49 protein-coding genes and 3 tRNA genes are annotated in these 53,150 nt (G+C 67.0%); 35 read left to right on the top strand and 17 right to left on the bottom strand.

Features of this window, described 5'->3' with window-relative positions; all coding sequences use genetic code 11:
• Positions 1 to 6 precede the first annotated feature (6 nt).
• Complete coding sequence (locus HV701_RS22590; RefSeq protein ID WP_175135241.1) at positions 7 to 1,362, top strand: phospholipase D-like domain-containing protein; 1,356 nt, start codon at positions 7 to 9, stop codon at positions 1,360 to 1,362.
• A 21-nt stretch (positions 1,363 to 1,383) separates the two neighbouring features.
• Here the strand turns inward: HV701_RS22590 and HV701_RS22585 are convergent, their stop codons facing one another.
• The 4 genes from HV701_RS22585 to HV701_RS22570 all read right to left on the bottom strand — a co-directional run bounded on the left by HV701_RS22585 (position 1,384) and on the right by HV701_RS22570 (position 6,520).
• Entirely contained in the window at positions 1,384 to 3,054 is a 1,671-nt protein-coding gene (locus HV701_RS22585; RefSeq protein ID WP_175135238.1) for an FMN-binding glutamate synthase family protein, read from the bottom strand.
• 187 nt (positions 3,055 to 3,241) lie between these two features.
• Complete coding sequence (locus HV701_RS22580) at positions 3,242 to 4,465, bottom strand: YeeE/YedE family protein (protein ID WP_175135237.1); 1,224 nt, start codon at positions 4,463 to 4,465, stop codon at positions 3,242 to 3,244.
• Positions 4,466 to 4,635: 170 nt separating this feature from the next.
• Positions 4,636 to 5,580 carry an AEC family transporter gene (locus HV701_RS22575; RefSeq protein ID WP_175135236.1) on the bottom strand — a complete coding sequence of 315 codons (945 nt, stop codon included), beginning with the start codon at positions 5,578 to 5,580 and terminating at the stop codon, positions 4,636 to 4,638.
• A 31-nt stretch (positions 5,581 to 5,611) separates the two neighbouring features.
• Positions 5,612 to 6,520 (bottom strand): DMT family transporter, encoded by a 909-nt coding sequence (locus HV701_RS22570; protein WP_175135235.1) that lies wholly within the window; start codon positions 6,518 to 6,520, stop codon positions 5,612 to 5,614.
• 119 nt (positions 6,521 to 6,639) lie between these two features.
• Between HV701_RS22570 and HV701_RS22565 the strand changes: the two genes are divergently transcribed.
• Positions 6,640 to 7,080 (top strand): GNAT family N-acetyltransferase, encoded by a 441-nt coding sequence (locus HV701_RS22565; RefSeq protein WP_175135234.1) that lies wholly within the window; start codon positions 6,640 to 6,642, stop codon positions 7,078 to 7,080.
• Between the two features lie 98 nt (positions 7,081 to 7,178).
• Here HV701_RS22565 and HV701_RS22560 read toward each other — a convergent pair.
• Positions 7,179 to 7,263, bottom strand: a tRNA-Leu gene (locus HV701_RS22560).
• Positions 7,264 to 7,468: 205 nt separating this feature from the next.
• Here HV701_RS22560 and HV701_RS22555 point away from each other — a divergent pair.
• On the top strand, positions 7,469 to 8,080 hold the full coding sequence (locus tag HV701_RS22555; RefSeq protein ID WP_175135233.1) for a tRNA-uridine aminocarboxypropyltransferase: 612 nt from the start codon (positions 7,469 to 7,471) through the stop codon (positions 8,078 to 8,080).
• A gap of 169 nt (positions 8,081 to 8,249) precedes the next feature.
• On the opposite strand, the gene HV701_RS22550 is transcribed toward HV701_RS22555, so the two are convergent.
• Positions 8,250 to 8,334, bottom strand: a tRNA-Leu gene (locus HV701_RS22550).
• 178 nt (positions 8,335 to 8,512) lie between these two features.
• Here HV701_RS22550 and rnr point away from each other — a divergent pair.
• The 12 genes from rnr to HV701_RS22490 all read left to right on the top strand — a co-directional run bounded on the left by rnr (position 8,513) and on the right by HV701_RS22490 (position 21,213).
• Positions 8,513 to 10,978, top strand: a complete 2,466-nt coding sequence (gene rnr, locus HV701_RS22545; protein WP_175135232.1) for a ribonuclease R — start codon at positions 8,513 to 8,515, stop codon at positions 10,976 to 10,978.
• Positions 10,979 to 11,210: 232 nt separating this feature from the next.
• A complete protein-coding gene (gene rlmB / locus HV701_RS22540; RefSeq protein ID WP_175135231.1) occupies positions 11,211 to 11,948 on the top strand; it encodes a 23S rRNA (guanosine(2251)-2'-O)-methyltransferase RlmB in 738 nt (245 codons plus the stop codon).
• Between the two features lie 42 nt (positions 11,949 to 11,990).
• Positions 11,991 to 13,235, top strand: coding sequence for a cystathionine gamma-synthase family protein (locus tag HV701_RS22535; RefSeq protein ID WP_175135230.1), 1,245 nt, complete (start codon positions 11,991 to 11,993; stop codon positions 13,233 to 13,235).
• Positions 13,236 to 13,288: 53 nt separating this feature from the next.
• Positions 13,289 to 13,969 carry a Fe2+-dependent dioxygenase gene (locus HV701_RS22530; protein ID WP_175135229.1) on the top strand — a complete coding sequence of 227 codons (681 nt, stop codon included), beginning with the start codon at positions 13,289 to 13,291 and terminating at the stop codon, positions 13,967 to 13,969.
• Positions 13,970 to 14,327: 358 nt separating this feature from the next.
• Entirely contained in the window at positions 14,328 to 14,600 is a 273-nt protein-coding gene (locus HV701_RS22525; protein ID WP_003812968.1) for an HU family DNA-binding protein, read from the top strand.
• A gap of 146 nt (positions 14,601 to 14,746) precedes the next feature.
• Positions 14,747 to 14,822: transfer RNA gene (locus tag HV701_RS22520), tRNA-Val, on the top strand.
• Positions 14,823 to 15,077: 255 nt separating this feature from the next.
• A complete protein-coding gene (locus tag HV701_RS22515; protein WP_175135228.1) occupies positions 15,078 to 15,875 on the top strand; it encodes an energy transducer TonB in 798 nt (265 codons plus the stop codon).
• Between the two features lies 1 nt (position 15,876).
• Positions 15,877 to 16,866: a MotA/TolQ/ExbB proton channel family protein gene (locus HV701_RS22510; protein ID WP_175135227.1), complete on the top strand. Its 990-nt coding sequence runs from the start codon at positions 15,877 to 15,879 to the stop codon at positions 16,864 to 16,866.
• Complete coding sequence (locus HV701_RS22505; RefSeq protein ID WP_175135226.1) at positions 16,866 to 17,345, top strand: ExbD/TolR family protein; 480 nt, start codon at positions 16,866 to 16,868, stop codon at positions 17,343 to 17,345. Before HV701_RS22510 ends, HV701_RS22505 begins: the two co-directional genes overlap by 1 nt.
• A gap of 65 nt (positions 17,346 to 17,410) precedes the next feature.
• Positions 17,411 to 18,082 carry a response regulator transcription factor gene (locus HV701_RS22500; RefSeq protein ID WP_175135225.1) on the top strand — a complete coding sequence of 224 codons (672 nt, stop codon included), beginning with the start codon at positions 17,411 to 17,413 and terminating at the stop codon, positions 18,080 to 18,082.
• 180 nt (positions 18,083 to 18,262) lie between these two features.
• Complete coding sequence (locus tag HV701_RS22495) at positions 18,263 to 19,288, top strand: sensor histidine kinase (protein ID WP_175135224.1); 1,026 nt, start codon at positions 18,263 to 18,265, stop codon at positions 19,286 to 19,288.
• Complete coding sequence (locus tag HV701_RS22490) at positions 19,285 to 21,213, top strand: potassium transporter Kup (RefSeq protein WP_175135223.1); 1,929 nt, start codon at positions 19,285 to 19,287, stop codon at positions 21,211 to 21,213. The genes HV701_RS22495 and HV701_RS22490 overlap by 4 nt, the downstream gene beginning before the upstream one ends.
• Before the next feature lie 138 nt (positions 21,214 to 21,351).
• On the opposite strand, the gene argG is transcribed toward HV701_RS22490, so the two are convergent.
• Together argG and HV701_RS22480 are read right to left on the bottom strand one after the other, a co-directional pair.
• Entirely contained in the window at positions 21,352 to 22,692 is a 1,341-nt protein-coding gene (gene argG / locus HV701_RS22485) for an argininosuccinate synthase (RefSeq protein WP_175135222.1), read from the bottom strand.
• Between the two features lie 69 nt (positions 22,693 to 22,761).
• Complete coding sequence (locus HV701_RS22480; RefSeq protein WP_175135221.1) at positions 22,762 to 23,679, bottom strand: LysR substrate-binding domain-containing protein; 918 nt, start codon at positions 23,677 to 23,679, stop codon at positions 22,762 to 22,764.
• Positions 23,680 to 23,781: 102 nt separating this feature from the next.
• Between HV701_RS22480 and HV701_RS22475 the strand changes: the two genes are divergently transcribed.
• From HV701_RS22475 to HV701_RS22455, 5 genes are all read left to right on the top strand, one after another.
• On the top strand, positions 23,782 to 24,648 hold the full coding sequence (locus HV701_RS22475) for an amidohydrolase family protein (protein WP_175135240.1): 867 nt from the start codon (positions 23,782 to 23,784) through the stop codon (positions 24,646 to 24,648).
• 58 nt (positions 24,649 to 24,706) lie between these two features.
• Complete coding sequence (locus HV701_RS22470) at positions 24,707 to 25,663, top strand: Bug family tripartite tricarboxylate transporter substrate binding protein (protein WP_175135220.1); 957 nt, start codon at positions 24,707 to 24,709, stop codon at positions 25,661 to 25,663.
• Between the two features lie 2 nt (positions 25,664 to 25,665).
• Entirely contained in the window at positions 25,666 to 26,196 is a 531-nt protein-coding gene (locus tag HV701_RS22465) for a carboxymuconolactone decarboxylase family protein (RefSeq protein ID WP_175135219.1), read from the top strand.
• Positions 26,197 to 26,208: 12 nt separating this feature from the next.
• The gene (locus tag HV701_RS22460; RefSeq protein ID WP_175135218.1) at positions 26,209 to 26,772 is read left to right on the top strand and encodes a DUF4286 family protein; all 564 of its coding nucleotides are present in this window, start codon (positions 26,209 to 26,211) and stop codon (positions 26,770 to 26,772) included.
• Between the two features lie 73 nt (positions 26,773 to 26,845).
• Entirely contained in the window at positions 26,846 to 26,998 is a 153-nt protein-coding gene (locus HV701_RS22455) for a hypothetical protein (RefSeq protein ID WP_175135196.1), read from the top strand.
• 66 nt (positions 26,999 to 27,064) lie between these two features.
• Here HV701_RS22455 and argF read toward each other — a convergent pair whose 3' ends face one another.
• Positions 27,065 to 28,006, bottom strand: a complete 942-nt coding sequence (argF, locus tag HV701_RS22450; protein WP_175135217.1) for an ornithine carbamoyltransferase — start codon at positions 28,004 to 28,006, stop codon at positions 27,065 to 27,067.
• Between the two features lie 56 nt (positions 28,007 to 28,062).
• Positions 28,063 to 29,244: an aspartate aminotransferase family protein gene (locus HV701_RS22445; RefSeq protein WP_175135216.1), complete on the bottom strand. Its 1,182-nt coding sequence runs from the start codon at positions 29,242 to 29,244 to the stop codon at positions 28,063 to 28,065.
• A gap of 148 nt (positions 29,245 to 29,392) precedes the next feature.
• Here HV701_RS22445 and HV701_RS22440 point away from each other — a divergent pair, with 148 nt between their 5' ends.
• The gene (locus tag HV701_RS22440; protein ID WP_006388526.1) at positions 29,393 to 29,683 is read left to right on the top strand and encodes a DUF3579 domain-containing protein; all 291 of its coding nucleotides are present in this window, start codon (positions 29,393 to 29,395) and stop codon (positions 29,681 to 29,683) included.
• Positions 29,684 to 29,803: 120 nt separating this feature from the next.
• Here HV701_RS22440 and HV701_RS22435 read toward each other — a convergent pair whose 3' ends face one another.
• From HV701_RS22435 to HV701_RS22425, 3 genes are all read right to left on the bottom strand, one after another.
• Positions 29,804 to 31,081, bottom strand: coding sequence for a TRAP transporter large permease (locus HV701_RS22435; RefSeq protein WP_175135215.1), 1,278 nt, complete (start codon positions 31,079 to 31,081; stop codon positions 29,804 to 29,806).
• 31 nt (positions 31,082 to 31,112) lie between these two features.
• On the bottom strand, positions 31,113 to 31,613 hold the full coding sequence (locus tag HV701_RS22430; RefSeq protein ID WP_175135214.1) for a TRAP transporter small permease: 501 nt from the start codon (positions 31,611 to 31,613) through the stop codon (positions 31,113 to 31,115).
• 181 nt (positions 31,614 to 31,794) lie between these two features.
• On the bottom strand, positions 31,795 to 32,769 hold the full coding sequence (locus HV701_RS22425; RefSeq protein WP_175135213.1) for a TRAP transporter substrate-binding protein: 975 nt from the start codon (positions 32,767 to 32,769) through the stop codon (positions 31,795 to 31,797).
• Positions 32,770 to 32,882: 113 nt separating this feature from the next.
• On the opposite strand from HV701_RS22425, the gene HV701_RS22420 reads away from it, so the two are divergent.
• The 9 genes from HV701_RS22420 to HV701_RS22380 all read left to right on the top strand — a co-directional run bounded on the left by HV701_RS22420 (position 32,883) and on the right by HV701_RS22380 (position 41,749).
• Complete coding sequence (locus HV701_RS22420; RefSeq protein WP_175135212.1) at positions 32,883 to 35,414, top strand: ABC transporter permease; 2,532 nt, start codon at positions 32,883 to 32,885, stop codon at positions 35,412 to 35,414.
• Positions 35,414 to 35,836 (top strand): group II truncated hemoglobin, encoded by a 423-nt coding sequence (locus tag HV701_RS22415; protein ID WP_175135211.1) that lies wholly within the window; start codon positions 35,414 to 35,416, stop codon positions 35,834 to 35,836. Before HV701_RS22420 ends, HV701_RS22415 begins: the two co-directional genes overlap by 1 nt.
• A 55-nt stretch (positions 35,837 to 35,891) precedes the next feature.
• Positions 35,892 to 36,557 carry a 3-deoxy-D-manno-octulosonic acid kinase gene (locus HV701_RS22410; protein WP_272909571.1) on the top strand — a complete coding sequence of 222 codons (666 nt, stop codon included), beginning with the start codon at positions 35,892 to 35,894 and terminating at the stop codon, positions 36,555 to 36,557.
• A 149-nt stretch (positions 36,558 to 36,706) separates the two neighbouring features.
• Positions 36,707 to 37,810 (top strand): polyamine ABC transporter substrate-binding protein, encoded by a 1,104-nt coding sequence (locus HV701_RS22405; RefSeq protein WP_175135209.1) that lies wholly within the window; start codon positions 36,707 to 36,709, stop codon positions 37,808 to 37,810.
• Positions 37,811 to 37,815: 5 nt separating this feature from the next.
• Positions 37,816 to 38,943 carry an ABC transporter ATP-binding protein gene (locus HV701_RS22400; protein WP_175135208.1) on the top strand — a complete coding sequence of 376 codons (1,128 nt, stop codon included), beginning with the start codon at positions 37,816 to 37,818 and terminating at the stop codon, positions 38,941 to 38,943.
• Positions 38,940 to 39,860, top strand: coding sequence for an ABC transporter permease subunit (locus HV701_RS22395; protein ID WP_175135207.1), 921 nt, complete (start codon positions 38,940 to 38,942; stop codon positions 39,858 to 39,860). The genes HV701_RS22400 and HV701_RS22395 overlap by 4 nt, the downstream gene beginning before the upstream one ends.
• Positions 39,857 to 40,666, top strand: coding sequence for an ABC transporter permease subunit (locus tag HV701_RS22390; protein WP_175135206.1), 810 nt, complete (start codon positions 39,857 to 39,859; stop codon positions 40,664 to 40,666). Before HV701_RS22395 ends, HV701_RS22390 begins: the two co-directional genes overlap by 4 nt.
• On the top strand, positions 40,663 to 41,019 hold the full coding sequence (locus HV701_RS22385) for an arsenate reductase (protein ID WP_175135205.1): 357 nt from the start codon (positions 40,663 to 40,665) through the stop codon (positions 41,017 to 41,019). The genes HV701_RS22390 and HV701_RS22385 overlap by 4 nt, the downstream gene beginning before the upstream one ends.
• Positions 41,020 to 41,023: 4 nt before the next feature.
• Complete coding sequence (locus HV701_RS22380) at positions 41,024 to 41,749, top strand: DNA-3-methyladenine glycosylase (RefSeq protein WP_175135204.1); 726 nt, start codon at positions 41,024 to 41,026, stop codon at positions 41,747 to 41,749.
• A gap of 4 nt (positions 41,750 to 41,753) precedes the next feature.
• On the opposite strand, the gene HV701_RS22375 is transcribed toward HV701_RS22380, so the two are convergent.
• Positions 41,754 to 42,488, bottom strand: a complete 735-nt coding sequence (locus HV701_RS22375) for a YrbL family protein (protein WP_175135203.1) — start codon at positions 42,486 to 42,488, stop codon at positions 41,754 to 41,756.
• A gap of 163 nt (positions 42,489 to 42,651) precedes the next feature.
• Between HV701_RS22375 and HV701_RS22370 the strand changes: the two genes are divergently transcribed.
• The 5 genes from HV701_RS22370 (at position 42,652) to phoU (ending at position 48,999) form a co-directional block, all read left to right on the top strand.
• Positions 42,652 to 44,043 carry a DNA recombination protein RmuC gene (locus HV701_RS22370; RefSeq protein WP_244957916.1) on the top strand — a complete coding sequence of 464 codons (1,392 nt, stop codon included), beginning with the start codon at positions 42,652 to 42,654 and terminating at the stop codon, positions 44,041 to 44,043.
• A 99-nt stretch (positions 44,044 to 44,142) separates the two neighbouring features.
• Positions 44,143 to 45,672: an amidase gene (locus tag HV701_RS22365; protein WP_175135202.1), complete on the top strand. Its 1,530-nt coding sequence runs from the start codon at positions 44,143 to 44,145 to the stop codon at positions 45,670 to 45,672.
• 52 nt (positions 45,673 to 45,724) lie between these two features.
• The gene (locus HV701_RS22360; protein ID WP_175135201.1) at positions 45,725 to 47,389 is read left to right on the top strand and encodes an isovaleryl-CoA dehydrogenase; all 1,665 of its coding nucleotides are present in this window, start codon (positions 45,725 to 45,727) and stop codon (positions 47,387 to 47,389) included.
• Between the two features lie 39 nt (positions 47,390 to 47,428).
• Positions 47,429 to 48,109: a ribose-5-phosphate isomerase RpiA gene (gene rpiA / locus HV701_RS22355; protein WP_175135200.1), complete on the top strand. Its 681-nt coding sequence runs from the start codon at positions 47,429 to 47,431 to the stop codon at positions 48,107 to 48,109.
• 161 nt (positions 48,110 to 48,270) lie between these two features.
• Entirely contained in the window at positions 48,271 to 48,999 is a 729-nt protein-coding gene (phoU, locus tag HV701_RS22350; RefSeq protein ID WP_175135199.1) for a phosphate signaling complex protein PhoU, read from the top strand.
• Positions 49,000 to 49,113: 114 nt separating this feature from the next.
• On the opposite strand, the gene HV701_RS22345 is transcribed toward phoU, so the two are convergent.
• The 3 genes from HV701_RS22345 to argA form a co-directional block, all read right to left on the bottom strand.
• Positions 49,114 to 51,069 carry a phosphocholine-specific phospholipase C gene (locus HV701_RS22345; protein ID WP_175135198.1) on the bottom strand — a complete coding sequence of 652 codons (1,956 nt, stop codon included), beginning with the start codon at positions 51,067 to 51,069 and terminating at the stop codon, positions 49,114 to 49,116.
• A 129-nt stretch (positions 51,070 to 51,198) separates the two neighbouring features.
• Complete coding sequence (locus tag HV701_RS22340) at positions 51,199 to 51,471, bottom strand: oxidative damage protection protein (protein ID WP_006393887.1); 273 nt, start codon at positions 51,469 to 51,471, stop codon at positions 51,199 to 51,201.
• A gap of 118 nt (positions 51,472 to 51,589) precedes the next feature.
• The gene (gene argA, locus HV701_RS22335; RefSeq protein ID WP_175135197.1) at positions 51,590 to 52,948 is read right to left on the bottom strand and encodes an amino-acid N-acetyltransferase; all 1,359 of its coding nucleotides are present in this window, start codon (positions 52,946 to 52,948) and stop codon (positions 51,590 to 51,592) included.
• Positions 52,949 to 53,150 lie beyond the last annotated feature (202 nt).

Below are 53,150 nucleotides of genomic sequence, written 5' to 3'. Positions count from 1 at the left end.
GGCGGCATCGCAGTGCTGGCCGCGTGCGCCAGCGTGCCCGATGCGCGCGAGCGCGCCGCGCGCCAGGCCCAGGCCGGGCTGTCGGCCGATGCGGCCCGGGATAGCTACCGGCGCGGCCACGCTATCGCGGCGGATCCGCGCAATGCGCGGGACGATTTTCTGGCGCGCCACCTGGCGGTGGAAGAGGCGGTCAGCGGCGCGCCGCTGGTGGCCGGCAATCGCGTGCGCCTGCTGACCGATGGGCCAGGCACCTACCAGGATATGCTGCGTTCGATCGCCCAGGCGCGGCGCTATGTCCATATGGAAACCTACATCTTCGACGATGATGAGGAAGGCGCGCGCTTTGCCGAGGCCTTGATCGCGGCAAAGCGCCGGGGCGCCGATGTGGCGTTGATGGTGGACGCGGTAGGCACCCTCAATACGCCGGATGCGCTGTTCCAGCGGCTGCGCGATGCGGGCGTGCAAGTGGCCGTTTTCAATCCGGTCAACCCGGCCAGCGGCAGCCGCGCCGGCTGGTCGCCGAATCAGCGGAACCATCGCAAGATCCTGGTCGTGGACGGCAAGGTCGGCTACCTGGGGGGTATCAACGTCAGCGCCGTGTATGCGTCATCGCCGGCGGCCGAGAGCGTCGCGCCGGGCGGCGCGGATGGCGAGCGCACCGGCGCCGCCGGCGCGCCATGGCGCGATACGCATCTGCGCATCGACGGGCCGGCCGTGGCGCAACTGGAAGCGGTGATCGAGCGTGGATGGCAGTCCCAGGCCAAGGAGCCCTTGCGAGGCGGCGGCGTGGCCATCGCACCGGCGGCGGGACCGACGCGGGTGCGGATCCTGGCCAACCAGCCTGACCGCGGCGATGGCTACACGGTCTATCTGACGTTGATGTCCGCGTTCGAAAGTGCCCAACGTTCGATCCACATCACCATGGCCTACTTCGTGCCGGATCCGGCCTTCGTCGATGCGCTGGCGGCCGCGGCGCGCCGGGGGGTGGATGTGGTGCTGGTGTTGCCCGGTTTCAGCGATTCCTCGCTGGTCTTCCATGCCGGCCGTTCCCACTACACCCGGCTGCTGCAGGCTGGCGTGAAACTTTACGAACGGCGCGATGCGCTGTTGCATGCCAAGACGGCGGTGGTGGACGGCGTCTGGTCCACGGTTGGATCGAGCAACATGGACTGGCGCAGCTTTGCGTTGAACTACGAGGTCAACGCGGTCGTGCTGGGGGCGGACTTCGGCGCCGGGATGGAGGCCCTGTTCCAGCGCGATGTGGCCGCATCGGTACGGATCAGCCCCGGGGCCTGGCAGGCCCGGGGCGTGGATGACCGCTTCATGGAGTTCTTTTCGCGGATGTTCGAGCGCTGGCTGTAGCACGCCGGCGCGTCCGCGCGCTCAGGCCGTGGCGGGCCGCGGCGGATGCGCCATGGCGTGTTCCTGGGCCAACGCGGTGCTGATGTCGTGGGTCGGCTGGAACGAGTCGGCGCGCGCCATGGACCAGCCGGTGCGGAACACCTGGTGGCGGAATTCGCCCCGGAGCAGTTCTCCCGGCGCCAGTTCGGGGAACAGCGCCGACAGCAGCCGGATCTCGCTGGGCGAAATGCGGCGGGCGATGTGATGGGGGCGCAATTGGCCCGGATGGGTCAGGCCGGCGGCGGCCAGCAATTCGGCCAGCGCGTGCAGCGTGTTCTTGTGGAAATTGGCCACGCGCTCAGCCTTGTCCGGCACCACCAGGGCGCGTTGGCGCAGCGGATCCTGGGTGGTGACGCCGGTCGGGCATTTGCCGGTGTGGCAGGCCTGGGCCTGGATGCAGCCGATGGCGAACATGAAGCCGCGCGCGGCGTTGCACCAATCGGCGCCCATGGCCATGACGCGGGCCATGTCGAAAGCGGTGATGATCTTGCCCGAAGCGCCCAGCTTGATGCGGTCGCGCAGGTTCACGCCGATCAGCGTGTTGTGCACCAGGCGCAGCGCCTCGCGCAGCGGCGTGCCGACATGGTCGACGAACTCGACCGGCGCGGCGCCGGTGCCGCCCTCGGCGCCATCCACCACGATGAAGTCGGGCGTGATGCCGGTTTCCAGCATGGCCTTGACGATGGCGAACCATTCCCAGGGGTGGCCGACGCAGAATTTGAAACCCACCGGCTTGCCGCCGGACAGCTCGCGCAGGCGAGCCACGAACTTCATCAGGCCGATGGGCGAGTCGAAGGCCGAGTGGCTGGCGGGCGAGTTGCAATCCTGCCAGGGCGCGACACCGCGCGCTTCGGCGATCTCTGGGGTGACCTTACCCGCCGGCAGGATGCCGCCGTGGCCCGGCTTGGCGCCCTGCGACAACTTGATCTCGATCATTTTGACCTGCGGGGTACAGGCGTTTTGCGCAAATGCCTCCTCGGAAAAGGCGCCATGTTCGTCACGGCAGCCGAAGTAGCCCGAGCCGATGTTCCACACCAGGCTGCCGCCCGGTTGGCGGTGGTAGCGGCTGATGCCGCCTTCGCCGGTGTCATGCGCGAAGTCGCCCTGGCGAGCGCCTTCGTTGAGCGCCAGGATGGCGTTGGCCGACAGTGCGCCAAAACTCATGGCGGAGACGTTGAATGCCGACATCGAATACGGCTGGGTGCAGTCCGGGCCGCCGACGGTCACACGGAAATCGGTATCGCCGATATGGGTCGGCGACATGGAATGGTTGATCCATTCATAGCGGTCGCCGTAGACGTCTTCCTGGGTGCCGAAGGGACGCTTGTCGATTTCGCGCTTGGCGCGCTGGTACACGATCGAACGCTGCGCCCGCGAGAACGGCGAAGCTTGCGTGTCGTCCTCCAGGAAGTACTGACGGATTTCGGGCCGGATGAACTCGAACAGAAAGCGCAGGTTGCCCAGCACCGGATAGTTGCGGCGGATGGCGTGGCGCGTCTGGATCAGGTCGTAGACGCCCAGCAGGCCCAGCAGCAGCAACGGCACGGCGGCCCACAGCCACCAGTACGAGTGCGTGAAGACCAGCACGGTGGTCGCGACGGCGGCCACCAGGGTCAAGATAAAGGCCGTATAGCGGCCGGCGATCCATTGCATGTCCATCTCCGTATTGCGGGATGCAGCAACCATACACCAGGGCGACGGTAAAACCGGTAAACGAACGGCGCGGCGCGGCGGCCATCCCGGATCAGTCTGTCGTCCCGAAGGCGGCGCCAGCGTTGGCGTTGCGCGGGACAGGCGCAAAAAAAGCCCCCGAACAGGGGGCTTGCTGGAACAGTGTTTTTCAGCAGCTGGACGCTGCGGGGGTTCTTTCGACCGCCAGACCGAACAGCGGGCGCAGGTGTACGCCCAGGGCGCTGCCGGCAAAGGCCGCCGGCAACCACAACCAGGCGTGCAGGCTGCCCGAAAGGATGCCGCTGAAATAGGCGCCGATGTTGCAGCCGAAGGCCAGACGCGCGCCATAGCCCAGCAACAGGCCGCCGATAACCGCGCCGGCCAGCGAGCGCGCGGGCACCTTCCAGACCGGCGCGAACTTGCCGGCGGCGCTGGCCGCGGCCAGCGCGCCCAGCATCAGGCCGAGGTCCATCACCGTGGTCACATCCTGGCGCAGCGGCGCGCTCAGGCCCGCCTGCCCGCTCCAGTAGGTCCACGTGGCCACGTCACTGCCCATCGCGTCCAGCGTCTTGGCGCCCCAGAGTGCGAAAGCCGAGGTAATGCCCCAAGGCCGGCCGGCCAGCGCCAGCGTGGCGAAATTCAGCGCCACCAACGCCACGCCGCCCCAGATCAGCGGCCACGGACCTTGCAGCAGCGAAGCCGGGCGCGTGGTGCGCGCGGCCAGTGAGATTACATGGCCATGGCGACGCTTTTCCAGCACGGTGGCGATCCAGGCGATCAGCGCGAACACCGCCAGGTTGGCAATGATGGCGGGCGCCAGGCCCCAGGTTTTGATCAGCGAAGTCGGCGCCAGCGCGGGCAGCGCGGACCACCAATCGAAATGGGCGGTGGCGACGACCGAGCCGACGATGAAGAACAGCAGCGTGACCAGCATGCGGGTATTGCCGCCACCCACCGCGAACAGCGTGCCCGAGGCGCAGCCGCCGCCCAGTTGCATGCCGATGCCGAACAGAAAGGCGCCCAGTACCACCGATACGCCCGGGGGAGCCACCAGGCCCCTGACCGGCAGGCCGAACAACGAGCCCTGCGCCAGGAACGGGAAGAACAGCAGCACGCCGAGCGCCAGCATGAACATCTGCGCGCGCAGGCCGGCGCCGCGGCGATCCGAGACGAACACGCGCCAGGCCTGGGTGAAACCGAAGGAGGCGTGGTAGAGCGCCACGCCCAGCAACGCGCCGACGATCCACAGCGCGCCCTGGCGCCAACTGACGGTCTGGTGGAGGTACAGCGCGCCGGCCAGCACCAGCAATAGCGCGATCCAGAGCGGCTTGCGGTTGGCGCGGACCGGCGGCAAGGCCGCGGGCAGGGGCAGGGCGGAAACGTGGGTACTCATGGTCGGGTCCAGAGGGAGCGGCAAGAACGATGCCGGCGAGGGAAAAGCAAACGGGCGCGTTGCCGCACCCGTTATGGTCCGCTGCAGTCTAAGGCCGGCGGAACATTTCTCAAAGAACCAATCGCGGATTTTTTTATGACTTCAAGTTATATAACGACCAGGACCGGTGTTCAGGCGATCGGGTGGGCGCTGATCCAGGCCACCAGCAGGCTGACCGTCAGCACCGACAGCACGGTGGAGACCAGGATGGCGCGCGAGGTGACGCGCGCGTCGCGGCCATACATCTGCGCCAGCATGAAAGGGCCGGTGCCGATCGGCAGGGCGCTCATCAGCACTGCCGTCCAGGCCCACAGCGGCGGCATGGAAAACACCTGGAATGCCAGCAGCGCGGTCACGGCGGGCTGCAGCAGCAGTTTGCCGGCCACCAACCGCAGCACGCCCGGGCCGGGGCTGGCGGTTTCGGTCTGGGCCAGGAACAGGCCGATGGTCACCAGCGCACACGGGCTGGCCGACGCGCCCAGCAGCGAGACATAACGATCCAGCCCCTCGGGCAGCGCCAGGCCGGTGCCGGCCCATGCCAGGCCCAGAACCGGTGCGGCCAGCAAGGGATTGCGCATCAGCGCGCGGCCGACCTTGGTCAGCGTGGCGGCCAGACTTGGCGCCTGCTGGCGGTCGAACTCGATCAAGGCGATGGTGCAGCCAAACAGGACGCTGGCCGTCAGCAGCGTGCTGAAGGCCGCGGGCGCCAGACTCTCGGCGCCGAACAGCGCCAGGCAAAGCGGGATACCCATATAGCCGGCGTTGGCATAGGCCGCGGCCAGGCCTTCGATGCCACGATCGGTCAGCCCGCGCGGGCCACGCTTGCGCGGCAGGAATGCCAACAGGAAGGTGACGGCGATGCCGCCGGCAAAGGCGCCGACGAACCCCCAATGCGCCATGTGCGCCAGATCGACCTGGGTCATCGCGCGGAACAGCAGTGCCGGCAGCGACAGGTAGACCACGTAGCGGTTCAGCGCGTCGGTGGCGCCCGCGCCCAGCAGGCGCCAGCGTGCCGCCAGCCATCCGGTCAGGATCAGCGCGAAGACCGGCAGGGCGGCGGTGATGACGGCATTCATGGCGGTGAAAGAGGCGAGCGCGGAAAGGCGCTCATTCTACTTGCCGCGGCATGGCGTGGCCGTGTGCCGAGCGCGTCACTAGCAGGATGCCCAGCGCCGCCAGCGCCATGCCGGGCCACGCCAGCGGCGGGATGGGCTCGCCCAGCACCAGCAGGGCAATGACGGCGGTGGAAGGCGGCACCAGGAAAAACAGGGCCGACACGCGCGATGCCTCGCCATGGCGCAACATGGCCAGCAGCAGTGTGATCGCGACCAGTGAATTGCCCACCACCAGGTAGGCCAGCGAGCCCAGCAGCGGCGCGCTCCATTCGATGCGCATCGGCTCCAGCCAGAATGCCAGCGGCGCCGTGACCGCCAGCCCCACGGCGTATTGCACCGTGTTGGCGGTCACGGGATGGGTCGGCACGCCAAAGCGCTTTTCATACAGTGTGCCGCTGGTGATGCAGAGCAGGGCGGCGCCCGCGAACACCAGGCCGAGCGTCGAGGCCGGGTCGACCGAGGCCTTGGCGACAATGACCAGCGCCGCGCCGGACACGCCCAGTGCCAGCCCCGCCCAGCGCCGCGCGTTGACTCGTTCGTGCGCGATCATCGGCGCCAGCAGTCCGATCAGGATGGGTTGCAGCGAGGTGATCAGCGCCAATCCACCGGCCGACATGCCCTGCTTGAGCGACAGGTAGGTGCAGCAGAAGTAGCCGGCCTGCAGCAGCAGGCCAACCATGGCCAGATGCATCCAGGCATGGGCGCCCTGGGGCAACGGTGGCCGCAACGCCAGCAGGAACGGCGCCAGCAGCGCCATCACGCAGGCATAACGCAATGCCAGGAAGGTCAGTGGATCGGCGTAAGCCAGCCCCACCTTGAGCACGACGAAGCCGCTGGCCCATAGCAGCAGGAAAAGCGCGGGCGCGAATTTCAACCAGGCGGGCGTTGCGGCTTGCGGCATCTGGAGGGTCCGCTGCGGGAATGGGCCAGCCGCGATGGTACGCCTGTTTCGCGGATGCGCCATCCCTGCGAAAATGGCGCGATCATCTTTTCGGCAAGCCGCAGCGCGAGGACATACAAATGGCTACTGACAAACCGGCGGTACGGATCACTCTCGGAACCTGGGACCGCCTGCGCGCCGACGCCGCGGCGATCCGCTACGATGTTTTCGTGGTCGAGCAGAATGTGCCGCCCGAAGTCGAAATGGACGATGATGACGCGGTGTCGGTGCATGCGGTGGCCTACGCCGCGGATGGGACGCCACTCGGTACCGGCCGCCTGTTGCCGGATGGCCACATCGGCCGCATGGCGGTGCACAAGCGGGCACGCGGGCTGGGCGTCGGCGGCCAACTGCTCGATGCCTTGGTCAGCCAGGGGCATGGCGATGGCCATCGCATGCTGGTGTTGCATGCCCAGGCCCATGCCAAGGGCTTCTACGAAGCCCACGGTTTCCAGGTCGAAGGCGAGGAGTTCATGGAGGCCGGCATCGCGCACGTCGTCATGACGCGGGTGCTGGCGTAATCCGGCGCTGGGGCTGCGGGGCAAAACAAAAACCCCGCACGCTTTCGCGAACGGGGTTTTCTTGGCGCATCACGACAGGTATCTCGTGATGTAATAATTGGTGCCCAGGAGAGGACTCGAACCTCCACACCTTGCGGCACATGGACCTGAACCATGCGCGTCTACCAATTCCGCCACCTGGGCGCTGATGTTTCACCTTCCACGTCGCTTTCCGATTTGCCTTCCACCTTTCGGCTTCTTGTCTTTCGACTTTTTGCTACCGGCTGCGTTTCGTTTCGTGTTCAACAGCAGAGGAACGAGATTATGCATACTTTTTTGAAAGTGTGCAAGTCGTGCGGCATTTTTTTCACTTTTTTTGAGGCGGCCGGCTTCGCTATAGTGTCGCCCCATGTCACGCCTTCTTTGCCTGCGCTGCAAGCGCCCTGAATCCCATTGCCTATGTGCGCTGATCCCGGCGTTGGTGCCGCGAACCCGCGTGGTGGTCTTGCAGCATCCGAGCGAGGCGCGCCATGCGCTGAACACGGCGCGGCTGGCGGTGCTGGGACTGGAGGGCGCGCGGCGCCTGGTGGGGGAGCGCTTCCAGTATGCGCAGTGGGCCGAGCCAGGCTTTGAGCCTTGCGTGCTGTTTCCGGGCGAGGGCGCCGAGATATTGACGCCGGGGTGTGCCGCCGCGACGGGTGCGCCGGTGCAATTGATCGTGCCGGACGGCACCTGGACCCATGCGCGCAAGTTGCTGCACATCAATCCGCAACTGGCCGCGTTGCCACGCGTGATGCTGCCGCCTGGTCTGGTCACGCGCTACCGGGTGCGGCACGCGGATATCCCGGGTGCGTTGTCCACCATCGAGGCGGTGACGCATGCGCTCAACGCGCTGGAGGCGCCGCGCAACTTCGACGGCCTGCTGCGGCCGTTCGAGGCCTTGATCGATGGTCAGATCGCGGGGATGGGCGCGGACCTGTATGCGCGCCACCACTTGAACCGCAAGGTGCCGTGGCGCTGACCCTGACGGGAGTCATGGGCGGGGCGCCCAACCCAACTGGGTCGCGCAAAGCAAAAACCCCGGAAATCTCGCGATTTCCGGGGTTTTTAACTTTTTGCCAACGCTGTTCGCTTGTTTCCGCGACGACTTGCATGCATCGCGAATCCAGGCAGCCTTGGCTGAAATTCCGTGGTGCCCAGGAGAGGACTCGAACCTCCACACCTTGCGGCACATGGACCTGAACCATGCGCGTCTACCAATTCCGCCACCTGGGCACTGAGACATTGCAGTCAGAACTTTGTGATACGCTGCCACTTCGATTGCATGAGGTTTTTCTCATGTATTCAAAGCGCAATTGCAAAACCACTCTACAATCCGTCTGACCATTTCTGCTTCAGTGTTCAGCCTTGGGCGAACCACAGAAGCTGCGCATTATATACGGAAAAATTAGCTTTGGCAAAACGATCGAATAACGAATCGAACAACAACAGATCCACTCCGTTGCCGGAAGCGCCGCCAGACTTCGATCCCGATGTCCCGTCCCGTGAAGCCATCCTGAAGGCGCTGCGATCCGCGGGGGCGCCGTTGTCCCCGGTGGAACTGGCCGAGCGCATGGGCGTGGAGCGTCCCGCGACGATGGTGGGATTCGAACGCCGCCTGGGCGCCATGGAGCGCGACGGCCAATTGATGCCCAATCGCAAGGGTGTGCTGCTGCTGGCCACCAAGCTGGATTTCGTGGCCGGCAAGGTGCTGGGCCACCGCGATGGCTTCGGTTTCCTGCTGCGCGATGATGGCGGGCCGGACCTGTTCCTGTCGCCGCGCGAAATGCTCAAGGTGCTGCATGGCGACCGCGTGCTGGTCAAGCCGTCGGGCGAATACCGCGGCAAGCCGGAAGGCACCATCGTCGAAGTCATCGAGCGCCGCACCAATAAACTGGTGGGCCGTTTCCTGCACGAACATGGCCTGTCCATCGTGGTGCCGGAAGACCAGCGCATCAAGCACGACATCCTGATTCCGCCCAGCGATACCAACGGAGCCCAGCACGGGCAGGTGGTGTCGGTGGAGATCATCGAACAGCCCACCCGCCACACGCAGCCGCTGGGCCGCGTGGCCGAGGTGCTGGGCGAGATCGACGATCCCGGCATGGAAATCGAGATCGCGGTGCGCAAGTTCGACGTGCCGGTTGAATTCTCCGAGGCGGCGCGCAAGCAGGCCGCACGGTTGCCGGATGTGGTGCGCAGGACCGACCTGAAAGACCGCGTCGATCTGCGCGACGTGCCGTTGATCACCATTGACGGCGAGGACGCGCGCGATTTCGACGACGCCGTCTATTGCGAGGCGGTGGAACTGGGAACGGGCCAGCGCAAGCGCCCGGGCTGGCGCCTGCTGGTGGCCATCGCCGACGTCAGTCATTACGTGCGGCCCGGCGATGCGCTGGACGACGATGCGCTCGAGCGCGGCACCAGCGTGTATTTCCCGCGCCGCGTCATCCCGATGTTGCCCGAATCGTTGTCCAACGGCTTGTGCTCGCTGAACCCGGATGTCGATCGCCTGGTGCTGGTGTGCGACATGGTGATCCCGGCATCGGGGGCCAAGGCCGGGACCGTGACGGCCTATCAGTTCTACAACGCGGTCATGCATTCGCACGCCCGCACCACCTACACCAATATCTGGGCGGCGCTGCAGCAGCCTGGCGGCCCCGCGGCCCATGCCATGCGCGCCGTCATGCCGCAGGTGCAGAGCCTGTACGAGCTTTTCCAGCTGCTTTCGCAAAGCCGCAAGAAGCGCGGCGCCATCGATTTCGACACGGTCGAGACCAAGATCGTCTGCAACGAGTTGGGCCGCATCGAACAGATCGTGCCTGCGGTGCGCAACGACGCCCACAAGCTGATCGAGGAGTGCATGCTGGCCGCCAATACTTGCGCGGCCGACTTCATGGCGCGCAGCAAGCATCCCGGCTTGTATCGCATCCACGAAGGTCCGACGCCCGAGCGCCTGCAATCGTTGCGTGAATTCCTGCGCACCATGGGCTTGTCGCTGGGTGGGGGCGAGACGCCCAGCGCCAAGGACTACGGTGATTTCCTCGACTCGGTGCGGGGGCGTCCTGACTACCAGCTGCTGCAGACCATGTGCCTGCGTTCGATGCAGCAGGCCATCTACAGCCCGGACAATCTGGGCCACTTCGGCCTGTCATATCCCGGCTACAGCCATTTCACCTCGCCAATCCGCCGATACCCCGACCTGCTCACGCACCGCGTCATCAAGGCGTTGCTGGCCGGCCAGCGCTACGTGCCCAGCCTGGACGAGCAGCCGGTCGTGATCGGCCGCACCCAGCGCGAGCACGAACACGCCATCTGGGAAAAGCTGGGCCTGGTGCTGTCGGCCAGCGAGCGCCGCGCCGACGAAGCCTCGCGCGATGTCGAGGCCTGGCTCAAGTGCTGGTTCGTCAAGGAGCGTGTGGGCGAGGATTTCAGCGGCACCGTCACCGGCGTGGCCAGCTTCGGCATCTTCGTCACGCTCGACACGCTGCACGTGGAAGGGCTGGTGCATGTTTCCGAGCTGGGCGGCGAGTACTTCCAGTTCAACGACGCGCTGCACGAGCTGCGCGGCGAACGCACTGGCATGCGCTACCGCTTGACCGACAAGGTCCAGGTGCAGGTGTCGCGGGTCGATCTGGAGGCGCGCCGGATCGAATTCCGTCTGGTGCAGGGCACCAGCTTCGATGCCTTGCGCAAGGCCGCGGCCCGCGGCCCCGACGAGGGACCGCGCCGCGTGAAGAAGGCAGCCGCGCCCAAGCCGGCCGCGCTCAAGGGCCAGACCGCCAAAGAGCGGCGCGCTGCCGCCAAGAAGGCGAGCAAGCCGCCCAAGGCTGCCCAGCACGCCGCGCCGGCCAAGCAGGCCACGCGCAAGCGCCACTGACGGCGGGCCGCGGCGTTTCTCCCGGGAAGGGCGGGGCGCCGTGGCATCCCGCTGGCAAGGCGGGCGTCCTGGCCGCGCGCCCCTGGGGGGGGGGGGGGCGCGGCGCCGGCGACAAGGGATGAGGCCATAAGGAATAAGGCCATAAGGGGTAACATTGCGCCTGTGGCCGGTGCGTCCGGCGGCCCGTTCCGCTCCGGCGCGGGTATTCGTTTCTCTAAAGGTATTTGCATTTATGGCGTCGACCCAAGTCCTTGCCGGGTTTCACGCGGTTGTCGCGCGGCTGCGCCACGCGCCCGAGTCGATCAAGGAAATCTACGTAGAAGCGTCGCGCCGCGACAAGCGCATGCAGACGCTCATCGAGCAGGTCGAGCGGGCCGGCTGCCGCCTGCATCCGGTTCCGATGGAGCGCCTGGATGGACTGGCGCGCGGGACTCGCCACCAGGGTGTGGTGGCGCTGGCCGATGAGCGCCAGTTGGCGGTGGATGTGGATGAGGTGCTCGATGTGATCGAGGGGCCGCCGCTGCTGTTGATCCTGGATGGTGTGACGGACCCCCACAATCTGGGCGCCTGCCTGCGCACGGCCGATGCCGCCGGCGTGCACGCCGTGATCGCGCCGCGTGACCGCGCGGTGGGGTTGAACAGCACGGTGCAGCGCGTCGCGTGCGGCGCGGCCGATACCGTGCCGTACCTGATGGTCACCAACCTGGCGCGCACCATGCGCGGCCTGAAGGATCGCGGAGTGTGGCTGGTGGGGACCGACGACCAAGCCACCGAGAGCATGCACCAGGTCGACGCGCGCCAGCCCATGGCCTGGGTCATGGGCGCCGAAGGCGAGGGCATGCGCCGGCTGACGCGCGAGACCTGCGACCAACTGGTCAATATTCCCATGCTGGGTTCGGTCGAGAGCCTGAACGTCAGCGTGGCCAGCGCCGTCTGTCTCTATGAATCCGTGCGCCAGCGCCAGGCCTGAATCCGTATCTCCGTAGATCTTTCCCTTCCCGCGTAACCCATCATGCACCAGAACGGCTTTACCACCACGATCCTCCATTCCGACCGCCAGCAATCCGTCGAGCACGGAGCGGTGCACAAGCCGATGCATCCCTCGTCGGAATTCGCCTACGCCGATGCGCGTGAACTGGCGGCGGTATTCCAGGGCAAGCCGGGTTTCACGTACGCGCGCCAGGGCACGCCGACCACCACGGCGCTGGAAGCCAAGGTCAACCATATGGAAGGCGGCAAGGGCACGGTGAGCTTCGCCACCGGCATGGCCGCGCTGGCGGCCATTTTCACCACGCTGCTGCGCCGTGGCGACCACCTGGTGTCGAGCCAGTACGTGTTCGGCAATACCAACAGCCTGCTCGGCACGCTGCTGGAGCTGGGGGTGGAAATCACTTTCGTGGACGCGACCGACTCGGCGCAGGTGCGCGCCGCGATCCGGCCCAATACCCGCATGGTGTTCACCGAAACCATCGCCAATCCCGGCACCCAGGTGGCCGACCTGGCGGTCATCGGCGAGATCTGCCGCGAGAAGGGGCTGGTCTATGTGGTCGACAACACGTTGACGTCGCCCTGGATGTTCCGGCCATCGACGGTGGGCGCTTCGCTGGTGATGAATTCGCTGTCCAAGTACATTGGCGGCCACGGCAATGCGCTCGGCGGCGCCGTCACCGATACCGGCCTGTACGACTGGGCCAATTATTCGAACATCCATGACGCCTATCGCAAGGGCCCGTCCACCGGCTGGGGGCTGACCCAGATCAAGAAGAAGGGCCTGCGCGATATGGGCGGCACGCTGGCGGCCGAGCCCGCGCACCGCATCGCGGTGGGGGCCGAGACGCTGGCCCTGCGTATGGCCAAGCATTGTTCCAATGCGCTGGCGCTGGCGCGCTTCCTGCAAGAGCATCGCGGCGTGGCGAAGGTGCATTACCCCGGGCTGGACAGTCATCCGCAACACGCGCGCGCCGCGGCGCTGTTCGGTTCGCGCTTTGGTGGCTTGCTGGGCGTGGAGCTGGCCGAAGGCGTGGACTGCTTCGATTTCCTGAACCGCCTGCGCGTTGTGCTGATGGCGACCCACCTGGGCGACACGCGCAGCCTGGCGCTGCCGGCCGCGCACACCATCTATTACGAGATGGGCGCCGAGCGGCGCAAGCAGATGGGGATCGCCGACAGCCTGATCCGGGTGTCGGTGGGCATCGAGGATGAGACTGATCTGCTATTTGACTTCGATCAGGCGCTCAACGGCAGCCTGCAGGGATAATCCCACGGGTCTCCGGCGTGGCGATGCGCCGGCCGCAACCCGGGCAGGAAGCCATGCTGATACAGATCGCCGAAGTATTCTCCGCTGACGAGGCGGCCACCCTCCGCCAGCGCCTCGAAGCCGCCGACTGGGTGGATGGCAAGGTCACCGCCGGCCATCAATCCGCCGCGGTCAAGCACAACCGCCAGTTGTCCGAGCGACATCCGCTGGCACAGGAACTGGGCGATCTGATCCTGCAGCGCCTGTCGGGCAACAACCTGTTCATGTCGGCGGCGTTGCCGCGCAAGATATTCCCGCCGCTGTTCAATCGCTACGAAGGCGGCGAGGCTTTCGGCTATCACGTCGACAACGCCGTGCGTGGCATTGCCGGCACCGCCGAGCGCGTGCGCACCGACCTGTCCGCCACGCTGTTCTTCTCCGAGCCGGACGCCTACGACGGCGGTGAGCTGGTCATCGACGATACCTACGGCCCGCGCACCGTGAAGCTCCCGGCGGGCCACATGGTGCTGTATCCCGGCACCAGCCTGCACAAGGTCAATCCGGTCACGCGTGGCGCCCGGATCAGTTCGTTCTTCTGGATGCAGAGCCTGGTGCGCGAGGACAGCCAGCGCGCCCTGTTGCTCGACATGGACGTGGCGATCCAGCGCTTGAATCAGGATGCGCAGGGCCACCCATCGATCGTGCAGCTCACTGGCATTTATCACAATTTGCTGCGCCGCTGGGCCGATGTTTGAGGCGCGCGCCAAGGGGGGCAAGGCGCTGTCGTGCAAACCCCGAAATGCGCGTTTATGTTTATTGCGGAAAGGCCTAAAAGCTAGTATTGGTGCGGCTTATCGTGAGGTTTTCGCTTGACAGCCGCTCTACGCCAAGGCCTAATACACGTCTGCGTCGCTGACGGTTCGAGGGCTTCAAAGCCCTCGAAACCTAAGCGGCGCAGCAGTTTAAAAGTTGTGCTTTGCAGCGCAAGAAAAAGTTTATCCACTAGTCTGTTCGTCGTTTGTCGGGTATGCGCGCCGAGTCGTGATGTCCTGCATGACACCATGATGAACTGCACTCCCGGCAGACTCCATACCTTGTGAGGGGTACACCTGAATGAACAAAACCGAACTCATCGATCACATTGCCAGCAAGGCCGATATCTCCAAGGCTGCCGCCGGTCGTTCGCTTGACGCCCTGATCGGTGCCGTCAAGACCACCCTGAAGAAGGGCGGTACGGTCACCCTGGTGGGCTTCGGCACGTTTGCCGTGTCGGCTCGCGCCGCTCGCACCGGCCGCAACCCGCGCACGGGTGAAACCATCAAGATCAAGAAGGCCAAGGTGCCGAAGTTCCGTCCGGGCAAGGCCCTGAAGGACGCCGTCAACTAAATCGACGGCAAGGCGGATCGGGCGTGCGCGGCACTCCTTGATTTGCCGACAGGTACGCGGTCCGGTATACTCCGGCCCGCGTATTGCTTTTGAGTACCCCGGCAGTGTTTTTCCGCATCGCATTCGCGGCGAAACCAAAATCAGACGGGTGCTTAGCTCAGTTGGTAGAGCGGCGCCCTTACAAGGCGTAGGTCACAGGTTCGACCCCTGTAGCACCCACCATCAGCAAGCCGAATCAGAAACCCGCACACGGTACCGTGGCGGGTTTTTTGTTTGCGCGGCGTTCGCGGTGCGCGCGGGGGCAGGGGCAGGCAGGCCATGGCGCCCGGCCGAATGTTATGCTGTTGCAGACGAAATATGACGTGCGAATCATTCGCATTTAAGATATCATGTCTGGCTTGTGCTGGTCAGCCGGCGCGCGTTCTTGGCGCGCATTTTCGGGGTTGGCCAGATAAGTCAATGCATCCTGGCTGATTCATGCCTAGCTTTCAACGTGGTTTGAACCCCTCACCACCATCTTCCCTTGGTATACGCATAGGCGCGGGCCTGGCGGTCGTCGCGCTGCACGCCGCGGTGGTTTATGCCATCTACCTGACTCCCGATAACCCTCCCGAACTGGAGGAGCCCGAGGCCATCATGGTGAGTGTGGTCGAAGCGCCCATTCCCCAGGTCGCCAAAGCCGATCCGGCGCCCGAAGTGCCGCAGCCCGTGGTCGAGCCGCCGCCGGAACCGCAGCCCGAGGTCGAACCCGAGCCGGAAACCAAGGTGGAACCGGAGCCCGACCCCGAACCCGAGCCCGAGGTGGTCGAAAAGCCGCCGATGCCGGCGCCCAAGCCCAAGCCAAAACCCAAGCCGAAACCCAAGCCCCAGCCCAAGCAGGAGGTCAAGCCCGAGCCCAAGCCGGAGCCCCCCGTTGAGACGCCGCCCACCGGCGCGCCGGATGGCGCGCAGGCCACGCAAGCGCCGCGTCAGGGGCCGCCGCCCGACCAGATCCTGCAGGAAACCCAGATCGAGTACCTGGGCGCGCGGCCGATGCCCAACTATCCGATGGCGTCGCGGCGCATGCGCGAAGAGGGCCGGGTGGTTGTCCTGGTGGAAATCAACACGCAGGGGCTGGTCGAGCGTGCCACGATCGATTCGTCGTCGGGCTTTCCCCGGCTGGACGAGTCGGCACTGGCCGCCGCGCGCAAGGCCCGCATGAAACCCTATAGCCGCAATGGCGTGGCTTATCCCGCCAAAGCAAAGATTCCGTTCGATTTCGTAATGAGGAACTGAGATGTCCAACGCAATGCACAGCGCCACCCTGGTGGCGCAGGCGGCCACCAGCCCGGCAGCGGCTCCGGCGGCTGCGGCACCCGCCGCTGCCGTCGCGGCTCCCGCCGCCCAGCAAGCCGCAGCCGCGGCGGGCGGCGTCGTTCAGCAGGCCACTGGCGCGATCCAGCAGTCCGCGGACGCGCTGCACAGCGCCGCCGCCGCGCTGCCCGCGGTCGCGCCGGCGCCAGCCGCCGCGCCCGTCCCCGACATGGGTTTCCTGCACTTCGTTGCCCAGAGCGACGTCGTCGGCAAGAGCCTGTTCATCATCCTGATCCTGATGTCGCTGGTGACCTGGTACCTGATCCTGGTCAAGGTCGGCAGCAACATCAGCATGCGCCGCCGCTCGGCCGACTTCCTGAACAAGTTCTGGAACGCCAGCTCGCTGGAGCAGGTGGAAAACGAAATCGTGACGCACGGCGCGCGCGATCCGTTCTCGCATCTGGCCAGCCACGCCATGTACGCGCAGGCGCACCATAACAAGTTCGGCGCCACCAAGCTGGAGGAGGCGGGCTCGAGCAGCGATTTCGTCACCCGCACCATGCGCAAGGTGATCGACGAAGAAACCGCCAAGCTCGAGAACGGCCTGACGGTGCTGGCCTCGGTGGGCTCGACGGCGCCTTTCGTCGGCCTGTTCGGCACGGTGTGGGGCGTGTACCATGCGCTGGTCGGTATCGGCCTGTCCGATGGCGTCACCATCAACCGCATCGCCGGTCCGGTGGGCGAAGCCCTGATCATGACCGGCCTGGGCCTGGCGGTCGCCATCCCGGCTGTGCTGGCCTACAACACTTTCGTGCGCAACAACCGGGTCTACCTGTCGCGCCTGGATGCGTTCGCGCATGACTTGTTCGCCTTCCTGACGACCGGCCAGCAAGTGGCATTGTCGGACAGCAAGGTGCGTGCCCTGCGCCGTCAGCACGGTAACGACGCTGCGGCCCAACGCGGGAGCGCATAATGGCTTTTGGCAGCTTCGAGGGCAAGGGGTCCGGGACCCATACGGTTTCCGAGATCAACATGGTGCCGCTGATCGACGTCATGCTGGTGCTGCTGGTGATCTTCATCATCACGGCGCCGCTGCTGGCGCACTCGATCAAGATCAACATGCCCCAGGTGGCCGCCGAGCAGATCGAGGAAGAACCCAAGACCGTGGATCTGGCGATCGATGCCGGGGGCGCGCTGTTCTGGGACGAAAAGCCGGTCAATATCGACGACCTGCCCAACCGTTTCAAGTCGATCGCCGGCGACAAGCCGCAGCCTGAAATCCGTATCCGCGCCGACCAGAACACCCGCTACGAGACCTTGGCCAAGGTCATGGCTTCGGCCCGTCGCTCTGGCATGACGCGCATCGGTTTCGTCACCACGCCGCCTTCGGGCGGCGCGGCGGCGGACGAGCCGGCAGCGACTGGGGCCCCTGCGGCGCCGTCCAAGCCTTGAACGATTCCCAACAACGGGGCGCATTTCGCGCCCCGTTTTTTCCGGGATCGCGCTAGAATCGCGGCATGCGAGTTCTGGTAATCGAAGACGACACCACCCTGGGCCATGCGCTCCAGGAATTTCTGGCCGACCAGGGTTATGCGGTCGACTGGCTGACCGATGGCGACCGCGTCCTGGGCGCGCTTGCCGGCCAGCCCTATGACCTGATGCTGCTCGACCTCAATCTGCCCGGCATGAGCGGCCTGGACGTGCTGCGTCAGCTGCGCCAGGACGGCAGCCAGGTTCCGGTCCTGATTCTGACGGCCCGCGACGGCATCGAAGACCGTGTTGCCGGGCTGGACGCCGGCGCCGACGACTATGTCACCAAGCCTTTCGAACTGCCCGAGTTGGCCGCCCGCGTGCGCGCTTTCGGCCGCCGTCGGGCAGGGCAGGCGCAGCCGCTGATTGAAGTCGGCCCTCTGGTGTTCGACACCGTTGGCCGTGAAGTCCGGGCCAACGGCCAGCGCCTGTCACTGTCGGTGCGCGAGTTGTCCGTGCTGGAAATGCTGATGGCACGTGTCGGTCGCGTGGTCACCAAGCGCCAGATCGTCAATTCGCTGTCGGCCTGGGATGCCGATTTCAGCGAGAACGCCGTGGAAGTCTACGTATACCGCCTGCGCAAGCGCCTGGAAGGCACGGGCGCCAGCATCCAGACGGTGCGTGGCTTCGGCTACATGCTGGATGTGGAAACGGCCTGACGGCCGCCCGCCCGGCCGCTGGATGCCGGCTAGCCTGGCCGGCCCGCGGCGGTCTCCCCTGCACGTCCTCCTGAGCGAGGACTCCGCGTCATGACGCCAGATCGCACGCCTTCCGCTTCCGCCGCCCCCCGCCCAGTGCTTCCGTCCCGCTCGCTCGCGCGGCATTTGGTCATCCGCCTGATGCCGCCGATCCTGTTGTTGGTGCTGCTGGACCTGGCGGCCACCTGGGTCATCACCCATAAGATCGACATGTCGCTCTGGATGCTGGAAGACTTCTTCTGGCTGATGGTGGTGGGGCAGGTAATGCTGATCGGCCTGTTCACCTGGGTCGTGATGCAGGGCGTGCGCTCCGGCCTGCGCTCGGTCAATCACCTGTCCGAGGAGATCCGCCAGCGTTCCATCGACGACATGCAGCCGCTGGAGGTGGCTGGCGTGCCCGTCGAGATCGAGCCGTTGGTTACCCACACCAACGATCTGCTGCTGCGGCTCGATGCCTCGCTGGCGGCGCAGCGCCGTTTCATCGGGCATGCCGCCCACCAGCTGCGCACCCCGCTGTCGGGCCTGCGGCTGGAATCCGAATTGATGCTGGCGCGCCCCTTGCCCGACGATGTGCGGGCGCGTGCCGAGCGTATCAAGGCGGTCAGTGACCGCATGATCCGGCTGGGCCAGCAATTGCTGGTGCTGGCGCGCGCCGATCCCAATGCCCGGCCGCAGGACAGCTTCGTGCGTATCGATCTGTGCGAATGGGTGCGGGCGCATGGCGCCGAATGGTTTCCGCGGGTGCGCGAGGCGCGCTATGAGCTGGATCTGGTCGCGCCCGATGCGCCGATCTGGATCGACGCCGATCCCTTGCTGCTGGCCGAATTGCTGGGCAACCTGATCGACAACGCGCTGCGCTACGGCAACGCCACCGGCAAGATCACCTTGATCGTCGGCGCCAATCCACCGTCGCTGACGGTCGAGGATGACGGCCCCGGCATTCCACCCGAAGAGCGCGATCGCGTCTTCGAGGCGTTCTATCGTTCGCCATCGGCCAGCGCCGGTGGCTCGGGCCTGGGCCTTGCCATCGTGCGCGAGATCGCGCATGCGCACGGCGCCTGGTGGAAGCTCACCAGCCGGCCCGATTTTTCCGGAACACGACTGTCGGTCGTGTTTCCCGGTCCTCGCAAGGGGGCTCAACTCACACGGCAAGAACCTACATCATGAGCCAGGGCCCGGTCAGTGCTCCTTCCTCGTCCAACGGCCAGGCGCACGCCGGTCATGCACCGTCGTCGCGCGCGGCACTCATCCTGGGGGCGCTCGGGGTGGTGTACGGTGATATCGGCACCAGTCCCCTTTACACGCTGCGGGCCTGCCTGACGGGGCTGAGCGTGCACACCGACCTGGAGCCGGCCCACTTGCTGGGCGTGCTGTCCATCCTGTTCTGGATGCTGATGCTGGTGGTGTCGTTCAAGTATGTGACGCTGGTCCTGCGCGCCGACAACCGTGGCGAAGGCGGCACGCTGGCGCTGCTGGAGCTGGCGGTGCGCAGCCGCGAGGGCAAGTTGCGCTGGATCCTGATCGTGCTGGGCATATTCGGCGCGGCGCTGTTCTACGGCGACAGCATGATCACGCCGGCGATTTCAGTGTTGTCGGCGCTGGAAGGCATCGGCATTGTTTCGCATACTCTGGATCCCTGGGTGGTGCCGCTGGCGCTGGTGGTGTTGGTGGCGCTGTTCGCGATCCAGTCGCACGGCACGGGGGCCATGGGCAAGCTGTTCGGGCCGGTGATGCTGTTGTGGTTCGGCACGCTGGCGGCGCTGGGCGCCTGGCAAGTGTGGCAGACGCCCGAGGTGCTGGCCGCGCTCAATCCGATGTGGGGGCTGCGTTTCATCGTCGAGTTTCCCTGGATCAGTTTCGTGCTGCTGGGCGCGGTGGTGTTGGCGTTGACCGGCGCCGAGGCGTTGTATGCCGACATGGGCCATTTCGGCCGCCCGGCGATCCGCAGCGCCTGGTTCAGCATGGTGCTGCCGGCGCTGACGCTGTGTTACTTCGGCCAGGGCGCGCTGTTGCTGCGCGATCCGGCCGCTATCCGCAATCCGTTCTTCATGATGGCGCCGGACTGGGCCCTGGCGCCGCTGGTGGCGCTGGCGACCGTGGCTACTATCGTGGCTTCGCAGGCTGTGATCTCGGGCGCCTACTCGGTGACGCGCCAAGCGGTGCAACTGGGCTTCTGGCCGCGCATGCAGATCCTGCACACGTCGGCGGTGGAGAAGGGCCAGATCTACCTGCCCCAGGTCAACGCGTTGCTGTTGTGCGCGGTGCTGGTGCTGGTGCTGTTGTTCCGCAATTCGGACAATCTCGCCGCGGCCTATGGGTTCGCGGTGACCGGCACCATGCTGACGACTTCGGTGCTGGCCTTCGCGGTGCTGCCGCGCGGCAGCACCGGTGTCAAGCGCCTGCTCTGGTTTGCGGTGCTGGGCCTGCTGTTGATGTTCGATGTGCTGCTGTTTTCGGCCAATGTATTCAAGATCCACGAGGGCGGCTGGCTGCCGCTGGTGGTGGCGATCGTGGTGTTCACGCTGATGATGACCTGGCGGCGCGGCCGTCGGCTGCTGTCTGACATGCAGCAGCGCGACCGGCAGCCGCTCAAGGAGTTCATGGAGCAACTCGAGGCCTATCCGCCGTCGAGGGTGCCGGGCACGGCGATTTTCATGACGATGAATTCGGGCAATGTGCCACCGGCGCTGCTGCACAACCTGAAGCACAACAAGGTGCTGCATGACCATGTGCTGTTCCTGACGATCCGGGTGGCGGACGTGCCGTACGTGTCGGAGGACGAGCGATTTTCGGTGCAGAAGATGAGCGCGTCGAGCTGGGCGGCGACGATCAACTACGGCTTCAAGGAAGATCCGGACGTGCCGGAGGCATTGCGGCAGGTGGCCGAAGCCTATCCGGAGCTGGATCTGGAGCCGATGCGCACGTCCTACTTCCTGTCGCGGCAGACGGTGGTGGCGGCGAAGAAGCCGGCATTGTTGCGCTGGCGGCGGGCGGTGTTTTCGTTCATGGCGCGCAATTCGACGCGCAGCACCAAGTTCTTCAAGATTCCGGCCAATCGCGTGGTGGAGATGGGGATGCAGGTGGAGTTGTAGGCCTGTTTTTTTGGGTCTGGGACGAGCCGGGTTCCTGAGACGCCCGGCGTGCCTGACTGACGGGCGCGGCATTGTCGGTGTTTGCGCAATAAAAAGCCCCTCGGTGTTGCCGAGGGGCTTTTCGTTGGGCGGGAAGAATTACTTCTTCTTGGCCTCGTCTTTCAGCTGCGGCAGCGAGGTGCCGGAGGCCGAGAGCAGGCCGGTCTGCGTGTAGGTGAACAGCTTGGCGCGGGTGTCGACGATGTCGAGGTTGCGCATGGTCAGCTGGCCGATGCGGTCGGCGGGCGTGAAGGGGGCGTTCTCGACCTTTTCCATCGACAGGCGCTCGGGGGCGTAGGTCAGGTTGGGCGATTCGGTGTTGAGCAGCGAGTAGTCGTTGCCGCGGCGCAGTTCGATGGTGACTTCGCCGGTGATGGCGCGAGCGACCCAGCGTTGGGCGGTTTCGCGCAGCATGATCGCTTGCGGGTCGAACCAGCGGCCCTGGTACAGCAGGCGGCCGAGCTTGCGGCCGCTTTCGCGGTATTGCTCGATGGTGTCTTCGTTGTGGATGCCGGTGACCAGGCGCTCGTAGGCGATGAACAGCAGGGCCAGGCCCGGGGCTTCGTAGATGCCGCGGCTCTTGGCTTCGATGATGCGGTTTTCGATCTGGTCGCTCATGCCCAGGCCGTGGCGGCCGCCAATGCGGTTGGCTTCGAGCATCAGTTCGACCGGGTCGCTGTATTCCACGCCGTTCAGGGCGACCGGTTGGCCTTCCGCGAAGCGGACGGTGACTTCCTCGGCCTTGACGGCGACGTCGTCGCGCCAGAACGCCACGCCCATGATGGGCTTGACGATGCGGATGCCGGAATTCAGGTGTTCCAGGTCCTTGGCTTCGTGGGTGGCGCCGAGCAGGTTGGAATCGGTGGAGTAGGCCTTTTCCGCCGACATCTTGTAGTCGAAGCCGGCCTGGCGCATGTACTCGGACATTTCCGAGCGGCCGCCGAGCTGGTCGATGAACTGCTGGTCGAGCCAGGGCTTGTAGATCTTCAGGTCGGGGTTGGTCAGCAGGCCGTAGCGGTAGAAGCGCTCGATGTCGTTGCCCTTGAAGGTGCTGCCGTCGCCCCAGATGTTGACGTCGTCTTCCTTCATGGCCGCCACCAGCATGGTGCCGGTGACGGCGCGGCCGATGGGCGTGGTGTTGAAGTAGGTGATGCCGGCGGTGGAGATGTGGAAGGCGCCGGCCTGCAGGGCGGCGATGCCTTCGGCCACCAGCTGCGCGCGGCAGTCGATCAGGCGGGCGTTCTCGGCGCCGTAGGCCATGGCCTTGCGCGGGATCTCGTCGTAGTCGGATTCGTCGGGCTGGCCCAGGTTCGCGGTGTAGGCGTAGGGGATGGCGCCGTTGTTGCGCATCCAGAGCAGCGCCGCGCTGGTGTCGAGGCCGCCGGAGAAGGCGATGCCGACCTTCTGGCCGGTGGGAAGGTTCGGGAGGATAGTGGTCATTGTTTGAGGTGAGACGCCAACGGGACTTTGACAGCAACGAGCCGCCAAACAAGAAATCTGGCCGCTATTTTAACTCTTTTGCCGGATAGGCTCGAACAACGCCGCCAGGTTCAACTGACGGATCAGTTCGCCTGTGGCCGTGGCCAGCCGGGTGGCGGGGCGGTGGCGGGCGCTGGCCAGCACCAGATTGTTGGTGATGCTGGGCGATACGATTTCGCTGAGCGACAGCACATGTTCTGCCGCCGGGCCGCGCGCGGCCGAGCGCGGCAGGATGGCGTAGGCATCGCCCTGCGCCGCCAGTTCGACAATGGTCTGCACCGCGTCGACCTCGGCCGCGACCTGCAGGCGCACGCCCTGGGCGCGGCAGACGCTCTCGACCAGGGTGCGGATGGCATTCGGCAGGCTGGGCAGCACCAGCGGATAGGCGCCCAGGCCGGCCACGGCGATGCGCGCGGGTAGGGGCGGCTGGTGATCGGGGGCGGCCACCAACACCAGGTTTTCCCGGAACAGCGATTCGTAGCCCAACTGCGGCGATGGCGCCGGGTCGTACAACAGGGCCAGATCGACCCGGCCGGCCAGCAACCATTCGCGCATTTGTGCGCTCAGGCCTTCGGCCACGGCGATCGAGGCGTCGGGAAAGCGGCGGCGGAATGCCTGCACCAGTGGCGGGGTGAGAGCCCGTGCGATGCGTGGCGGCAGGCCGACCACGACCTTGCCGGTGGGCGTTTCGCGCAGGCTCTGCAAATCCTGCTTGGCGCGGTCGGCCAGGGCCAGCAGGGCGCGGGCATGTTCCAGGAAGCGCAGGCCGGCCTCGGTCGGCTCGGCGCCACGGCCATTGCGGTAGAGCAGATGTTGGCCCAGTTCCAGTTCCAGCAGGCGCACCTGGCGGCTCAGGGTCGGCTGGGCCACGTCCAGCATTTCGGCGGCGCGAGAGAAGCTGCGTCGCTCGGCCACACGCACGAAATACTCGATCTGCTTCAGATCCATGGAAATTAGGTATTTATATTTTCTATATCTGAAATCAAAGATATAGCATTGTTAAGCAGACTGCAATCCGCGAGCATGGCGTTTTTCCTGCTGGATCCCGCCGTGTCCGATTGCCGTCCTCCGCTTGCCATGCCTTCCCGCCCCCGCCACGCGCTGCCGGCCGGGGCCTGCGATGCGCACTGCCATGTGTTCGGCCCGGCCGAGCTGTTTCCCTATGCCGAGGGACGTTCCTACACGCCGCCGGATGCGCCATACGCGAAGATGGCGGCGCTGCATGCGCACCTGGGTGTGCAGCGTGCGGTGGTGGTGCAGGCCAATTGCCACGGCAGCGATCATGCCGCCCTGCTCGACGCATTGGCGCAGAGCCAGGGCCGCTATCGCGGCGTGGCGCTGCTGGGCGCGGATGCCACGGCGGCTCGGGTGCGCCAGTTGCATGAGGGCGGGGTGCGCGGCGCGCGCTTCAATTTCGTGCCGCACCTGGGGGGCGCGCCCGATCCGGCGGTGTTCGACCACGTCGTCGGCCTGATCGCGCCGCTGGGCTGGCACATCTGCCTGCACCTGGACGGCGCCATGCTGCCTGGGCTGCTGCCGCGCCTGCGCGCGCTGCCGGTGCCGTTCGTGATCGACCATATGGGCCGTGTGCGGACCGCCGATGGTATGGACACGCCCGCGTTCCGGGCATTGCTGGACCTGGCGCGCGAGCCGCGCGCCTGGGTCAAGGTCTCGGGCATCGACCGCATCGCTTCCGGCAAGCGCCCCTTTGCCGAGGGCATTCCGTTCGTGCGCGCGCTGGTGGAGGCGCTGCCCGAGCGCACGCTGTGGGGCACCGATTGGCCGCATCCGAACGTGGCGGGCGATATGCCCGACGATGGCGAGCTGGCCGATGCTTTTTTCCTGGCCTGCCCGGATGCCGAGACGCGCCGGCAAGTGCTGGTGGACAACCCGGCGCGCCTCTATGGCTTTCCGTAGCCGCGCCAACGCCCGGCGACGGGCGTGAACAAGACGATATATCCCGAGGAGACAATTCATGTTCAAGAAATTCGTGTTCGCCGGCCTGCTGGGTCTGGCCAGCCTGGGCGCCACGGCGCATGCCGAGGGGCCGGTGCGGCTGATCATCGCCTTCCCGCCCGGCGGTCCGGTGGATCTGGTGGGGCGTGTACTGGCCGATCAACTGGGCAAAGAGCTCAAGCAGCAGGTCATCGTCGAGAACAAGGCCGGCGCCAATGGCAATATCGCGGCGGCCTACGTGGCCAAGGCGCCCGCCGACGGTTCCGTGTTGTTCCTGACGAGTGTGGGCGCGGTGGCCATCAGCCCGGCGCTCTACAAGGATCTGCCTTATGATCCGGCGCGTGATTTCGCGCCGGTCTCGCGCGTGGTCAACAATGCCACCGTATTCGTGGTGAACCCGGCCAACCCGGCGACCGACGCGGCGGACTTCGTCAAGCGCTCGCAAGCGGCCGCGCAGTCGGTGGCGATCGGTTCGTCGGGCATCGGCAGCATTCCGCACCTGACGCTGGAGATGTTCGCCGATGCCAGCAAGGCCAAGGTGCTGCATGTGCCGTACAAGGGCGCCGCGCCTGTGATCAACGACGTGCTCGGCAATCAGGTGGCCGGTTTCTTCGGCGACGTGCCCGGGCTGATCGGCCACATCCAGGGGGGCAAGCTCAAGGCGCTGGGCATTGCCGCGCCGACGCGCCATCCCCTGTTGCCGCAGGTCAAGACGCTGGCCGAGCAGGGCATCGCCGGGGTCGAGTCCAACAACTGGTATGGCATTGTGGCGCCGGCCGCCACGCCGCCCGCCACGGTGGAAAAGCTGAATCAGGCCGTGCGCGCCGCGCTCGGCAATGACGCCGTGCGTACCAAGCTGGAGAAGTTCGGCGCCCAGGCCGCGCCCAGTTCGCCTCAGGAACTGGCGGCCTTGATCGCCGCCGATCGCGAGAAGTGGGGCGCGTTGATCCAGCGCAAGAACATCCGCCCGGAGTGAGCATGAGCGACTGCCGAGTCTCGCCGGTCGTGCCGGGCACGCGTCCGGCCCTGGCCGAAATGGAAGCGCGCATCGCAGCCGCGCGCGGCCGCGTCTCGCCGTTGTACCAGGTACTGCTGAACAGTCCTGCAGTGGTGCAGGGCTGGGAGGCGATGCTGACCGCGATCCGCCTGAACACTTCGCTGTCGCCGCGGGTACGCGAGCTGATCATCCTGCGCGTGGCGACCCTGAACAACGCGCCTTATGAGTTCGACGCGCATGTGCCGCATGCGCTGGCCGCGGGGATGCCGCAGGCGGTGGTCGAGCAGTTGCGCGACGGGCCGCGCCCGGACGCCGTGCCGGGGCTGGAAGCGGGCGAGGCCGATGTTCTGGCCCTGACCGACGCCATGACCCGCGACATCGAGGTTCCGGACGCCCTGTTCGCGCCGCTGCGCGCGCGCTATAACGACCAGGAACTGGTCGAGTTGACCGCGACGGTGGCGGCCTACAACATGGTGTCGCGCTTCCTGGTGGCGTTGCGTGTGGGACACTGAAAGGAGCTTTGCATGGACAAGACGGTATTGCTGGTGTCGCTGGGTGAGCGTTTCGACGCAGCGCGCGCGGCCGCCATGGCGCAACGCCTGACCGAGGGGCTGGATGGCGTGCGGCTGCGCGTCTTCGCCGCGGTCGAGGAGGATGAAACCTACGTATATGTCGACGGCGATGCCGCCGGCCAGCCGGAAGTGCAGGCGCGCCTGGCCGAGCTGTTCCCGGGGGCGCAGGCACGCGTGCTGCACCGAACCCGGGACCTGGCAGGCGCGTCGGCCGGCTCGGATGCGCCCTGGCACTACATCGTCGAGACCGACGTGCTGCCCGAGGCCGAAGCCGATCTGAATGCGTGGTACGACCAGGAACACCTGCCGGGCCTGGCTTCGGTGCCTGGCACCGTGCGCGCGCAACGCTACGAGTGCCGCGACCAGGGGCCGCGCTACCTGGCCTGCTATGACCTGGAAACGCGCGAGACCTTTGGCAGCCCGCCATGGCTGGCGGTGCGCGCGACCGATTGGAGCAGTCGTGTGCGGCCGTCATTCCGTAACACGCGCCGCACCATGTTCCAGAAGGTGCTTTGAGCCAGAGGAACGGGGAGACAACGATGCACAAGCGCTGGGCGAAGGTGGCGTTGTGGGGCGCGTCGAGCGCGGCATGGTGATCGTGCGCGAGCGTCTGGCTCAATGGCTGGTATCCCGAGGTCAGCAAGAGCCGGCGTGTGGCCGGCAAGGCCACGCACGGGTGCCGGAAGCGCCGCAGGCCGTGGTCGACGCCATCGTGCGCTGGGAAACGTCGCTCGCGCCCTGAACGTCCGCGCGATGCGGGCAGAAAAAAAGCAGCCCCGCGGGGCTGCTTTTTTCAGGGGCGTGGCGCTTACTTCAACTGGCCCAGCAGCAGGAATTCCATCAGCGCCTTCTGTACGTGCAGGCGGTTCTCGGCTTCGTCCCAGACCACGCTCTGCGGGCCATCGATGACTTCGCCGGTGACTTCCTCGCCGCGGTGGGCGGGCAGGCAGTGCATGAACACGGCCTGGGGATCGGCGGCGGCCATCATCTCGGCGTCCACGCACCAGTCGGCGAAGGCGGCGCGGCGCTCGTCGTTCTCGGCCTCGTAGCCCATGCTGGTCCAGACGTCGGTGGTCACCAGGTGAGCGCCCTGGCAGGCCTGCATCGGGTCCTTGAACTGGCGCAACACCTTGTCCGACGGCGAACCGATGCGGGCGGCTTCGAGCTCGTAGCCGGCCGGGGTCGATACGTGCAGCGTGAAGCCGAGCATCTCGGCGGCCTGCAGCCAGGTGTAGGCCATGTTGTTGGCGTCGCCGACCCAGGCGACCGTCTTGCCGGCGATGGGGCCGCGGTGCTCGATGTAGGTGAAGATATCGGCCAGGATCTGGCAGGGGTGGAATTCGTTGGTCAGGCCGTTGATCACGGGCACGCGCGAGTGCGAGGCGAAGCGCTCGATGCGGGTCTGCTCGAACGTGCGGATCATGACGATGTCGACCATGCGCGAGATGACGCGCGCGGTGTCCTCGATGGGCTCGGAGCGGCCCAGCTGGGAATCATTGGAGGTCAGGTTGATGACCGAGCCGCCCATCTGGTACATGCCGGCCTCGAACGAGACGCGGGTACGGGTGCTGGCCTTTTCGAACACCATCGCCAGCGTGCGGTCGTGCAGCGGCATGTGGGGTTCGTAGCGCTTGAATTTTTCCTTGATCAGCCGCGCGCGGTCCAGCACGTAGGCGATCTCGGCGGACGAGAAGTCCTTGAACTGCAGGAAGTGCCGCAAGGGGCCGTTTTGAGTCGTGGGAGGAGTCATGGTGATGTCGCAGGTCATTGGGCCCGGACGGGCTCGTGGCCCGGGCGGGAGGTTGATTATGGATGTTCGGCCAGGAACTGTCGAATCAGCGGCGCCAGGATACCGACGATCTGATCGGCTTCGGCGCGCGACAGCACCAGCGGCGGCAACAGGCGGACGACGCGCTCGCGGGTAACGTTGATCAGCAGGCCTGCCTCCAGGGCGCGCAGGGCCAGCACGCCACAGGGACGGGTCAGTTCGATGCCCAGCATCAGGCCGCGGCCGCGCACCTCGGCCACGCCCGCCACGCCGGCCAGCTCGGCCGACAGCCGCGCCTGCAGGTGGCCGCCCACGGTGCGGGCGTTGTCCAGCAGGTTTTCCGCTTCCAGTGCGTCCAGCACCGCCAGGCCGGCCGCGCAGACCAGCGGGCCGCCGCCGAAGGTGGTGCCATGGCTGCCGGGGGTGAGGACGCCGGCGGCGGGGCCGGCGGCCAGCATCGCGCCTATCGGCACGCCGCCGGCCAGGCCCTTGGCCAGGGTCATGACGTCCGGCACGATGTCGGCCCACTGGTGGGCGAACCATTTGCCGGTGCGGCCGATGCCCGACTGGACCTCGTCGATCATCAGCAGCCAGCCGCGCTCGGTGCACAACTGGCGTACCTCTTGCAGGAAGGCGGCGTCGGAGGGACGGATGCCGCCTTCGCCCTGCAGCGCCTCCAGCAGCACGGCCGCCACGCGCGGTTCGGCGTCACCGGCGGCGCGGATCGCGGCAGCGTCGTTGTAGGGCACCTGAATGAAACCGGAGGGCAGGGGCTCGAAGCCCTTGCGCGCGTTGTCGCTGCCCGTGGCCGCCAGCGTCGCCAGGGTGCGCCCGTGCCAGGACGAATCCATCGTGATGATGTGGGCGTGGCGGTTGCCGCGTTGGTAGGCGTGGTAGCGCGCCAGCTTGATGGCGGCCTCGTTGGCCTCGGCGCCGCTGTTGTTGAACAGCACCTCGCGCATGCCGGACAGGCGCGCCAGGCGCGCGGCCAGCTCGGTCTGCAGCGGGATGTCGTAGAGGTTGGAGGTGTGGATGACGCGGGCGGCCTGTTCGCCGATGGCGGCCACCAGCCGCGGATGGGCATGGCCCAGACAGGAAACGCCGATGCCCGCCAGCGCGTCCAGGTACTTGCGACCCTGGGCGTCCCACAGCCACACGCCCTGGCCGTGCGTGAATGCGACCGGCAACCGGGCGTAAATATTGGCCAGCGGCGAGGTCATTGCGGGTCCTCCTGGGCTTTTTTTCCCTGGGCAAAGTGCCTTGCGGGACAGGGCAAAGGATCAATCATATACAATTCGCGGCGCGGGGCGCATGTTTGATCACGCCGACGATCCGGCTTAGTGGTGGGCGTTCCGTAGTGAAGAATCCATGGCAACTCGCGTCAGACAATTCGTAATTCATGGCGTTACCGAGAGCGGCAGCCGCTTTCGCCCCAGCGATTGGGCGGAACGGCTGGCCGGCGTAATGGCACAGTTCCGGCCTGCCGGCTGTGCGGGTAACCACCTCACCTATTCGCCCTACGTGCTTCCCGTCGTCATCGACGGCGTGCGCGGCATCGTGGTCGACCAGCGCTTGCGCGACCTCGAACCGCTGGCGTACAAGTTCGTGGTGGATTTCGCCCGCGACAACCACCTCAAGACGGAAGAACGCGAAATCTAGCCCCGCCAGAACCGAAAAAGCGCCCACCCCGGGCGCTTTTCCGTTTCCGGCCCATCGCAGACGCGCTCCGGCACCGGCCGTGGCGCGCGCCGCCGCCTGTGCGTGGCGGCGCGCGCCACGCTACTTCGCGTACACCAGGTCGCGCAGGCCCAGCGACAAGGCCGGCCAGTACGTGATCACGATCAGGCAGACGACCACCACCCCGACGAACGGGATCAGGGGCTTGATCAGGCGTTCCAGCGGCACCTTGGCCACCGCGCTGGCGGCGAACAGGTTCACCCCGAACGGCGGCGTGATCATGCCGAGCGCCAGGTTCACGACCATGATGATGCCGAAGTGCACCGGGTCCAGCCCGAATTTCACGGCGACCGGCAGCAACAGGGGGGCGAGCACCACGATCGACGCCGAGGTCTCGATGAACATGCCGATCAGGAACAGCGCCAGGTTCACGCCCATCAGGAATGTGATCTGCGTGTCGAACAATTGCGCCAGCCAGACGCCCAGGGCATCCGGAATGCCGGCGCGGTTCAGCAGGAAACTGAAGACGCCGGCATTGGCAATCACGAACATGATCACGGCGGTCGAGACGACCGATTTGTGCAGGGTGCCGGACAATTGCCTGAAGCTCAGGCGGCGGTAGATGAACTTGCCCACCACCACCGCGTACATCACCGCCACCACCGAGGCTTCGGTCGGGGTGAAGATGCCGCCGTAGATGCCGCCCAGGATGATCACCGGCATCATCAGGGCCAGCCAGGCGCGCTTGAAGGACGGCCACAGCGGCAGGCGGCCTTCGCCGTCGCGCTTGCCCAGGTGATTGCGTTTGGCGTAGAGCCAGACGTAGAACATCAGCGCCGTGCCGATCAGGATGCCGGGCAGCACGCCAGCGATGAACAGTTCGCCGGTCGAGGTGTCGGTGGACACCGCGAACAGAATCATCGGGATCGACGGCGGGATGATCACGCCCAGCTCGGCCGCGCTGGCCTGCAGCGAGGCGGCGAAGGGGGCGGGGTAGCCATGGCGCACCATGGCCGGGATCAGGATGGCGCCAACCGCGAAAGTGGTGGCCACGCTGGAGCCGGCCACGGCGGCGAAGATCATGCAGGTCAGCACGCAGGTGCAGGCCAGGCCGCCCTGGATGCCGCCGACCACGCTCTTGGCGAATTCCACCATGCGTTCGGAAATGCCGCCGGCTTCCATCAGGTTGCCAGCCAGGATGAAGAACGGGATCGCGACCAGTGGGTATTTGTCCAGCGCGGCGTACAGCTGCTGGGCCACCACCAGCCAGGGCAGGTTGGCGGCGCCGACTCCCGCCAGGCTGGCCAGTCCGATCGACACGGCGACCGGCACGGACAGCCCGAAGAAAATCAGCATCGAGACAATCATTAATTGGGACATGGCGATATCGGCTGCTTGTTCGGGGCGGGGCTCAACCTTGCGCGTCGTTGCGCACGGGGGCGTCTTCTTCCTGGCCGGCGCACCAGCGCGCCAGTACGGCGATGGCGGCGAGCGTCGCGCCAACCGGGATCGCCAGGTAGATCCAGGAAATCGAGATGTCCAGGCTGGGCACCGTCTGAAAGCGCACGCGGTAGGTCATGTGGCCGCCGATCCAGGCAATGAAACCGAGAAAGCCGGCGCAGATCAGGCCGATCACGGCCTCCAGCACGCGGCGGCGCATGCCACCCAGCAGGTTGCGCAGCAATTCGACGCTGATCATGGCGCCGTGGCGGAAGGCCAGGGCCACGCCCAGCAGCACGGTCCAGATCAGCAGGGCGCGGGTCAGCACCTCGCTCCAGTCGGCGGGCGAATGCAGCACGAAGCGGGCGATGACCTGGTAGAAGGCGGCGGCCGCGGCGGCCACCAGCAGGAGTTGGGCGATGACCGACACCAGTTTGAACAGGAGGCGGTCGAAGGCGCAGAGCAGACGCATGAGGGTTCCAGGAGCGGGTAACAAGGACGCGGCAGACCGGGAAGGCGGCCCCCGGCAGCGCGCGTGGCGGTGTCCGGGGATGGGCCGCGATTCCGGGCAGGCGCCACGCGCGGACCGGGCGGCCGGGGGACGAAAACCGGTTCCGTCATCCCGGCGCGTCCGGCCGCGCCGGCCTTGCGCTTTACTTGGTGTCGCGGATCGACTCGATCAGCTTCTTGTCGAACTTCTTGTAGTACTCGGGGTAGGCCGGTTCGACGGCGGCGGCGAAGGCGGCGCGGTCGACTTCGGTGACCTGCATGCCTTCCTTCTTGAGCTGCTCGACGCCGGTCTTCTCGATGTTGTCGACGTAGGCGCGCATGGCCTGGGCCGATGCCTTGCCGGCCTGGTCGAACTTGGCTTTGTCCTCGGCCGACAGGCTGTCATAGACGTTGGCGGACATCAGCACCAGCGCCGGGCCATAGACGTGGCCGGTCAGCGACAGGTACTTCTGCATCTGCGACAGTTTGGCCGAGGTGATCACCGACAGCGGGTTTTCCTGGCCGTCGATGGTGCCCTGCTGCAGGGCGGTGGCCACTTCCGGCCAGGCCATCGGCGTCGGCAGGATGCCGATCTGGCGGAAGGCGGTGATGTGGATGGGGTTTTCCGTGGTGCGGATTTTCAGGCCCTTGGCGTCCGCCGGGGTCTTGACCGGGCGCACGTTGTTGGTCAGATGGCGAAAGCCCTGTTCGCCCCAGGCCAGCGCGATGATGCCGCGGCTGGGGAACTTTGCCAGCATATCCTGTCCGATCTTGCTGTCCAGGACCTTGCGGGCGTGTTGCAGGTCGCGCAGCAGGAAGGGGATGTCGAAGACGCCCGTTTCCGGCACGAAGTTCAGCGTGGCGCCGGTCGAGACGATCGCCAGGTCGATGGTGCCGATCTGCAGGCCCTCGATCACTTCGCGTTCGCCGCCCAGCGCGCTGTTGGCGAATTGCTGGACCTTGAATTTGCCGTTGCTGGCGGTTTCGATGGATTTGGCGAAAGCGTCGGCGCCGGCGCCATAATGCGACGACGTGGACAGGGCATAGGCCATCTTGAGGGGGGCCTGGGCCGAGGCGGCCAGGGGCGCGGCGACCGCGCATGCGGCAAGCATCGTGGCCGCGAGCCAGGATTTACGCATTGTCTTCTCCAGGGGATCAGTATTTTTTTCAGCAAGTGTGAGGCGCCACGGGGGCGCTTCGCGCATGATAGCGGGATTCGGCCCCCATTCCGGCCGTTGGTTAACATTGGCAGATGATGGATTTCCCTGATGTCTCCCGGGCCAGGCGCCCCGGTTTCTGGACCACCCTGGCGCTGGGCGCCCGCATGATGCTGCGCGACGCCCGCGCCGGCGAGCTGCGGTTACTGGTGCTGGCCCTGGTGGTGGCGGTGGCCGCCGTCACCAGCGTGGGCTTCCTGGCGGACCGCGTCAGCCGGGCGCTGGAGCGCGACGCCGGACAGATGCTGGGCGCCGATCTGGTGCTGGACGCCGACGAGCCGGTGCCGCCGGCCTTCGTGGAGCAGGCGCGCGAGCGTGGCCTGGCGGTGTCCAGCACCTGGCAGTTCCCGTCCATGGTCAGCGCCGGCGAGGGCGCCCAGCTGGCCGCCCTGAAGGCGGTCCAACCCGGCTATCCGCTGCGCGGCGCCCTGCGGGTGACCGGCGCCCCATTCCAGCCCGATGCGCCCACCCGCGACATTCCGCCCGAGGGCGCGGTGTGGGTGGATGGGCAATTGCTGGCGCTGCTGGGCCTGAAGGTCGGCGACTTCCTCAACGTGGGCGACACCCGCCTGCGCATCGACCGGGTCATCACCTACGAACCGGATCGCGGCATGCAGTTCGTCAACGTCGCGCCGCGGGTCATGCTGCGCGCCAGCGACCTGCCGGCCACGGGCCTGATCGCGCCCGGCAGCCGGATCGGCTACGCGCTGCTGGTGGCCGGCCAGCCGGACGCGGTCGCCGATTATTCGGCCTGGCTCGGCCGCAACCTCAAGCGCGGCCAGAAGGTCGCCACCCTGGAGTCGGGACGGCCCGAGGTGCGCCGCACGCTGGACCGCGCGCAGCGCTTCCTGTCGCTGGTGGCGCTGCTGGCGGTGCTGATCTCGGCTGTGGCGGTGGCGCTGGCCGCCGGCCGCTACATGACGCGGCACCGCGACGGCATTGCCGTGATGCGCTGCCTGGGCGCGGTGCAATCGCAGATCGCGCGCATGCTGACCCTGGAATTCGCGCTGGTCGGCCTGTTCGCCTCGGCGGCCGGCTGCCTGCTGGGCTACGCGGTGCATCAGGCGCTGGTGATGGTGCTGGGCTCGCTCATCGACACGGCCCTGCCTGCGCCCTCGGCCATACCGGCCCTGCAGGGGCTGCTGACCGGTCTGCTGCTGTTGCTGGGCTTCGCCCTGCCGGCCCTGGCGCAGTTGCGCCACGTGCCGCCGGCGCGGGTGCTGCGGCGGGATGCCGACGTCATCAGCGCCCGCGGCGCGCTGGGCTATGGCGTCGGCGCGGTCGGTTTCGCGCTGCTGATCTGGTGGTTCGCCGGCGATGCGAAGCTGGGCGGGGTGGTGGCGGGCGGTTTCCTGGCGGCGTTCGCGCTGTTCGCGCTGGTGGCCTGGCTCTGCATCCTGGGCCTGGCGCGGTTGCGCGGCCTGGCCGCCGGCCTGCCGGCGCTGCGGTTCGCGCTGGCGGGCGTGGTGCGGCGGCGCGCCGCCACCATCACCCAGGTGTGCGCGCTGGCGGTGGGCCTGATGGCCCTGTTGCTGCTGGCCATGACCCGCACCGACCTGATCCAGGGCTGGCAGCGCACGCTGCCGCCGGACGCGCCCAACCGTTTTCTCATCAATGTGCAGCCGGACCAGCGCCAGGCCGTGACCGAGGCGCTGAGCCGCGAGGGGCTGGGTCGGATTGTGCTGTCGCCGATGGTGCGCGGCCGCCTGATCGCCATCAACGGCAAGCCGGTGGGGCCGGACGACTACGAGGAGCCGCGGGCCAAGCGCCTGGTGGACCGCGAATTCAACCTGTCCTATGGCGAGCAGTTGCCGTCGTCCAACCGCATCGAACAAGGCCGTTGGCTCAAGCCGGGCGCGGCCGAGGTATCGCTGGAGTCGGGCCTGGCCAAGACCCTGGGCATCAAGCTGGGCGACAAGATGACCTTCGATGTGGCCGGCCAGCAGTTCGAGGTGGCCGTGACCAGTACCCGGCGGGTGGATTGGGATACGATGCGCGTCAATTTTTTCGCCATCCTCACGCCCGCCACCCTGTCCGACATGCCGCAAAGCTGGATCACGTCCTTCTACCTGCCGCCCGAAAAGGCCCAGGTGCTGCCCGCGCTGGTGCGGCAGTTCCCGAACCTGACGGTGTTCGATGTGGGCGCCATCCTGCAGCAGTTGCAGTCGGTGCTCAACGAGGTCGGCCGCGCGGTGCAGCTGCTGTTCCTGTTCACGTTGGCGGCCGGGGTGCTGGTGCTGTCGGCCGCCCTGACCGCGACCCGCGACGAGCGCATGCGCGAGGCCGCGGTGCTGCGCGCGCTGGGCGCCACCCGGCGTCAGCTGGCGCGTTCGCAGCGCATCGAGCTGTGGGCGGTGGGCGGCCTGGCGGGCCTGCTGGCAGCGGCCGGCGCCAGCGCGATTGCTTGGGTTTTATCAACCCAGGTATTCGATTTCACGATTACCCTCAGCCTTTGGCCCTGGCTGGTGGGGATCGGCGCGGGCATGCTCGGCGCCTGGGCCGGCGGCGCGCTGGCGCTGCGCGGCGTGCTGCGCACCCCGCCGCTGGTCACCCTGAGAGAAACCTGATGACGACCTCCGTCCAAACCCCTACCGAACCCGTGGCAACCTCCCGCAGCATTTTCGATCTCCTGGGCGGCGAGCCCGGCGTGCGCGCTCTGGTCGACCGCTTCTACGACCTGATGGACATCGAGCCCGACCTGAAGGAACTGCGCGCCGCGCACGGTCCCAGTCTGGACGCGGCCCGCGACAAGCTGTTCTGGTTCCTGTGCGGCTACTTCGGCGGTCCCGACCACTACATCCAGCGCTTTGGCCATCCGCGCCTGCGGGCGCGGCACCTGCCGTTCTCGATCGGCCAGGTCGAGCGCGACCAATGGGTGGCCTGCATGGGCCGCGCCATGGAAGACGAGGGCATCGATCTGGCCCTGGTCGAGCGCCTGCTGCAATCGTTCTTCGGCGTGGCCGACTGGATGCGCAACCGTGAAGGCTGAGCGCGATGCCAGCGGCGCCCGGCGCCTCGGCTGGCCGGCGCCGCTGGGCGGCGCCATGCTGGCCGACGCGCGTCTGGGCGAGGCCGGCCCCGAGCTCTTCAACCCGGCCCACTATGGCGATCGCGCCCGGCCGGTGGACGCGGGCGGGCGCCAGGCGGCCTGGTTCGTCCAGGGGGCGGGCTGGCAGGGGGTGCTGCGGCGTTACCGGCGCGGCGGCCTGATCGCCAAGCTCAGCCGCGACACTTATCTGTGGGCGGGCGAAGGCCGCACCCGCAGTTTCCGTGAATTCCGCCTGCTGGCCGCCATGCGCGCCCAGGGGCTGCCGGTGCCGGCGCCGCTGGCCGCGGCCTACTGGCGCCAGGGGCCGACCTACCGCGCCGCGATCGTGGTCGAGCGCATCCCGGGGGTGCGGCCGCTGGCCCAGGCGCTGGCCGAGCCCGTGTGGCAGCCGGTGGCCGAAGCCATCGTGCGCATGCACCGCGCCGGCGTCTGGCACGCCGACCTGAACGCCTTCAACATCCTCATCGGATCCGATGGCCGGGTCTGGCTGATCGATTTCGACCGCGGCACCCAGGGCGGGCTGTCCGACCGCCAGCGCCAGGGCAACCTGGAACGTTTGCGCCGTTCGCTGGTCAAGGTGGCGGGGGAAGACGGCGAGCGCTTCTGGCTCAGATTGCGCGACAGCTACTGGACCGCCTGGGGCGTCGGCGTCCAGCCCTGAGACCGGCGGCGCCACGGGCCGATCGGGGTCCAATTGCGGCAAATTGCGCTAAATCTCCCGGCAAGGTTGGGCAGTCCACCGCTAAAAGGCTTTATGATTTCGCCTTTTGGTACTCCTGTAACTTACGGCATATCGCTGGGGGGCTGGTAATGAAACTACGGGCGGGAATGCGCTGGGCGCTGGGGACGATGCTGGTCGCGGCAGCCACGTCGGCGGCGATGGCGCAGAACAAGGTCGTCAACGTCTACAACTGGGCTGAATACACGGCCCCGGACACGATCTCGGGTTTCGAGAAGGAAACCGGCATCAAGGTCCGTTATGACGTCTACGACAACAACGACACGCTGCAGGCCAAGCTGCTGGCCGGCAAGTCGGGTTACGACGTCGTTGTCCCGTCCACCCATTACGCCTCGCGCCAGATCGAGGCCGGCCTGTTCCAGAAGCTGGACAAGTCCAAGATCCCCAACTGGAAGTACCTGGATCCCGACGTCATGGCACTGGTCGCCGCGGTCGATCCCGGCAATGAATACGCCATTCCGTGGGGCTACGGCACCAATGGCCTGGGCTACAACGTCACCAAGGTCAAGCAGATCATGGGCGACAACGTCGACCTGGCCAGCTGGGACATGATCTTCAAGCCCGAGAATGCCGCCAAGCTCAAGGAATGCGGCATCTCGATGCTGGACGAGGCCGCGCAGGTGTTCCCGGCGGTGCTCAAGTATCTGGGCAAGGACCCCAACAGTACCAACCCGGACGACTACAAGGCCGCGCTGGACGTGCTCAAGCAGATCCGCCCGTACATCCGCCAGTTCAGCTCCTCGGGTTACATCGACGAACTGGCCGTGGGCGACCTGTGCATGGTCTATGGCTTCTCCGGCGACGTCATGATCGCCCGCAAGCGCGCCCAGGAGGCCAAGAAGCCCTATGAAGTGAACTACTTCATCCCCAAGGGCGGCGCGCCGGCCTGGTTCGACCTGATGGTCATTCCGAAGGACGCGCCGCATCCGGAAGAGGCCCTGGCGTTCATCAACTACATCGAGACGCCGCAGGTGCACGCCGCCATCACCAACACCATGTTCTACCCGAACGCCAACAAAGAGGCGCGCAAGTACGTGGTCAAGGACGTGGCCGACAACCCCATGATCTACCCGTCGCCCGAAGTCTCCAAGACCTTGTATGTCATCAAGGCGCTGCCCTTGAACATCCAGCGTCTGCAGACGCGCATGTGGGCCGAGCTGAAGTCGGGGCGCTAGTCATCATGAGCGATAGCCGTTACTCGGCGCAGCATGCGGCCGATCCGGACGAGTTCGTCCGGGTGGCCGATGTGGTCAAGATCTTCGGCGACGTGGTCGCCGTCCGTTCCGTCAATCTCTCGGTCAAGCGCAACGAGATCTTCGCGTTGCTGGGCAGTTCCGGCAGTGGCAAGTCGACGCTGCTGCGGATGCTGGCCGGCTTCGAGGAAGCCACTTCGGGCCAGATCCTGCTCGATGGCGAGGACATCACCAACGTGCCGCCGTACCGGCGGCCGGTGAACATGATGTTCCAGTCGTACGCGCTGTTCCCGCACATGACGGTCGAGGCCAACGTGGCCTTCGGCCTGAAGCAGGAAGGCGTGGACCGCGCCGAGATCCACGACCGCGTGTTCGAGGCGCTGGACCTGGTGCAGATGGCCGGCTATTCGCGCCGCAAGCCCAACCAACTGTCCGGCGGCCAGCAGCAGCGCGTGGCGCTGGCGCGCAGCCTGGTCAAGCGGCCCAAGTTGCTGCTGCTGGACGAGCCGATGTCGGCGCTGGACAAGCAGATCCGCCAGAAGACCCAGATCGAGCTGGTCAAGATCCTGGAGCAGGTCGGCGTGACCTGCATCATGGTCACGCACGACCAGGAAGAGGCCATGACCATGGCGCACCGCCTGGCGGTCATGACCGAGGGCCAGATCGTCCAGTGTGGCACGCCGCAGGACGTCTACGCCTTCCCGAACTCGCGCTTTGTCGCCAGCTTCATCGGCTCGACCAACATGTTCACCGGCACCATCGTGGTCGATGAACCCGACCACGTCGCCATCGAAAGTCCGGAATTGAGCCGTCCGCTGTACGTCAGCCATGGCGTCAGCGAACCGCTCGGGATGGAGGTGCACGTCTCCATCCGTCCCGAGCGCATGGTGGTGTCGCGCCAGCAGCCCGACGGCGACTACAACTGGGCCCACGGCATGGTCAGCCACATGGCCTGGATGGGCAGCTACGCGCTCTACCAGATCCGCCTGGATTCCGGCGCCATGGTCGAGGCCAGCGTGCCCAGCCTGCAACTGGCCCTGCTGGACGCGCCGGGGATCGACGAAGAGATCTTCGTCAGCTGGGACGCCGACAGCGCGACGGTGCTGGCGTCATGAGCCGCTTCTCGCCCCGCGACTGGCTGCCCTCGGGCCGGACGCTGGCGGTGGTGCCGCCGTTCGCCTGGCTGGTGCTGTTCCTGCTGGTGCCGTTCCTGCTGGTGTTCAAGATCAGCTTTGCCGAGCTCAAGTTCGGCATTCCGCCGTACACCTCGCTGGCCGAGTTCAAGGACGAGGCGGTGCAGTTCAGCCTGCACCTGCGCGGCTACATCCTGCTGTTCACCGACAGCCTGTATTTCGCCACCTACCTCAGCTCGGTCAAGATCGCCGCTATCACCACGCTGGCCTGCGTGCTGATCGGCTACCCCATGGCGTACTACATCGCGCGTTCGTCGCCGCGGGTGCGCAACCTGCTGCTGCTGGGCGTGATCCTGCCGTTCTGGACCTCGCTGCTGCTGCGTGTGTATGCCTGGGTCGGCATCCTGCGCAACGACGGGCTGCTGAACAATTTCCTGCAATGGCTCGGCATCATCTCCAGTCCGCTGGAGATCTACCGCACCGACTTGGCCGTGTACATCGGCATGGTCTATGCCTATTTGCCGTTCTTCATCCTGCCGCTGTACGCCACGCTGGTGAAGATGGACCTGCGCCTGCTGGAAGCCGCCTATGACCTGGGCGCCAGGCCCTGGCAGGCGTTCTGGCAGATCACCGTGCCGCTGTCGCGCCAGGGCGTCATCGCCGGCGCCATGCTGGTGTTCATCCCGGCGGTCGGCGAATACGTCATCCCCGAAATGCTGGGTGGCGCCAACACGTTGATGATGGGCCGGGTCATGTGGAACGAGTTCTTCAACAACACCGACTGGCCGATGGCCTCGGCGGTGACCTGCGTGATGGTGCTGCTCTTGCTGGTGCCGCTGGCGCTATTCCAGTACAACCAGGTCAAGCAGCAGGAACTGGCTGGCGGAGGGCGCAAATGAACGGTCCCAACAAGACCTTGCGCACCGTGGTGCTTGGCCTGGGCTACTTCTTCCTGTACGTGCCCATCATCAGCCTGATGGTGTTCTCGTTCAACGAATCGCCCGCCGTCACCTCCTGGACCGGGTTTTCGATGCGCTGGTACCACTCGCTGTTCAACGACGACGCGCTGCTGCGCGCGGCCTGGCTGTCGTTCCGGATCGCCGCCATGACCGCCACCGCGGCGGTCATCATCGGCACCTGGGCCGGCTACGTGCTGGGGCGCATGGGGCGCTTTCGCGGTTTCGCGCTGTACGTCGGCATGCTGAGCGCGCCGCTGGTGATCCCCGAAGTGGTGCTGGGCATTTCGCTGCTGCTGATGTTCGTGGAGCTGCGCGGTCACCTGGGCTGGCCGGCCGAGAACGGTATCTTCACCATCTGGGTCGGCCACGTCACGCTGTGCATGGCCTTCGTGGCGGTGGTGATCCAGACCCGCGTCCGCGACCTCGACCGCTCGCTGGAAGAGGCGGCGTTGGACCTGGGCGCCACGCCCATCACCGTGTTCTTCAGGATCACGCTGCCGCTGATCGCGCCGGCGCTGGCGTCGGCCTGGCTGCTGTCGTTCACGCTGTCACTGGACGATGTGGTGCTGGCGTCATTCCTGTCCGGCCCCAGCTCCAGCACCTTGCCGATGGAAGTCTTTTCGCGCGTGCGGCTGGGCCTGAAACCCGAGATCAATGCGTTGGCGACGCTGTTCATCCTGGCGGTGGGCACCTGCGTCATCCTGGCCAACCGCATGCAATGGCGCAAGGAGTCCGAACCCAAATGAAGCAAACCACCCTGTATGGCCTGACCAAGTGCAGCACCTGCGTCAAGGCGCGTGAGTGGCTGACGGCGCACGGCGTCGATCACCAGTTCATCGACTACCGCGACCATCCGGTGCCGGCCGCCACCCTGAAGGACTGGGCCGGCCAGCTTGGCGGCTGGGAAAAGCTGGTCAACCGCGCTTCCATGACCTGGCGCAACCTGCCCGACGAGCGCAAGACCGCCAGCACGGACGCCCAGTGGACCCAGCTGATCGCTGAATTCCCGGCGCTGGTGCGCCGCCCGGTGGCGGTGACGCCCGACGGCGAAGTCGGCGTCGGCTTCAGCGAAAAGCGCTACGGCGAACGTTTCGCCTGATCCCGTGGCGGCCAGGGCCGACAAGGCATCGCGTGGCGCCGGCCTGGCGTTGCCCGATGCCTTTTTCGATCGCGATGCGCGCCAGCTGGCGCGCGAACTGCTGGGCAAGGTGGTGCGCCATCGGGTCGACGGCCTGTGGCTGTCGGCGCGCATCATCGAGACCGAGGCCTATTACCTGGAAGAGAAGGGCAGCCACGCCTCGCTCGGCTACACCCACAAGCGCCGTGCCCTGTTCATGGATGGCGGCGTGGTCTATATGTATTACGCCCGCGGCGGCGATTCGCTCAACTTCAGCGCGGGCGGTCCGGGTAACGCGGTGCTGATCAAATCCGGCTATCCCTGGGTCGACGCAGTGTCGGGACCCGAGGCGCTGGCGCGCATGCAGGCCCTGAACCCCGATGCCCAGGGGCAGCCCCGGCCGCCGGCCCGGTTGTGCGCCGGCCAGACGCTGCTGTGCCGCGCGCTGGGGTTGAAGGTGCCGGATTGGGACGCGCGCCGCTTTGACCCAAGGGCGCTCTTCGTGCAAGACGTGGGCGAGTCACCGCAAGCCCTGATCAGCACCACCCGCCTGGGCATCCCGCCCGGACGCGACGAACACCTCGAATACCGCTACGTCGATCCGGCGTATGCCGCGTGGTGCACGCGCAACCCCTTGCGCCGCGGCCAGCAAGCCGGGCGAGACTACCATTGGGTCGATCAACAGGGGGCGCCCCTGCCGCGGGCGCCGTGAGGCATCAGGCGGACTGACCGTCGTCGGCGCGGCCCGCCTTGAGCGCCGCTTCGCGGGCGCGCCGGGCCATGGCGTCGCGCATTTCGTTGTATTTGCGCCGGATGCGTCGGCGGTTCAGCCGCTTGCTCCAGGCGTAGACCGGAATCAGCGGCAGCACGCCAAAGCCGTCGATCAGGAACAATCCCGACTTGCCATCGGCGTTCTGGCCACAGGCGATGTTGGCGGCTGACAGGTCGTGCAGCACCACGTGGGCATCGGCCAGGTCTTCGATGAATTCGTCCAGTTGCGCCGACAGGGCGTCGTTCATCTTGCCCTGGCGCGCGAGGTCGGCGACGGTGGGGGCGATGTTGCCGGCCTCATCGGTGATTTTCTCGACCAGCAGGCCCAGGCCCAGCGTGGTCTGCGCCACGCCCAGGACACGCGCCATCGGCACTTGCCAGACACCGGACGGGCGCGTGGTGGTGGTGACGTATTCGGTGATTTCGTTCAGGTAGACGCGGTAGGCGCTTTCGCGCTGATATTGCTTGTACCAGCGCTTGAACGGACGCGCTTCCAGGTAGACGGCGCGTGCCTGCATGTCCATGACCTTGACCAGCAGGGCAGGGGCATGGGGATGCTGGAATATGTGCCGATCCCCACCGACCGCCACCGGCGTCTCGTCATTCAGATTCAAAGGGCCGAAGACAGCGCCGAAGGCGACAGGGGGCTGGCAAAACGGGGGAAAATCAGCTGTATTCAACTGTTTTTAAGGTTTTTATGTAGTTGTTAACAGTTTAATGCTGTTGCTTGCTTTTGTTTTTGACTGGCGTCCTGGAAGTCGTTTCGGATAGATACAGGGGTCGGAACGCAGTCCTATAATTTCGCGTGCCCGGCGTGGGCAAGTCATTCATCGAGGACCGGTTTTGTCGAATGATGTTCTGCTGTGGATCGCCGCCGTGGGCGCGGTGCTGGCCTGCCTGGCGTGCCTGCTGGCCTGGCTGTCGCGGCCCGGCCGCGACGAGCGCCTGGATGCCCTGCTTGACGGGCTCGAGCGCACCGAGCGCGCCTTGCGCGCCGAGATGGCCGAGGGCCAGCGCGGCCTGCGCGCCGAATTCGCCGAATCCACCCGCGGCCTGCGCCAGGAGCTGGCCCAGTCGCAGGGTGAGCTGCGCGCCGCATTGACCCGCGATGCACAGGCGGCGCGGGCCGAATCGGCCGAGTCGCTGGCGCGCTTTGCGGCCGGCTTCGGTGACCAGTTGCAGGGGCTGATCCAGATCAGCGAGCGGCGCCTGATGGAGGTGCGCACGACGGTCGATCAGCGGCTGCAGGCGTTGCAGAATGACAACAGCGCCAAGCTCGACGATATGCGCCGCACGGTCGACGAGAAGCTGCATGCCACCCTCGAGCAGCGCCTGGGCGAGTCCTTCAAACAGGTGTCCGAGCGTCTCGAAGCCGTGCACAAAGGGTTGGGCGAGATGCAGGTGCTGGCGGCCGGCGTGGGCGATCTCAAGCGCGTGCTGACCAACGTCAAGTCGCGCGGCACCTGGGGCGAGGTGCAACTGGCCCGGCTGATCGAAGACAACATGACGCCGGAGCAATACGCCAGCAACATCAAACCGGTGCCGGGCAGCGATGCGGTGGTCGAGTTCGCCATCCGCCTGCCGGGACGCGGCGATGGCGGCGCTCCGGTCTGGCTGCCGATCGACGCCAAGTTTCCCAAGGAAGAGTACGAGCGCCTGATGGACGCGCAGGAAGCCGCCGACGCCGAGGGCGTGAAGGCGGCCGGCATCGCACTGGGCAAGGCGGTCGAGGTGCAGGCCCGGTCGATCGCCGGCAAGTACATCGCGCCGCCGCACACGACCGATTTCGCCATCATGTTCCTGCCCACCGAGAGCCTGTATGCGGAAGTGCTGCGGCGTCCGGGGCTGCTGGACCGCCTGCACGATCTGCGCATCAACGTGGCCGGGCCCAGCAACCTGGCGGCGTTGCTCAACAGCCTGCAGATGGGGTTCCGCACGCTGGCCATCGAGCAGCGCTCGTCCGAGGTCTGGCAGGTGCTGCGCGCGGTCAAGACCGAGTTCGGCAAATTCGGTGATGCGCTCGCCGGCGTCAAGAAGACGCTGGACACCGCCAGCAGCAAGATCGGCCAGACCGAGGTGCGCACCCGCGCCATGCTGCGCAACCTGAAGAGCGTCGAGGCTTTGCCCGAGGCCGAGGCGCTGCGCCTGCTGGGCGCCGGGGGCGCGGCGGCCGACGATGGCGCGGACGATCCCGCCGCTGGCGATACGCCCGCTGCGCCAGGGCCCGGCGCCTGATTCGCGCGGCCGCCGTCGGACCCGGCTTGTGACCGGGGCGCTCTGTCGATATCCTCATACTTGCGGCATTCCGCCGTCGATATCAGGAGCATCGCACGCATGGCCACCGCTGACCGAGTTGATTCCTCTTCCTTCGACGCGATGGCGCTGGGCGCCGATATCGCCCAGGGGGCCACGACGGCGCTAGCCGCCATGGAGCAGGCGCTGGAACGGGTGGCGGCACGCAATCCGTCGATCAATGCAGCCTGTGGCGTGCGGGCCGAACTCGGCCTGGAGCTGGCGCGCGCGCAGGACGACGCGCTGGCGGCGCTGTCCTCCGGACAACGCCTGGCGCTGCTGCGCGAGCAGCCGTTCCTGGGCGTGCCGACGCTGCTCAAGGACCTGGGCACCGCCGCACTCGGCCTGCCCAGCACCATGGGTTCGGTGCTGTACGGCCAGGTGGAATGGAACGTCGATGCCGAGATCGTCAGGCGCTACCGCCGCGCCGGCCTGATTCCGTTCGGCCGCAGCACCAGCGCTGAACTGGGCCTGAGTCCCACCAGCGAATCGCCGGTCTATGGCGCGCCGACCCAGAACCCTTGGAAGGCCGGCCACAGTGCCGGGGGCTCCAGTGGCGGCGCCGGGGCGGCGCTGGCCAGCGGCATGGTGCGCATTGCCCACGGCAGCGACGGCGGCGGCTCGATCCGGATTCCGGCCTCATGCTGCGGCGTGCTGGGCCTGAAGCCCTCGCGCGGCATGATGCCGCTGGGCCCGCTCAAGGGCGAGGGCTGGGGCGGCCTGGCCACGGAACACATGATGACGTTGTCGGTGCGCGATTGCGCGGCGGCGCTGGATATCAGCGCTGGCGCCGACGTGGGCGCGCCTTACGCCGCGCCGGCCAGGCCGGGCGACTCCTATCGCGACATCGTGGCGCGGGTGTCGGCCGATCCGCGGTCGTCGCCGCGCCGCCGCATTGCCTATATCAACACCACCTACGAAGGCGAGGCCATCCATCCCGAAGTCGCGGCCGTACTCGACGAGGCCGCACGCCTGTTCGCCGGGCTGGGCCACGAATTGACTGTGGCCGCGCCGCCGGTCGGTTCCGAGGAAGTGCTGTCGCCGATGCTGCCGCTGATCGCCAGCGCCGCCGCCAACGCCATCGACAGCTTCGTCGGCGCGCGCAATCGCCGTCTGGCGGCCGATGAGTTGCAGCCGACCACGCTGGGCGCGCGCGAGTACGCCCGGGCGATTTCCGGCGCCCAGTATGTGGCTTGCGTCGATACCTGCCACGAGATCACGCGCCGTATCGGCCGCTTCCTGCATCGCGAGGGTACGCAGGGCTATGACCTGTTCCTGTCGCCGGTGCTGGCGCAACCGCCGGCACCCATCGGCCGCTATGCGATGGACAATGCCGACTACCTGGCCTACCGTCTCGGCAAGAAGGGCGTGATCGGCTATTCGCCGTTCGCGCCGCTGGCCAACCTGACGGGCATGCCCGCCATTTCCATTCCGTTCGGCCTGTCGGCCGACGGCCTGCCGATCGGCATCCAGGTCATGGGCCCGCTGGGCAGCGAGGCCTGGCTGCTGGAAATGGCCGCCCAGGTCGAGGCCCTGCGGCCCTGGCAGCGGGTGGCGCCCATCGCCAGATAGGCCCGCGGGCGGGGCGCGCCGGGACGCGGCGCATCAACGAAGAGGAGCCAGCATGCCGTCGTTCGTGACCCACACCGTACTTAACCAGGTCCCGCCCCTGGAGGACTATTCCCTGTTCGACACCGACCCGGCGCTGCGCGAGGCGGCCGTGCGTGAGGGCGCCGGCGCCTGGCTCGGCGACCTGGGCGCGCATGGCGCGTGGCTGGGACGCGCCCAGACCCTGGCCGCCGGCGTCGACGCCAACCGCTATCCGCCGCGGCTGCAGGCCTATGACCGGGCCGGTCATCGCATTGACCATGTCGACTTCCATCCCGCCTGGCAACTGTTGATGAGCGGCATCGTCGCGCGCGGCCTGCACAGCCGCGCCTGGGCCCAGCCGGTGCCGGGCGCGCAGGTGGCGCGGGCGGCGGCGTACCTGATGCAGGGCCAGGTCGAGGCCGGCACGCTGTGTCCCACCACCATGACCTTTGCCGCCGTGCCCCTGCTGCAACGCGAACCGGCGGGCGTGATCGACTACACCGGCGATTGGCTGCCCGCGTTGTATTCGCGTGAGTTCGACGGCGCCGACGCGCCGCTGGCCGGCAAACGCGGCGCGCTGATTGGCATGGGCCTGACCGAAAAGCAAGGCGGTTCCGACCTGCGCGCGGTCACCACGCGCGCCACGCCGCTGAGCACGGTCGGGCGTGGTTGCGCCTATCTGCTGGTGGGCCACAAGTGGTTCTTTTCGGTGCCGCAGGCCGACGCCCATCTGGTGCTGGCGCAGACCGACGAGGGGCTCAGCTGCTTCCTGGTGCCGCGCTGGATTCCGGAAGGGCCACGCAACGCGGTCCGCATCCGGCGCCTGAAGGACAAACTGGGCAATCACAGCAATGCCAGCGCCGAGGTCGAGTTCGAGGACGCCTGGGGTGTCATGCTCGGCGAGCCCGGGCGCGGCCTCGCGGTGCTGCTGGAGATGGCCGCCACCACCCGGCTCGATTGCGTGCTGGGCAGCGCCGCGTTGTTGCGCCAGGCGCTGGCGCAGTCGCTGCACCACGCCTGCCACCGCCACGCTTTCGGCAAGCCATTGCTGGCGCAGCCGCTGATGCGCAATGTGCTGGGCGACCTGGCGCTGGAATCGGAAGCCGCCCAGGCGCTGGCGCTGCGCCTGGCGCGCGCGGTGGATGAACGCGCCGATCCCGCCGCGCGCGCCCTGGCGCGGGTCGGCACGCCGGCCGCCAAGCTGTGGGTCTGCAAGCGCGCGATCGCGGCGGTGGCCGAATGCATGGAGGCCTGGGGCGGCAACGGATATGTGGAGGAAGGGCCGATGCCGCGCCTGTACCGGGAAACGCCCGTCAATTCCATCTGGGAGGGCTCGGGCAACGTCATGGCGCTGGACGTGCTGCGGGCCTTGCTGCGCGAGCCCGAGGCGCTGCCGGCGCTGGACGGCGAGTTCGCGCCCGCCACCGGGCGCTATCCGGAATTCGATGCGGCGCTGGCGCGGTGGCGCGCGCTGTTGGCCGATCCGGCCCAGGCCGAGTTCCAGGCCCGCCGCATCGCTTGTGGGCTGGCGCGGCTGTGGCAGGCGGCGCTGTTGATCCGGCATGCCCCCGAGCCCGTGGCGCGGGGCTTCGTCGGCAGCCGACTGGGGGCGGCGGGCGGCGTGTTCGGCGAACTGGCGGCCGGCACTGATGTGGCCGCGGTGCTGGCGCGGGCCTGGCCGGCCGCGGCTGCGTGCTAAATTTCTCCGCTTCACTCACCTTTTTTGCGCATTCCCGCCATGCTCTCGCAACAAGAACTCAAGCAACAAGCCGCCGACGCGGCCCTGGAACTGGTTGAACAGGTCGCCGGTCCCGATGTCATCATCGGCGTCGGCACCGGTTCCACGGCCGATCTCTTCATCGACGGCCTGGCGCGTTTCAAGGGGCGGATCGGTGGCACCGTGGCCAGTTCCGAGCGCAGCGCCGCGCGCCTGGCCGGCCACGGCTTGAAGGTGCTGGACCTGAACGATGTGGCGTCGATGCCGATCTACGTCGACGGCGCCGACGAGATCGACGCCAACCTGCATATGATCAAGGGCGGCGGCGGCGCGCTGACGCGCGAGAAGATCGTGGCCTCGGTGGCCGACCGCTTCGTCTGCATCGCCGATGAATCCAAACTGGTCGAGGTCATGGGCAAGTTTCCCCTGCCGATCGAGGTCATCCCCATGGCGCGCGAGTCGGTGGCCCGCGCCATGGTGGCCATGGGCGGCCAGCCGCGCCTGCGCGATGGTTTCGTGACGGACAACGGCAATATCATCCTGGACGTGTCGGGCCTGTCGATCACCGACGCGCCCGGCCTGGAAGCCCGTGTCAACAACCTGCCCGGCGTGGTCACCTGCGGCCTGTTCGCCATCGCCGGCGCCGACGTGGCGCTGTTGGCCACCCAGAACGGCATCCGCCGCCTGGATCGCCGCGCCTGAGCGCGGACAGGAGCGGGATCGCGCGCTTGCGGGGCCTGCGGCCGCGATTCATAATCCTGTCACACTTGGGTCATAACCTTGCGGGTTGTGCAGGCCCATTCTTGATTGAAACGCTTTCATATCGGGGCAATGCAATGAGACCAACCACGCAGGGAGCCCGGATGACGGAGCACACAAACAAGCAGTTCGACGCTGATCTGGAAAGCGTCCGTTCGCAATTCTTGCAGATGGGCGGCGTGGTCGAGGCCATGATCCAGGAGGCCATAGACGCGCTGGCCAGCGGCGACCTGGCGCTGGTTGAAAAGGTGCGCGAGCGTGAAAAGGAAGTCAATCGCCACGAAGTGGAGATCGACGAGAGCATCAGCCGCATCCTGGCCCGCCACCAGCCCACTGCCATTGACCTGCGCATGTTGATGGCCGTGTCGAAGATGCTGACCGACATGGAGCGCTCGGGCGACGAGGCCGAGAAAGTGGCCACCGTGGCGCGTCGCATCCATGAATCGGAACTGCGCCACATTCCGGTGATCGAACTGCGCCACATGGCCGCGAACGTGCGCACCATGCTGCATCAGGCCCTGGACGCCTTCGCCCGCCTCGACCCGATCCTGGCCGCCGCCGTGGTGCGCAGCGACAAGGAAGTGGACAAGGAATGGAAGGGGGCGCTGCGTCACCTGATCACCTACATGATCGAAGACCCGCGCACGATTTCGCGCGCCATCGACATGATCTTCATCGCCCGCGCGCTCGAACGCATCGGCGATCATGCCAAGAACATGTCCGAGCGCGTGATCTACATGGTCAAGGGTGCCGACGTGCGCCACACCGGCGTCAAGAACACCGAGCGCCTGGCGCGCGGTGAAGAAGACACGCCCGCGTCGCAGGACGAGTGAGCGCCGCGGCGGCCCGGCCGCCGCGCTTGCCCTTGCCGGGCGCAGAAAAACCCCATGACGCTACCCCGCGCCTGGGGTTTTTTGTGCCGCCGCCGGTTCGAGCTGCGCGCGGCGTCAGCGCGGCGGCAACTCGGCGCCCTGGCACAGCCGCGGGTCCGGCACGCCCGACTTGCCCGTGCTGATGCGGCCGGCCAGGCGCCGCCCGAAGGCCGGCAGGTCCTGCGCGCTGATCTCCAGGTCGTACCAGTCTTCGCAGCCGGCGTATTTCAGTTCCAGCGCGCCGCCGGCCGGCACCTGCGCCACGGCGCGCCAACGGTCGCCCAGGCGCGATTCGATCTGCACCGGCAGGTGCGCGTCGCCGTGGTTGATCAGGCGCAGGCGCAGGCCGGAGCTGACCGGCACCAACTGCGTTTCGAGCTGGCCGGCATCGCGCCGGTCGCCGCGGAACTGGCGGTGAAAGCCGTCCGGCCCCAGCAACCAGAGGTCATAGGCGCCGTCGCCGTCCACGCGCCAGCCGTCGTCCAGCCGCGCACCCGCGCCGACGGTGTAGCGGCGCGGCGCGTGTTCCAGCGCCAGGCGGTCGTACACATGCAGCACCGCGCCTGCCGAGCCGGGGTTGCGGAAGGTCAGGCGGTAGTGTTCGCCGTCGGCGCTCATGCGGCCCACGGCCTCCAGGGCATAGGGCAGGGCGCAGGCGTGGCGCACGCTGTCGGCGTGCCGCACGGTGCGATCGCCGGCGAAGTCGAAGGCGGAGGTCAGGTCGCCGGCCACGGCGCGGCGCCAGGCGCTGATATTGGGTTCCATCACGCCGAAGCGGGCTTCGAGGAAGCGGATCACCGAGGTGTGGTCGAACACCTGCGAATTGACCCAGCCGCCTCGGCTCCAGGGCGAGACCACCAGCATCGGCACCCGCGGGCCCATGCCGAAGGCGCGCCCATGCAGGGCCGGCGGATCGTCCGGGGTGGCGGCGCTGGGGCCGTGGCGGGTGTCGTGGTATTCACCGTCCAGTTCCACTGTCGACAGGCCGCCCGGCTGGCCGGCGGCATTGCGGGCGGGGGGCGCCGGCGGCGGCATGTGGTCGAAGAAGCAGTCGTTCTCGTCGTAGGTGACCAGGAACACGCAGCCGCTCCAGACGGCGGGGTTGCGCGTCAGGATGTCCAGCACGCGTTCGGTGTAGGCGCCGCCCTGGCGCGGCGACGAGACCTCCGGGTGTTCGGAATCGGCGGCGGGGGCGATGATCCATGACACCTGCGGCAGCGTGCCCTGGTCGACGTCGCGCGCCAGATCGTCGAGGGTCCGGGTGGACAAGGCTCGGTCGCGCAGCGGCGCGTCGGCAAGGCCGGCGCCATGCTGGCGGCGGTACTGGCGAAAGCCGGCGAGAGGATTGTCATGGAAGTTGTCCGCCATGTCCTGGTAGATGCGCCAGTCGATGCCGGCGGCGTGCAGGCGCTCGGGATAGGTGGTCCAGCCATAGCCCTGGTCGGCCGGGCCGAGGCGGTCATGGGTGTTGACCAGGGCCGGGCCGCCGGCGCGCCCCTGCGGGTCATTGGTGCCGGTCCACAGGAACAGCCGGTTCGGATTGGTGCCTGCCTGGATCGAGCAGTGATAGGCCTCGCACAGCGTGAAGGCATTGGCCAGCGCCGTCTGGAAGGGCAGCTCGGCGGGGCGGTAGGCGCCCATGCCCAGGCGTCGCTTGGCCGCCAACCATTGGTCCATGCGGCCATCGTTCCAGGCGCGCTGGGCATCGTCCCAGGTGTGCGGCGTGATGTAGCCCACCGGCACGTGGCTGGCGAATTCGTCTTGCAGGGCATAGGGGCGGACCTGCGTGTTGCCATCGCGCTGGGTCAGCACGTCGCCGTCCGGGGTGGGCACGCGGTGCGGATCGGCAAAGCCGCGCACGCCCGGCAGGGCGCCGAAGTAATGGTCGAAAGACCGGTTCTCCTGCATCAGGATGACGACGTGCCGCACATCGTCCAGCGTGCCGTGCTTGCGGTCGGGGGCGATCGCGAGCGCGCGCCGGATGGTTCCGGGAAAGTCGGCGGACGAAACGGAACTCGGATCTTCTGTCATGACAGCGTTAATACGGCCTGCAATAGCGGAATCTTAAGTTGGGCGCGGCCCTCGGGCAGCCCGCCGGAAAGTGCGAAGCCCCTCGCGGGCGAGGGGCTTCGCAGAGGCGTGTCGCGCGCCGTGGCGCAATCAGGCCGAGGGCGGAACGTAGCCCTGGGCTTCGACACTGCCGTCCTCGAACAGGAAGCGCTCCATCTGCTGCTGCAGGTACTTGCGGGCGCGGGCGTCGGCCAGGTTCAGGCGGTTTTCGTTGACCAGGCGGGTCTGCACCTGCTTCCACTCTTCCCAAGCTTCCTTGGAAATGCTCTGCCAGATGCGGGTGCCGAGTTCGCCGGGGTAGGGCGGAAAATCCAGCCCTTCGGCTTCACGCTTCAATTTCACACAGTTGATGGTACGGGCCATGGTTCGCTGCCGGAAAGAATGGGTAATGGGCCATTTTAGCGGGCTTGGCGGCGCAAGGCCGCCAAGCCCCTGCGGGCACTGCGGGTAGCCGCCCGGCCAGGCCTGGGGCGTGGGCGCGTCACAGCTTCTTGATGAACACCAGGCTGTTGCGAGAGCGGTTGTAGTTGTTCTGCTTTTCGCGCGGCAGGTCGGTGATGCCGCCCGGCACGAAGCCGCGCTTCATGAACCAGTGCGACGTGCGGGTGGTCAGCACGAACAGGCGCTTGGCGCCGCTGGCGCGGGCGCGCGATTCCATGTGGCGCAGCAGGATCTCGCCTTCGCCCGAGCCCTGCCATTCCGGATGCACGATCAGGCAGGCCATCTCGGCCATGTTTTCCCCGGGGAAGTTGTGCAGTGTGGCGCAACCGTAGATCACGCCATCGTGTTCCAGCACGGTGAAGTTCTCGACGTCGCGCTCGATCACGCTGCGCGGGCGCGGCACCAGCGTGCCGTCGGCCTCCAGCGGCTCGATCAGGCTGAGGATGGCGCCGACGTCATCCAGCGTGGCGGGGCGCAGATCGTCCAGCGTGTCTTCCACCACCATGGTGCCGACGCCGTCATGGGTGAAGATTTCCAGCAGCACGCTGCCGTCCAGCGCGAACGGCACCAGGTGGGCGCGGGCCACGCCGCGCTTGACCGCCAGCGAGGCATATTGCAGGTAGGCGCCGGTTTCCTCGTCGAGCGACCCCGCGGCCAGCAGCGCGTCGGCATCCACCCGCGCCAGTTCGGTATCGACCGAGCCGTCGTCGTTCAGCACGCCCTGGCCGCTGGACAGGAAGATCAGCTTTTCGGCGCGCAGCGCCACGGCCACGCTGGTGGCCAGGTCTTCCATGGCCAGGTTGAAGGCATCGCCCGTGGGCGAGAAGCCCAGCGGCGACAGCAACACCACCGATGAGCCTTTTTCGATGGCGAACTTGAGCGCATCGACGTCGATCTTGCGCACCTGGCCGGTGTGTTTGTAATCGATCCCGTCCAACACGCCGGTGGGACGCGCGGTGACGAAGTTGCCCGAAATGACGCGGATGTGCGCGTGCGACATCGGCGTGTTGGGCAGGCCCTGGCTGAACGCGGCCTCGATATCCAGGCGGATTTCGCCGGCGGCTTCCTTGGCGCATTCGAGCGCGGCGGCGTCGGTTGGCGCCAGGCCGCGGTCGAACTGCTGGGTGAAACCCTTCAGGCGCAGTTGTTCATTGACCTGGGGGCGCGAGCCGTGCACCAGCACCAGCCGGACCCCCAGCGAGGACAGCAGCGACAGATCCTGGACCAGCGCGTTCAGCGCCCCGGCCTGCACCAGTTCACCGCCGAACGCCACCACGAACGTCTTGCCGCGGAAGGCGTGCACATAGGGAGCGACATCTCGGAACCATCGGACGAACTGGGCAGCGGCGAATTCGGGGGCTTCAAGGGCGGAGACGGTGTCTGGTTCCAGGTCGGGCATGATGGCAGGGGCAATTCCTGAGGGTCGGCAACAACGCGGCGCCAGGCCGCGTCAACGCGCCGTCGCGCGACGGCGTGGCGAAATTATATGGCGGCGGGGCGTTTATATAATAGGCAGCTAACCGGATAAATCGTACATGCCAGAATCCTCCCGCCCGCGGCCGCCCGTGCCGGCCGACGGGCCGACCCGGGCCTCGGGCAAG

The sequence above is a fragment of the Achromobacter pulmonis genome, assembly GCF_902859765.1.
GTDB classification, from domain to species: domain Bacteria; phylum Pseudomonadota; class Gammaproteobacteria; order Burkholderiales; family Burkholderiaceae_B; genus Achromobacter; species Achromobacter pulmonis.
Note: the sequence above shows the minus strand (reverse complement) of the source record. Positions and strands in the feature narration are given on the sequence as shown.

Excerpts from the sequence above, each read along its gene's own strand:
- HV701_RS22530 (WP_175135229.1), top strand. The coding sequence starts at position 13,289 with ATGCTGATACAGATCGCCGAAGTATTCTCCGCTGACGAGGCGGCCACC.
- HV701_RS22430 (WP_175135214.1), bottom strand. The coding sequence starts at position 31,613 with ATGCGTCTGCTCTGCGCCTTCGACCGCCTCCTGTTCAAACTGGTGTCG.
- argF (WP_175135217.1), bottom strand. The coding sequence starts at position 28,006 with ATGACTCCTCCCACGACTCAAAACGGCCCCTTGCGGCACTTCCTGCAG.
- HV701_RS22390 (WP_175135206.1), top strand. The coding sequence starts at position 39,857 with ATGAACGGTCCCAACAAGACCTTGCGCACCGTGGTGCTTGGCCTGGGC.
- HV701_RS22570 (WP_175135235.1), bottom strand. The coding sequence starts at position 6,520 with ATGCCGCAAGCCGCAACGCCCGCCTGGTTGAAATTCGCGCCCGCGCTT.
- HV701_RS22400 (WP_175135208.1), top strand. The coding sequence starts at position 37,816 with ATGAGCGATAGCCGTTACTCGGCGCAGCATGCGGCCGATCCGGACGAG.
- HV701_RS22340 (WP_006393887.1), bottom strand. The coding sequence starts at position 51,471 with ATGGCCCGTACCATCAACTGTGTGAAATTGAAGCGTGAAGCCGAAGGG.
- HV701_RS22505 (WP_175135226.1), top strand. The coding sequence starts at position 16,866 with ATGGCTTTTGGCAGCTTCGAGGGCAAGGGGTCCGGGACCCATACGGTT.
- HV701_RS22500 (WP_175135225.1), top strand. The coding sequence starts at position 17,411 with ATGCGAGTTCTGGTAATCGAAGACGACACCACCCTGGGCCATGCGCTC.
- HV701_RS22360 (WP_175135201.1), top strand. The coding sequence starts at position 45,725 with ATGCCGTCGTTCGTGACCCACACCGTACTTAACCAGGTCCCGCCCCTG.
- HV701_RS22365 (WP_175135202.1), top strand. The coding sequence starts at position 44,143 with ATGGCCACCGCTGACCGAGTTGATTCCTCTTCCTTCGACGCGATGGCG.
- HV701_RS22415 (WP_175135211.1), top strand. The coding sequence starts at position 35,414 with ATGACGACCTCCGTCCAAACCCCTACCGAACCCGTGGCAACCTCCCGC.
- rlmB (WP_175135231.1), top strand. The coding sequence starts at position 11,211 with ATGGCGTCGACCCAAGTCCTTGCCGGGTTTCACGCGGTTGTCGCGCGG.
- HV701_RS22535 (WP_175135230.1), top strand. The coding sequence starts at position 11,991 with ATGCACCAGAACGGCTTTACCACCACGATCCTCCATTCCGACCGCCAG.
- HV701_RS22460 (WP_175135218.1), top strand. The coding sequence starts at position 26,209 with ATGGACAAGACGGTATTGCTGGTGTCGCTGGGTGAGCGTTTCGACGCA.
- HV701_RS22470 (WP_175135220.1), top strand. The coding sequence starts at position 24,707 with ATGTTCAAGAAATTCGTGTTCGCCGGCCTGCTGGGTCTGGCCAGCCTG.
- argA (WP_175135197.1), bottom strand. The coding sequence starts at position 52,948 with ATGCCCGACCTGGAACCAGACACCGTCTCCGCCCTTGAAGCCCCCGAA.
- HV701_RS22395 (WP_175135207.1), top strand. The coding sequence starts at position 38,940 with ATGAGCCGCTTCTCGCCCCGCGACTGGCTGCCCTCGGGCCGGACGCTG.
- HV701_RS22510 (WP_175135227.1), top strand. The coding sequence starts at position 15,877 with ATGTCCAACGCAATGCACAGCGCCACCCTGGTGGCGCAGGCGGCCACC.
- HV701_RS22515 (WP_175135228.1), top strand. The coding sequence starts at position 15,078 with ATGCCTAGCTTTCAACGTGGTTTGAACCCCTCACCACCATCTTCCCTT.
- HV701_RS22405 (WP_175135209.1), top strand. The coding sequence starts at position 36,707 with ATGAAACTACGGGCGGGAATGCGCTGGGCGCTGGGGACGATGCTGGTC.
- HV701_RS22410 (WP_272909571.1), top strand. The coding sequence starts at position 35,892 with ATGCTGGCCGACGCGCGTCTGGGCGAGGCCGGCCCCGAGCTCTTCAAC.
- HV701_RS22490 (WP_175135223.1), top strand. The coding sequence starts at position 19,285 with ATGAGCCAGGGCCCGGTCAGTGCTCCTTCCTCGTCCAACGGCCAGGCG.
- HV701_RS22440 (WP_006388526.1), top strand. The coding sequence starts at position 29,393 with ATGGCAACTCGCGTCAGACAATTCGTAATTCATGGCGTTACCGAGAGC.
- HV701_RS22445 (WP_175135216.1), bottom strand. The coding sequence starts at position 29,244 with ATGACCTCGCCGCTGGCCAATATTTACGCCCGGTTGCCGGTCGCATTC.
- rpiA (WP_175135200.1), top strand. The coding sequence starts at position 47,429 with ATGCTCTCGCAACAAGAACTCAAGCAACAAGCCGCCGACGCGGCCCTG.
- HV701_RS22455 (WP_175135196.1), top strand. The coding sequence starts at position 26,846 with ATGGTGATCGTGCGCGAGCGTCTGGCTCAATGGCTGGTATCCCGAGGT.
- HV701_RS22435 (WP_175135215.1), bottom strand. The coding sequence starts at position 31,081 with ATGTCCCAATTAATGATTGTCTCGATGCTGATTTTCTTCGGGCTGTCC.
- HV701_RS22465 (WP_175135219.1), top strand. The coding sequence starts at position 25,666 with ATGAGCGACTGCCGAGTCTCGCCGGTCGTGCCGGGCACGCGTCCGGCC.
- HV701_RS22495 (WP_175135224.1), top strand. The coding sequence starts at position 18,263 with ATGCCGCCGATCCTGTTGTTGGTGCTGCTGGACCTGGCGGCCACCTGG.
- HV701_RS22565 (WP_175135234.1), top strand. The coding sequence starts at position 6,640 with ATGGCTACTGACAAACCGGCGGTACGGATCACTCTCGGAACCTGGGAC.
- HV701_RS22575 (WP_175135236.1), bottom strand. The coding sequence starts at position 5,580 with ATGAATGCCGTCATCACCGCCGCCCTGCCGGTCTTCGCGCTGATCCTG.
- HV701_RS22385 (WP_175135205.1), top strand. The coding sequence starts at position 40,663 with ATGAAGCAAACCACCCTGTATGGCCTGACCAAGTGCAGCACCTGCGTC.
- HV701_RS22555 (WP_175135233.1), top strand. The coding sequence starts at position 7,469 with ATGTCACGCCTTCTTTGCCTGCGCTGCAAGCGCCCTGAATCCCATTGC.
- argG (WP_175135222.1), bottom strand. The coding sequence starts at position 22,692 with ATGACCACTATCCTCCCGAACCTTCCCACCGGCCAGAAGGTCGGCATC.
- HV701_RS22580 (WP_175135237.1), bottom strand. The coding sequence starts at position 4,465 with ATGAGTACCCACGTTTCCGCCCTGCCCCTGCCCGCGGCCTTGCCGCCG.
- HV701_RS22420 (WP_175135212.1), top strand. The coding sequence starts at position 32,883 with ATGATGGATTTCCCTGATGTCTCCCGGGCCAGGCGCCCCGGTTTCTGG.
- HV701_RS22585 (WP_175135238.1), bottom strand. The coding sequence starts at position 3,054 with ATGCAATGGATCGCCGGCCGCTATACGGCCTTTATCTTGACCCTGGTG.
- HV701_RS22480 (WP_175135221.1), bottom strand. The coding sequence starts at position 23,679 with ATGGATCTGAAGCAGATCGAGTATTTCGTGCGTGTGGCCGAGCGACGC.
- phoU (WP_175135199.1), top strand. The coding sequence starts at position 48,271 with ATGACGGAGCACACAAACAAGCAGTTCGACGCTGATCTGGAAAGCGTC.
- HV701_RS22345 (WP_175135198.1), bottom strand. The coding sequence starts at position 51,069 with ATGACAGAAGATCCGAGTTCCGTTTCGTCCGCCGACTTTCCCGGAACC.
- HV701_RS22425 (WP_175135213.1), bottom strand. The coding sequence starts at position 32,769 with ATGCGTAAATCCTGGCTCGCGGCCACGATGCTTGCCGCATGCGCGGTC.
- HV701_RS22525 (WP_003812968.1), top strand. The coding sequence starts at position 14,328 with ATGAACAAAACCGAACTCATCGATCACATTGCCAGCAAGGCCGATATC.